This window comes from Wenzhouxiangella sediminis (genome assembly GCF_003410055.1).
GTDB classification, from domain to species: Bacteria; Pseudomonadota; Gammaproteobacteria; order Xanthomonadales; family Wenzhouxiangellaceae; genus Wenzhouxiangella; species Wenzhouxiangella sediminis.
On the sequence record NZ_QUZK01000042.1, the window covers coordinates 115344 to 173014 of the forward strand.

Consider the following 57671-nt stretch of genomic DNA (forward strand, 5'->3'; position numbering starts at 1 on the left):
CGTGGCGCGATGCGGCCTGCAGGTCGACGACCTGATCCTGCAGCAGCTCGCTTCCAGCTACGCGGTGCTCAGCGAAGACGAAAAGGATCTCGGCATCGCCCTGGTCGACATCGGAGCCGGAACCACGGACATCGCGGTGTTCACCGAGGGCGCCATCCGCTATACCGCCTGCATCCCGATCGCCGGCGACCTGGTCACCAACGACATCGCCGTGGCCCTGCGCACGCCGACGGTGCACGCCGAGGAGATCAAGATCAAGTACGCCTGCGCGCTCGAACAGATGGCGAGTTCCGACGAGACCATCCAGGTGCCCAGCGTGGGCGACCGGCCGCCGAGACGGCTCGAGCGCCAGACGCTCGCACAGGTGGTCGAGGCGCGCTACCGCGAGCTCTTCCACCACGTTCACAAGCAGCTGCGCCAGTCCGGCTTCGAGTCGCGAATCCCGGCCGGCCTGGTGCTGACCGGCGGCGGCTCGAAGATGGAAGGCGTGGTCGAGCTGGCCGAGGAAATCCTGCACATGCCGGTGCGCCTGGGCGCGCCGCAGCATGTCACCGGCCTTTCCGAGGTCGTCAACAACCAGATTCATTCGACTGGCGTGGGTCTGCTGATCTACGGCAGCCGTATGGAAGGGCCGCGTCGCACCGGACTGGCGCGCGGCGGAGAAAGTCTCTGGAACCGGATCAAGAACTGGTTCCAGGGGGAATTCTGAAATGGGGCCGCGAGGCGCCACGAGTGTTTGCCCGAACTCGATGTACCTCGGGCAAGGCATGGGAGCGGCACAAAGCGTCCGGCAAGAAGACGCGTGCCGCCATCCCTATAAATGAGTAATCCGGACAAGCCGGACTGTTGATCGTTAATGGCGAGCGAAAGGAGAAACCGACATGCCTTTTGAACTGATCGAAAACTACACACCCGGAGCGACCATCAAGGTCGTCGGGATCGGCGGAGGCGGCGGCAACGCCGTCAACCAGATGGTCGAGTCGGCCATCGAGGGCGTGGAGTTCATCTGCGTCAACACCGACTCGCAGGCGCTGCGCAACTTCTCGGGCAAGACCACGCTGCAGATCGGCTCTGGCGTGACCAAGGGCCTGGGTGCCGGCGCGAACCCCGAGGTCGGCCGCCAGTCGGCGCTGGAGGATCGCGACCGCATCAGCGAGATGCTGGAAGGTTGCGACATGGTCTTCATAACCGCCGGCATGGGCGGCGGCACCGGTACGGGAGCCGCGCCCGTGGTTGCGCAGACGGCCAAGGAAATGGGCATCCTCACGGTGGCCGTGGTGACCAAGCCCTTCCCCTTCGAGGGCCAGCGCCGCAGCGCCGTGGCACAGCAGGGAATCGACGAGCTGTCCCATCACGTCGATTCCCTGATCACGATTCCCAACGGCAAGCTGCTCAGCGTGCTGGGTTCGGAGATCACCCTGCTCGATGCCTTCAAATCGGCCAACCAGGTGCTTTCCGGCGCCGTGCAGGGCATCGCCGAGCTGATCACCCGCCCGGGCCTGATCAACGTCGACTTTGCCGACGTGCGCACGGTGATGAGCGAGATGGGCATGGCCATGATGGGTGCCGGCACCGCCAAGGGCGAGGACCGTGCCCTGATGGCTGCGCAGTCGGCCATCGGCTCGCCGCTACTCGAAGACGTCGACCTCAACGGTGCCTGCGGCATCCTGGTCAACGTCACCGCCGGCATGAACCTGAGCATGAAGGAGTTCGAGGAAGTGGGCACCACGGTCGCCGACCTGGCCAGCGAGGATGCCACCGTGGTCATCGGCACCGTTATCGACCCGGACATGAACGACGAACTGCGCGTCACCGTGGTCGCAACGGGCCTGGGGTCGCAGCGCCCAAAGCGCGAGGAGCGGCCGATGAAGGTCGTCCGCACCGGTACCGATAACCGCCCGGCCTTCCGAGCCACCGAGGAGGAGGAAGCGCCTGCTCACAACATGCAGGGCAGCGAAAAGGCCGAGACCGGCGAAAGCCGGAAACTCTTCGGCGAACAGAAGGAAATGGACTACCTGGATATTCCGGCCTTCCTGCGCAACCAGGCCGACTGAAGCGCAATCGGGGGGGGCACTTCAGCCGAATGCGGTAGTCGGAATACGAACCGCCGGCAGGGGCTTTCGACTCGCCACGAAAGCCCCGCCGGCCGGTTTGTGACGAAAAAACGACCCGGAGTGTGGTTTTTGGGCAACAGATGTGGCGCTTTTCACGAAAAATTGCTTTTTTACTACAAGGGCCTGTGCTATGCTCCGCGGCGTCAACCAGCAATCGGTCAACGCAGTGATCCGACAAAGAACTCTCAAAAACGTCATTCGCGCCACCGGCGTGGGCCTCCACACCGGCGAGAAGGTGCTGATGACGCTTCGACCGGCGCCGGCCAACTGCGGCATCGTTTTCCGTCGTGTCGACCTCGATCCCATCGCCGAAATCAAGGCCGAACCGCACCTGGTGCGCGACACCGCGCTGTCGACCACCCTGGTAAACGACGCCGGCGTGCGCGTTGCCACGATCGAACACCTGATGTCGGCACTGGCCGGCCTGGGCATCGACAATCTCTACGTCGACCTGAGCGCCGCCGAAGTGCCGATCATGGACGGAAGCGCCGGGCCTTTCGCCTTCCTGATTCAGTCTGCGGGCATTGCCGAGCAGAACGCGCCCAAGCGCTTCATCCGGCTGAAGAAGACGGTCGAAGTGCGCGACGAGGACCGTTGGGCCCGCTTCGAGCCGCATGAAGGCTTCCGCGTGAACTTCACCATCGAATTCGACCATCCGGTCATTCGCTCGCATTCGTGCAAGGCCGACGTCGAATTCTCGACCACCTCCTATCTCAAGGAAGTGGCCCGCGCGCGTACCTTCGGGTTCATGCGCGACATCGAATACCTGCGCCAGCGCAACCTGGTGCTGGGCGGCAGCCTGGACAACGCCGTCGTGCTCGACGACTACCGCGTGCTCAACGAGAACGGTCTCCGCTACGAGGACGAATTCGTCAAGCACAAGGTGCTCGACGCCATCGGCGATCTCTACCTGCTCAATCGCAACCCCATCGGCGCCTTCTTCGGGCACAAATCGGGTCACGAGCTCAACAACCAGCTGGTTCGCCAGGTCCTGGCCGACCAGGAGGCCTGGGAAGAGGTCACATTCGAGGACGATCGTCCGGCGCCGATCTCTTACGTTCAGCCGGCACAGGCGGTTTGAGCGGGCGGCAAATATTCTGACGAAGGCGGGCGCTCAGGCGCCCGTTTCTCGTTCGGGCTCCTGCTTTCAGGTTTCAGGTTTCAGGTTCAACCGAGCCGCGGTACCACGATCACGCGCGTGCCCTCGAGCCGATCGTCGAGCTGCCGGTTGGCTTCGCGCAGCAGATCGTCGGCCATCAGGCGGGCACGGCTGGCCCAGGCCGGGCTGGTGGCGGCCAGCACCAGGGTCTTGCCCTCGATACAGGCCACGCCGATGTTCTCGCGCATGCTGCCGGGCAGGACCTGGCGCAGTTCGGCGTCGAGCTGGTCCAGCGCGCGGGCCGTGGCCAGCAGTCGACTGAGGCCCTCGTGACCCTGTGAGACGTCGGAAATCTCGCGTTCTTTACGGTCCTGCCTGGCCATCGGCCCACTTCCGCGCGGTGAAGCCTGCAGTTTAACGCCCGAGCGGGCTACAATGGCAGGCTGTGCTTGCACCCGCGCGGTGCCGGCCCCAACTAAAGACAGTCCCTGAAAAACACTTCATATCAAGTCAACGGACGATCCATGCTCAAATCCCTGATCACCAAGGTGGTGGGCAGCCGCAACGACCGGCTCATCAAGGCCCTCTACAAGGATGTCGAGGCGATCAACGCCCTCGAGCCGGAATTCCAGAAGCTCAGCGACGCGGAACTCAAGGCCAAGACGTCGGAATTCCGCCGAAGGCACGGCGAAGGCGAGAGTCTCGACGACTTGCTGCCGGAAGCATTCGCGGCCGCGCGCGAAGCATCCGTGCGAACGCTGGGCATGCGCCACTTCGACGTCCAGTTGATCGGGGGCATGGTGCTGCATCAGGGCAAGATCGCCGAAATGAAGACCGGCGAGGGCAAGACCCTGGTGGCTACCCTGGCGGTCTACCTCAATGCCATTCCCGACCAGGGCGTTCACGTCGTGACGGTCAACGACTACCTGGCCCGCCGTGACGCCGAGTGGATGAAGCCGATCTACTCGGCCCTGGACCTGACCGTCGGCGTCTCCGTTCCCGGTATGAGCCCGGACGACAAGCGCGAGGCCTACAACGCGGACGTCACTTACGGGACCAACAACGAATTCGGTTTCGACTACCTGCGCGACAACATGGCCTTCTCGCTCGAGCAGCGCGTCCAGCGCGGCCGGCATTTCGCCATCGTCGACGAAGTCGACTCCATCCTGATCGACGAAGCGCGCACCCCGCTGATCATTTCCGGGCCGACCGACGAAGGGCCGGACATCTACGTGAAGATGAACCGCATCGTCCCCCAACTGCAGCCGCAGGAGGAAGAGGACGGTCCCGGGGATTTCACGATCGACGAGAAGACCAAACAGGTCTATCTCACCGAAGAGGGCATGGCGAAGGTCGAGGATCTCCTGGCCGAGGCCGGCATGATCGAGTCCGGCGCGAGCCTCTACGATTCGGCCAACCTGAGCCTCATGCACACCCTCAACGCGGCTCTGCGCGCACACCACCTGTTCCACAAGGATACCGACTACATCGTTCGCGACGGTGAGGTGATCATCGTCGACGAGTTCACCGGCCGCACCCTGCAGGGGCGCCGGTGGTCGGAGGGCCTGCATCAGGCTGTCGAGGCCAAGGAGGGTGTGCCCATCCAGCGCGAGAACCAGACGCTGGCCTCGATTACCTTCCAGAATTTCTTCCGGCTCTACGACAAGCTCTCGGGCATGACCGGCACCGCCGACACCGAAGCCTACGAGCTGCAGTCGATCTATGGCCTGGAAGTGGTGGTCATTCCCACGCACAAGCCGATGATCCGAAAGGACAATGCCGACCTGGTCTTCCTGACCAAACAGGAAAAGTTCGACGCGATCGTTGACGACATCAAGGAGCGGGTGGCTGCCGGCCAACCTGTGCTCGTGGGCACGACCTCGATCGAGAACTCCGAACTGATTTCCCGCGAGCTCAAGAAAGCCGCCATTGATCACGAGGTGCTCAATGCCAAGCAGCATGAGCGGGAGGCGCACATCATCGAGCAGGCCGGCCGTCCCGGGAACGTGACGATTGCCACGAACATGGCCGGCCGAGGCACGGATATCGTCCTTGGCGGCAACCTCGAGGCCGAATTGCGCGACCTCGGCGAGGACGCTGGCGAAGAAGCCCGACGCAAGGTCAAGGAAGACTGGCAGAAGCGCCACGACGAGGTCATCGAGGCTGGCGGCCTCCACATCATCGGTACCGAGCGCCATGAGTCCCGTCGAATCGACAACCAGTTGCGCGGGCGTTCCGGCCGCCAGGGCGACCCGGGCTCGAGCCGATTCTATCTGGCGCTGGAGGATCCGCTGATGCGCATCTTCGCGTCCGACCGCATGAGCGGGATGATGCAGAAGCTGGGCATGCGCGACGGCGAGTCGATCGAGCATCCCTGGGTCAACCGCGCCATCGAGAACGCCCAGCGCAAGGTCGAAGCGCACAACTTCGACATGCGCAAGCACCTGCTGGAATACGACGATGTCGCCAACGACCAGCGCCGCGTCATCTATTCCCAGCGCAACGAGTTGATGGAAGCCGACGACATCAAGGACACGATCGACTCGATCCGCGAGGAAGTGTTCGACAACCTGATCAGCCAGTTCGTGCCGCCGGGCTCCATCGACGAGATGTGGGACACCGAAGGCCTCGAACGCGCCCTGGAGGGTGAGTTCGGGATCGAGGTGCCCATCCAGCGTTGGCTCGAGGAAGACGACGACCTGGCCGAGGAAGGTCTGCGCCGCAAGGTCATGGAGGCCGTCGAGGCGCATTACCGGGCCAAGGAAGAGATGGTCGGCTCCTCGGTGATGCGGCAGTTCGAGAAGGCCCTGATGCTGTCGATTCTCGACCAGCAGTGGAAGGAACACCTCGCCAGCATGGACTACCTGCGCCGCAGCGTGGGCCTGCGAAGCTTCGCCCAGAAGAAGCCGCAGCAGGAATACAAGCGCGAAGGCTTCGAGATGTTCACCGAAATGCTCGACAACATGAAGCACGAGGTGATGAAGGGTCTGGCGCGGGTTCGCGTGAGAAGCGAGGACGATGTCGAGGCCGTCGACCAGCAACGCCGGCGCGAGGCCCCGATGCAGTTCCAGCACGCCGAAGCACAGTCGGCTACCGGCGGCGCTGCACCCGCGGGCGGCCAGGGCGGCGCCCAGGGCGACGCCAAGCCGGACCCCTTCGTGCGGGAAGGTCGCAAGGTGGGGCGCAACGAACCCTGTCCCTGCGGTTCGGGCAAGAAGTACAAGCAGTGCCACGGTCGCCTGTCCTGAGAGGCCGTGGGTGGCCGGTGAGACGCCCGACTCTGGCGAGCTGATCGAAGTCGTCGCGGGGATCGTTCGCGACGACCGGGGCCGCATCCTCCTGGCCGAGCGGCCCGCGGGCAAGCACCTAGCCGGCACCTGGGAATTTCCCGGCGGCAAGCGCGAGCCCGGTGAAACGGGGCTGCAGGCGCTCGCCCGCGAGATGGCCGAAGAGCTGGCGATCTCCGTGGGTTCCGCCCGGCCCTGGCTGGCGTTGACGCACGACTACCCCGAACTCACGGTTCGTCTGCAGCTCTACGCCGTGGACGAATGGAGCGGCGAGCCCGAGGGGCAGGAGGGCCAGGCGCTGCAGTGGGTTGGCGAAAGCGACATGGCCCTGCTGCCCATGCCGGCGGCCGACCGACCCATCGTGCGGGCCTTTTCCCTCGACCCCCGCTACGCCATCACGCCCGATTCCGCCGCCCCGGGCGGTCCCGAAGAACTCCTGAGATGGACCCGGGACTGCCTGGATCGCGGTATCCGGCTGTTCCAGTTGCGGGCCACGTCCCTCGACCCTGCCGACCTGCGCAGCCTGGCCCGGGAATTCGGTCGGCTGATGGTCGAATCGGGCGCGCGCTGGTTGCTCGACGGTGATCCGGAGCTGGCGGTCCAGAGCGGCGCCGACGGCGTGCAACTGCCGGGCGAACGGCTGGACGAACTCTCCGGGCGGCCACTGGGTGGCGACTTCCTGGTCGCGGCATCGTGCCGGAATTCGGCGGAGCTTGCGCGGGCGGGGGAGCTGGCCCTGGACTTCGTCACGCTCCGGCCCGGTAGCGCCGCCTGCGGTCACCAGGGTCCACTGCCTTTCGATTGGGAGGAGTTCGCCCGCCTGTGTCGATGCTCTCCCCTGCCGGTGTTCGCCCTCGGCGGATTGCTTCCCGGTGACCTCGAGCGTGTGCGCGAACGCGGCGGATTCGGGGTGGCGGGGACGCACGGATTCGGGGCGGGGCCATGAGCATCGAGAGCGTCCGCCTGCCCATCCGTTCACGCTCGACGCCTGCTCGCGGCGAGGCCGACGTGTGGCTCGCCCGCCTGAGCGACATGCCGCTCGACGCCGGGCCGCGAGGCGGGAACCGGCGCGAACGCATCCTGCGCCAGAGGGTGCAGCAGCAGTTCTTCCTGCGCCTGTTGCTCGCGGCCTACCTCGGCTGCCCGGGCAAGTCCGTGGAGCTGGATCGCAGCGAGCGCGGAAAACCCATGCTTTCGGGCGTTCATGCAGACAGCGCCCTGCAATTCAACGTCTCGCACTCGGGTGACTGGCTGGCGGTGGCGGTGGCCGTGGGGGTCGCCGTGGGTATCGATCTCGAAGTCGAGCGGCGGCTGCCGCGCGCCCCCTTGCTCGCCCGGCGCTTCCTCTCGCCCGAAGAGGCCGAATGGATCGTCGGCCTCGATGAGCCGTTCCGCTCGCGCCAGTTCCTCAAGCAGTGGACGGCGCGCGAATCCCTGGTCAAGGCCAGGGGCTGCGGCCTGGCCGGCTGCCTCGGCGAGATCGCGCTGGACTGGCAGCCGCCCGCCATCCGACGGCTTCCGACGGACTGGGAAGGCGCGGGCGCAATGTCGCTGGCGAACCTGGCGCTTCCGGACGGCCTCGTCGGTCATCTCGCGACCTGCGAGGGTCCCGTGCGTCCCATGATCCGGCGAATCACGACCTGAGCGCGGGCCGCAGGCGGCTGCAGGCATAATCGAACAACTCATCGCCAAGGAATTCGAGCATGTTTCTCCAACGCGCGACCTGGCCGGAAGTCGAGTCCTACCTCGAGCGATCGACCGGCATCGTCGTTCCCATCGGTTCGACGGAGCAGCACGGGCCGACGGGCCTGATCGGCACCGACGCCATCTGCCCGGAAACCATCGCCGCCGGCATGGCGGAGGCGGGCATCCTGGTCGGGCCGACCCTGAGCATCGGCATGGCCCAGCACCACCTGGGGTTTCCGGGCTCGATCACGCTGCGGCCGTCCACGCTCATGGCCCTGGTGGGCGACGTGGTGACCTCCCTGTCCGTGCACGGGTTCACGCATTTCTATTTCCTCAACGGGCACGGCGGCAACATCGCCACGGTGAACGCGGCCTTTGCCGAGATCTGGGCCCAGGCCAGCCTCGCACAGCGCTCGTCCGATCTGCGCATGAAAATGGGCAACTGGTTCGCCGGCCAGCGCGTCCGGGCGCTGGCGCGTGAGCTCTACGGCGATGCCGACGGCAGCCACGCCACGCCTTCGGAGATTGCTTTGACCTGGCATGCCTACCCCGATCTGGCGCGGGACGAAGCGCTCGATCCAGTTCGTCCACCCGACGGACCGATCCGCGATGCCGCCGACTACCGCAAGCACTTTCCCGACGGCCGCATCGGCTCCGAGCCTCACCGGGCCAAACCCGAACACGGCAAACGGTTCTACGAAGCCGGCCTGGCCGACGCGCTCGAAGACTACCGCCGCTTTGCAGGTGCCGACTCCAGGTAATCGAGGGGGCGGGGGGGGTTGAAAAGCGATATTTTTGTGATATAAATCACACTTCCTGGTGGCCTCGCTTCTGACAGCGTGTGTAAGCCGCCGGGACCAGGAACAAAAAGGGGTTTCCTTTGTTAATCGATTTCGTTTCCGGTTTGGTCCGGAGTCGGACCGTTGTTGCCGGCATCCTGTTGTTGACCCTGTTCGCGACCTCGGCGACGGCGCAGGGCGACAGCTCGCCTCGTGCGCTGGGGGATCGGGCCGCGGAGAAGATCCGTGCCGCTGCCGCCGCCGATCGCATTCCCGAGCGAAATGCCCTGATTGATGAGGCGCTTGCGCTGCTCGATCGGGCAATGGCGCATCCCGAGGCCGATGCGCAGTCGCTGCAACGAAGCCGTTACGACCGCTTGCTGGCCTTGCGAACGCGCGAATCCATGGAGGAAGCCGTTTCCGCCTGGGAGTCGTTGGAGGCCGATGGCCTGGAGCCGCCCGTCTACGTCACGGTCGCCGCGGCGGATGCCTACCTGTACCTGCGCTGCCCCGAACAGGCCGAGGCGCTGTATGAACGCGTGCTCGAGCGCCAGCCCGGGCGTCTCGAGACCCTGCAGTCCCTGTTCTGGGCCCGGCTCGAGCAGGAGGACTTCTCCGGTGCCCTGGCGACGATCGATTCGCTGGTCGAACATCCGGAAGTCGCCTCAGGCTCACGCCTGCACCGCGATGGGCGTATTACCGCAGCAATGGGTCGGGGATACGCCAATCGCCTCGAGGAGGCGATCGTCCGACTCGAGGCGCTTGCCGCCGATCATCCCAAAAGCGGGGCGGCCACTCGCTCGCTGGCTACCATTTATCGATGGCGGGGGTGGAGCCGGCGTGCCCTCGAGCTGATAGAGCCCTTGCTGGCCCAAACGACGGAGAGCACCGATCTGCGGCTGTTGCATGCCGCGCTGCTGCGGGACCTGGGGCGCTACCGCGAGGCGGGCCGAATACTGGAGTCGCTCTACGAGACGCATCCGCAAGATCGCCACGTGCAGCGGGGCTGGGCCGACTGGCGAACCCGGGATCGATGGTCTTACTGGTCGCACGGTGAGTACGGAGAGAGTGATGGTGTGCGCGAGTTCGGCAGCCGTGATCGCGCCTGGCGCATGCGGCTGTCGGCGCCCTGGGTCGGAAGCTACCTGCAGCCCTACCTGCGCAGCGAATACAGCCACGCCACCTTTCCCGAGGGCGAAGCCGAATACGACCGCATCGGCCTGGGGCTGGACTACCGGCGCGCGGGTCATCGCGTGAATCTCGAATTCCATCGCAATCGCCGCGGCGCGGATGAAGCCGGCCTCACCGCGGCCTGGGACTGGCAGCTCGATGACCAATGGAGCCTGGCGACTCGCTATGAGAGTTTTTCCACGGATGTCCCGTTGCGTGCCCGCGGCCAGGGTCTCGACGGCTGGAAAACCGAGGCGGCTGTTCGCTGGCAGGCGCACGAGTCGTTGAACCTGCGCCTGGGCGTTTCGCGCCTGGCCATCTCCGACGGTAACGAACGCGACGCCGTGCTGGTCTCACTGGGACATCGTCCTCATGTCTCGGCCCACCACACGACCGACGGCACGCTGGATCTTTATGCCGCCCGGGCCAGCCAGACCGGCGGTCCGTACTACAACCCGGAAGAGGATGCGTCGCTGGCCTACGTGATCCAGCACGACTGGCTCACCTGGCGTCGCTACGAGCACTCGCTGACGCAGCGCTTCGTGCTGGGTGGCGGCGCCTACTGGCAGAAGCATTATGGTACGCACGCAATCGGGCTCGCCCGCTACGAGCATCTCTGGCAGGTCAGCCAGCACTGGTTTGTCCACTACGGCGTGGGGATTTCCAGTCGCGTCTATGACGGCGACCGCGAGAGCCGCGTCGACGGACAGCTGTGGCTCAGGGGGGTCTTCTGATGCCGGCTTGCACGCAGCGAACGTACCAAATCGAATCAAGGGGAGTTGTCGATGTTGCCCTGGGGTGAGAGCACGGGCCTGCTGGCCACGCTTTTCAATTTCGCTTTCTTCTATCCGCTGTTCATGGCCTGGCTTTGGATGGTCGGCGGAATCTGGTACTTCTTTCACTGGGAGCGGCGAATCGCGCGCACGCCGGAGGAGCCGCCGGAGCTTGACGAGTATCCCGGTTGTTCGATCCTGCTGCCCTGCCACAACGAGGGCGGGCAGGTGCGCGAAACCATGGACTGGTTGCTCAAGCAGACGTATCCCAACTTCGAGATCATCGCTGTCAACGATGCCAGCACGGATGACACGGGCGAGATTCTCGACGAATTCGCCGCCGAGCACGAGAACGTTCGCGTCATTCACTTCTCGTCCAACCAGGGCAAGGCCATGGGGCTTCGCGTTGCTGCCGTGGCCTCGCGTTACGAGTTCCTGTTCTGCATCGACGGCGATGCCGTCCTCAACAAGACGGCCATCCAGTGGATGATGTGGCACTTTCTCAACGGGCCTCGGGTGGGCGCGGTCACGGGTAACCCGCGGATTCGCAATCGCTCGACCATGCTGGGACGGCTCCAGGTCGGAGAGTTCTCTTCGATCATCGGCCTGATCAAGCGAGCCCAGCGTATCTATGGACGCATTTTCACGGTGTCGGGCGTGGTGTCGGGCTATCGAAAGGCGGCGCTGCATCGCAATCGCTACTGGAATACCGACATGGTGACCGAGGACATCGACGTGACCTGGCTGCTCCAGGCCGATCACTGGGATGTGCGCTACGAACCGAACGCCCTGTGCTGGATCCTCATGCCCGAGACGCTGCGCGGCCTCTGGACGCAGAGGCTGCGCTGGGCCCAGGGCGGCGTGGAAGTGCTCTTGCGCTATGGCCTCAAGGCCCTGCGCTGGCGGCAACGGCGCATGTGGGGCGTGGTTTTCGAGTACACGCTGAGCGTCATCTGGGCCTACGTCATGGCGACGATCTTCTTTCTCTACTTCCTGGGGCTGCTCGTACCATTGCCCGAGACGCTACGAGTGGCCAGCATCCTGCCCGAGTGGAACGGGGTTCTCCTCGGCGTGACCTGCCTGGTCCAGTTCGCCGTGAGCCTGTTGATCGACAGCCGCTATGAAAAGGGCTTGTGGCGCATCTACTTCTGGGTGATCTGGTATCCGCTGGGGTTCTGGCTCATCAGCATGCTCACCACGGTGGCGGCCGTGCCCAAGGCGTTGGTCAAGGGGCACGGCGAACGCGCCATCTGGACCAGCCCGGATCGGGGGGTGCGGCCATGACACGTCATACGCCCGAGCATCCGGAGATCATCTATCGGCCCGATCTTCAGCCCCCCGGCAGGCGGGCGCTGTTTTCCACGATCACCTTCATTGCCTGGGTTCTCTGGCTCTATCTGTTCGCGCCGCTGGTGAGCCTGGCGGCGTGGTGGTTCGGTGCGAGCTCGTTCAGGGAATACATGCTCGATCCCGAGCGAAGCGATTACCTGTTGACGCTGACCGGTTATGCCATCGTGGTGGCGGTGACCGCCCTGGCCATCGTCGGGTGGTCCCGCTACAACCAGTTTCGCTTTGGTGGGCCCGACCGTCGTCGACCCTTGCCGCCGGTCAGTCGCGAAATGATGCAGGAGAAATTCCAGCTCGAAGCCGAAATGCTCGATCGCATACAGCGCGCGAGAACGATCGAACTGGATTTCGAAGAAGGCGGCAAGCTGCGCCATGCATCGTTCAGGTACAACGGCCACGTCGAGGAGATCGACACGCCCTGATTCCGTCGGCATCGGGCGCGAGTGGCGTCAGCGCCAGGCCCGCCAGCCGAGGACAAGCCCGGCCAGCACCGCGACACCGGCCGGCAGGGAGTGTCCGCCCACCAGCGGTGCGACGTCGTAGCCGGCCAGGACGGCACCCGAAACGACCAGGCCGGCGGCAAAGACGGCGCCCGGCAGTCGGCGATTGTGTCGCCCCAGTTCCGCCGCCATTTTTTCGAGGTCTTCGGAATCGATGCGGGTGCGAAGACGGCCCGAACCGGCCGTTTTCAGGAAATCGTGGACCAGGCCCGGCAGCTCGGGCGTGCGGGCCAGCAGGGCCGGGGTTTCCTCGAAGAAGCGCCGGGCGGTGCGGCGCAGGCCGTAGCGTTCGGCGAAGATGGCTTCCAGCTCGGGCTTGGCCACGTCCCAGATGTTGATTCGGGGATACAGTTCGCGCCCCATGCCCTCGATGTTGAGCAGGGTCTTCTGCAGCATGATCAGCTGGGGCTGCAGGGTCAGCTTGAACTGCCGGGCGACCGAGAACAGTTCGATCACCATCTCGGCGAAGGACACTTCCTCCAGCGGGCGGGTGAAGTTCGGCTCGCCGACGGTTCGGGCCGCGGCCGCCAGTTCGTCGACACGGGTGTCCGCGGGCACCCAGCCGGCCTCGATGTGCAGTTCTGCCACGCGCCGGTAATCGCGGTTGAAGATCGCCAGGAAATTCTCCCCGATGTAGTAGAGATCCTGGGGCGTCAGGCTTTCGACGATGCCGAAGTCCAGGGCGATCCATGTGGGGTCTTCGGGATTGGATGTGTCGACCAGCAGGTTGCCCGGATGCATGTCGGCGTGAAAGAGATTGTCGAAGAAGACCTGCCGGTAGAAGACCTGGATGCCCCGGCGTGCGAGCCGCTCGAGGTCGACGCCGCGGCGCTTGAGTTCCGGGATGTCCTTGACCGAAACGCCTTCGACGCGCTCCATGGTCAATACGCGCGAGGCGGTCTGCTGCCAGTGGATGGCCGGGATGTAGAGATCCTTGCGGCCCTCGAAGTTGCGGCGAAGCAGAGACGCGCTGGCGGCTTCCGCTTTCATGTCCAGCTCTCGGTAGATGACGCGCTGGAACTCGGAGACGATGTCGTCCGGGCGGATACGATCGCCTTCGGGGTGATAGCGGCGCACCAGCCGTGCGAGCGCGCGCAGGAGCTCCAGGTCGCGACCGATCTGTCGCTCGATACCGGGGCGGACCACCTTGACCACGACCTTCTCGCCCGATTTCAGGCGGGCGGCATGAACCTGCGCGATGGACGCCGAGGCCAGGGGGCGGTCTTCGAACTCCTCGAACAGCTCGGGAATGGAAGCGCCCAGTTGCTCCTCGATGATGGCGCGCGCCTGCTCGGTGGCGAACGGCGGCACGTCGTCCTGCAGCCCGGAGAGGTCTTCTGCGATGTCTTCGGGCAACAGGTCGCGGCGCGTCGAAAGGATCTGGCCGAACTTGACGTAAATGGGGCCCAGCTCCTGAAGCGCCAGACGCAAGCGCGCGCCCCGCGAGAGTTCGCGAACGTGGCGCCGCCCCCAGGGCAGGAGGCGGATGGCTCGCGCGAACTTCAGCGGCGGCAGGGCGACCAGGAGTTCGTCGAGGCGATAGCGCGCCAGAGTCAGCGCGATGCTCGTCAGGCGGATTCCGCGCGAGATCATGTCCGGTCCCGGCGGCGCAGCCGCGCCTCGAGGCGATCGGCAGCCTCACGCAGTTCGTCGACCTCGTTTACGAACTCGTCGATTTCCTCACGCGAGACCAGCAGGCCGGATTCCTCGCGCAGGAAGCGCGCGGTCTGCTCAGCGGCGGTTCGCCCCACGTGGCGGGCGCCGGCGCGGGCCTCGGACAGCGTTCGCCACAGCTGGTGGCCGACGACGGGTCCGAAACGTTCCACGAACACGGCTTCCCAGTCGGGATCGAGCTGCTTGAGGAGTTTCTCGAAGGCCTGGCCGGTGCCGGCATCGCCCTCGATGCGAACGCCGCTTCCCGGCGCGCGCCAGTCGGGTACGGCCATGGCCAGCAGCGCCAGCGGCGTGCCGCTGATGGTCGTGTCGGGGGTTGCCTCGTGTTCGGCGGTCACGCTCAGGGCATCGTCGCGGCCTTGAAAGAAGAGATCGATGCCCAGGCCCTTCAACTCCAGCCGCACAAGCTTGTCGTGCAGCGGTCGCAGCCGCTCTGGCGACCCATCGTCGAGCGCAACGGCGCGGGCAATGGCCTGCTCGACGGCGGCGGCCAGCATGCCGGGCAATGGCGTCAGGTAGCGCGAGCCCATCGCCTCAGACCTTTGCGCCCCGGTGAATGGCGCAGATCCCGCCGGAGAGGTTGGACCAGCTCACGCGCTCGAATCCGGCCTCGCGCATCTGCTCGGCCAGGCTCGGCTGGTCCGGGAACCGGCGGATCGACTCGGCCAGATACTGGTAGCTGTCGGCGTCGCCGGCGATGCGCCCGCCCAGGCGGGGCAGGACCTGGAAGGACCAGGTGTCGTAGACCTTCGCGAGCGCCGGCAGGCCGACCTTGGAGAATTCCAGGATGTGGACGCGGCCGCCCGGCTTGAGTACGCGGTGCATTTCGGCCAGCGCCTTGTCGCGCCAGGTGACGTTGCGCAGGCCGAAGGCGATGGTGAGATGGTCGAAGTGATTGGCGGCAAACGGCAGTGCCTCGGCGTTGACCTGCAGCCACTCCAAACCCTGGACCAGGCCGATGGCGTCCATGCGCGAACGACCGGTGGCGAGCATTTCCCGGTTGATGTCGGCCACGATGACGTCCGCTCCGCGCTCGCGCGCCAGCCGGGCGATATCGCCGGTGCCGCCGGCCAGGTCGAGCAGCTGCTGGCCCGGCCGGATACCGCAGGTGGCCACGAAGTGCCGTTTCCAGAGCCGGTGAATCCCGAGGCTCATCAGGTCGTTCATCAGGTCGTATCGCCGTGCCACGGAAGAAAACACGCGGCCGACAAGCTGCGTCTTTTCATCGGGTGATACTTCGCGGTAGCCGAAGTCGGTCATCGTTGTCCAGGTTTCAGGTTTCAGGTTTCAGGGTTCAGGTTTCAGGGTTCAGGGTTCAGGGTTCAGGGTTCAGGGTTCAGGGTTCGGACGTAGGGTTTCGGCTATTGGCGGCCCATCCAGCCGCAGGCATCCGAAACACCAGCACGCACCGAAGCCTCATTTGTTCCTGAAACCTGAAACCTTATTCCATTCCCGCTTCCTTCAGTCGCTGTCGGTAACGGGCCACATTGCTTTCCATGCGACTGCCCAGATCATAAAGGAAAGCCCATGAATAAATGCCGGAATCGTGGCCGTCGTCGAAGGTGATCTGGACCGCATAGCTGCCGACGGGCTCGATCGCGGTGATGTCGACGTTTTCCTTGCCGGTCATCAACTTCGGCTCCGAGTAGCCGTGCCCGCGAACCTCGGCCGAGGGCGAGTGCGTGCGCAGGTACTCGGCGGGCAGCTCGAATCGCTCGCCGTCGTCGAAGCTCACGATCAGTGTGCGCCTGGAACGCTCGTAGTGCAGTTCGAGGGCTTCGACTCCGCTCATGGCGCCTCGTAGTAGGTCGGCGAGCCCGGGCCGACCGGGAGGTCGAGGCCGAACACCCACAGCAGGAACAGCAGGCTCCAGCCGATGAAGTAGCAGATCGAGTAAGGCAGCATGGTGGCGATCAAGGTGCCGATGCCGAATTTCTTGTCGTAGCGCGTCGCCCAGGCGAGGATCAGGCCGAAGTAGCTCATCATCGGTGTGATGATGTTGGTGGTCGAGTCACCGATGCGGTAGGCGGTCTGGATGACCTCCGGCGAGTAGCCGATGAACATCAGCATGGGCACGAAAATCGGTGCGGTCACGGCCCACTGCGCCGAGGCCGAGCCGAGCGACAGGTTGACGATGCCGCACATGATGATGAACAGCACGAAGACCATCGGCCCGGTCAGGCCGATGTTCTGCAGGAATTCCGCGCCCGTGACCGCCGTGATCAGGCCGAGGTTCGACCAGCCGAAGAAGGCCACGAACTGGGCGGCGAAGAACACCAGCACCACGTAGAGGCCCAGCGTGGAGATCGCCGAGGACATGCCGTCGATCACGTCGCGGTCGTTCCTCATGGTGCCCACGACCTTGCCGTAGGCAAAGCCCACGACGAGGAAGAAGACGAAGATCCAGGCGACGATCGAGTCGAAGAAGGGACCCGACGAGGCCAGGAAGTCGCTGCCGGCCTCCGGGTCCCGCAGCACGCCGTTTTCGGGGACGACCAGCAGGGCGATCAGCCCGAGCACAGCGACGGTGGCGACTGCGGCGGTACCCAGCCCCTTCTTCTCCGAACCGGAGAGCGGCTTCATCTGGCTGTCGTCGAGTACCGAGGGATCGGCATTCGAGTCGTCGTACTTGCCCAGCTTGGGCTCGACGATGAAGATCGTCACCAGCGAGCCGATGATCGTGATCATGAAAGTCGACACGATCATGAAATACCAGCTTGCCGTCGCGTAGACGGTGTAGCCGGGATCGATCAGCTGCGCGGCTTCCTCGGTGATGCCGGCCAGCAGGGGGTCGATCGTGCCCAGCAGCAGGTTGGCGCTGTAGCCCCCCGACACGCCGGCGAAGGCCGCGGCCATGCCGGCCAGGGGATGTCGGCCCAGGGCGAGAAAGATGGCGCCACCCAGGGGCACCAGCACCACGTAGCCCATTTCCGAGGCCGTGTTCGAAAGCACGCCGGCGAAGACGACGGCGACGGTCACGACATGCTTGGGCGCCGAAAGCACAATGCCGCGCACGAGGGCCGAGAGCAGGCCTGACTTCTCGGCGACGCCCACACCCAGCATGGCGACCAGCACCACGCCGAGCGGCGCGAAGTTGACGAAATTGTCGACCAGGCCGCCGAGGATCCGCCGCAGGCCTTCGGCGTTGAGCAGGCTGACCGCCTCGATGGTGGCACCGGCCGCCGCGCTGGGCCGCGGGTCCTCGACGCTCAGCCCGATCCAGCCGAAGAATCCGGACAGGAAGACCATGGCGGTCGCGAGAATGGCGAACAGGGTGACCGGATGGGGCAGGAGGTTGCCGAGCCACTCGACGACGTCGAGGAAGCGGGTGAACCAGTTGCGATTGGCGACGGCGGCCGCCGAGTTGTCGTTGTTGCTCACGGATGAAGTCCCTGCGTTTGGTCCGGAATGCCGCCGCGGCAGCGACCCGGCATGATAGCGCAAGGTCGCTGCGGGTGCAGTCGACGGACCGGGCGGGCGCGTTCGGGGATCCGACCGGGCCGGGGTGGATCCGCCTCAGTTCGACGCGTGGCGAGGCCTTCGGCGAATCCACCCCGGCCCGGCCGGACGAGGCCGGCTGAAAGCACATGGTTCCATCTTTGGCAGCGAGGCCTGATCGTCGCGGGACGATCCGCTGAGGGCCTCGCCACGCGTCGAACCGAAGCGGATCGTCCCGCGGCGATCGGGCCGCCTCTGCTGTCCCCGCGCTGGCAGGGTCACAGGCCCAGAGCGAACAGGCCCAGGCAGAGGATCAGTCCGGCGACCGGGATCAGGACGGTCAGCGCACCCATGGCCGGGTAGGCGGCCGAGTGGGTCTCGTTGCAGATGGCGCGGATGGTGGTGACCACGTATCCGTTGTGCGGCAGCGAGTCGAGCGCGCCCGAGGAGATCGAGACCACGCGGTGCAACTGATCGGGGTCGACGCCGGCATCGACGTAGTGGGGCCCGAGGATCGGCAGGGCGATGGCCTGGCCACCCGAGGCCGAGCCGGTCATGGCGGCGATGGCGGATACCGCGATCGCGGCGCTGACCAGGCCGTTGCCGGGCAGGCCGGTGACCCAGACCACGGCGGCGTCGAAGGCGGGCGAGACCTTGGCCACGGTGCCGAAGCCGACCACGGCGGCGGTGTTGCCGATGGCGACCAGCGCTCCGACGCCGCCTTCGGTGAGCGCCTCGCCGGGCTGGTGCAGGTGGCGCAGGTTGATCAGCGCCGCGCCGATGCACCCGGCCAACAGGGCCACGATCAGCGCCGAGATGCCGAGCCGGTCGTGCAGGGTGAAGGAAAAGCCCAGCACCAGCAGCAGGGGCACCAGGGCCAGGACCGGGTTGGGCAGGTCGCCGCGCCCGCTTTCGGGATCGGCCTCGCGTTCCTCGAAGCGCTCGCCGCGGGCGACGGCGCGTTTGAGCATCCACTTCAGCCAGAAGTAGCCCGTGGTGGCCATGAAGATCGCCACCACCAGGCTGGCCTGCCAGGCCGCCAGCGGTCCGGTTCCGAGATGCTCTATGGGGATCCAGTTCTGAATCTCGGGCGAGCCGGCGGATGTCATGGTGAAGGTCACCGAGCCGAAGGCCAGGGTGGCGGGAATGAATCGCCGCGGCAGTTCGGCATCCCGGAACAATGCCAGCGCCATCGGGTAGACGGAGAAGGCGACCACGAACAGGCTCACGCCGCCGTAGGTGAGCACGGCGCAGGCGATGACCACGGCGAGGGCGGCGTGGTGCGTGCCGAGCCGCCGCACGATCCAGTGCGCCACCGACTCGGCGCCGCCGGAAGATTCCATCAGCTTGCCGAACAGCGACCCCAGCAGGAAGACGAAGAACCAGGAGGCGATGAAGCCGGTAAAGCCGTTCATGTACTGCGTGATCAGGTCGGCCTGTCCTTCGGCCGCCAGCGGGGGCAGCAGGGCGATGTCGCTGGTCAGCGCGACGAGCAGGGCGCACAGAGGCGTGGCCACGAACAGGCTCATGCCGCGCATGACGAGTACGATCAACAGGGCGAGGCCGCCCAGCAGGCCGATCAGGCTGAGCATGATGGATGCTTCCGCTTGAATTCGCGGCCATGTTGGCAAGCCCCCGCGCGGGGCGGAACTGTACCAAGGTACAAGTTACACGCCCGTGCCGCTTGTCTAGTCTGCGAAGCGTGTCGGTCGCTCGCGTTGCGAGGCGACGAAAACAACTAGAGCGAGCAAGCATTCGTCTATCGAAGGGAGTTGAAATGAAATCGCTGAAGCAGTCCAAGAATTCGCCCCGGCTGTCGAGGCTGAGCCTGGCCATCGTGCTGGGCCTGGCCATGACCACCGCGGTATCGGCCCAGGACGAACAGTCCGAAGATAACAACGAAGGCGAGGCGGCCGAGGAGTCGACCGACCTGGGCAATCTCGAAGTGACCGCCCGGCGCCGCACCGAAAACCTGCGCGACGTGCCCATTTCGGTCACCGCGATCACCGGCGAAGGCCTGCAGGATGCCGGTGCCCAGGACATCACCTATCTGAACCAGGTGGTGCCCAACACCACCCTTGAAGTCTCGCGCGGCACTAGCAACACGCTGACCGCCTTCATTCGCGGCATCGGCCAGCAGGACCCGGTCGCCGGCTTCGAGGCCGGTGTCGGCATCTATATCGATGATGTCTACCTCAACCGACCGCAGGCGGCGGTGCTCGACATCTACGACGTGCAGCGCGTGGAAGTGCTGCGTGGTCCGCAGGGCACGCTCTATGGCCGCAATACGATCGGCGGCGCCGTCAAGTACGTGACCAAGCGCCTTGGCCGCCAGCCTTCGGCGAGCGTGCGCGCCAGCGTCGGCAGCTACAACCAGGCCGACCTGGTGGTCAAGGGCGAGACCCCAATCGGCGATTCGTTCGCCGTGGGTGGCGCCCTGGCCACATTCAACCGCGATGGCTTCGGCGACAACCTGACCACCGGCCTGGACAACTACAACAAGGAAGTGATGGCCGCCCGGGCCAGCATGGAATGGACGCCGACTTACAACCTGTTCGTGCGTCTATCCGGCGATTACTACAAGGATGATTCCAACCCGGTCGGTGGCCATCGCCTGATACCGGGCCTGTTCTCCGGAGCGCCGGTCCTCGACGACGTCTACGACTCGCGCGGCGGCATCACGGGCGAGAACGAGACCGAGCAGCAGGGTCTGAGCCTGCTGGTCGAATACGACATCAACCCCAATTGGCTTTTCAAGAGCATCACCGCTTGGCGGGAAGACGACACGATCAACCAGATCGACTTCGAGGCCCTTCCGCCGGTCGACCTCGATGTCGCGACCATCTATGAAAACGAGCAGTTCAGCCAGGAGTTCCAGCTCAACTATTCCGGCGAGAACGTCACCGGCGTGGCCGGCTTCTACTATCTCGATGCCAACGCCTTCGGGCCCTTCGACGTCCGCCTCTACCAGACGGGCGAATTGATCGGTGCGCCGCAGCTCAACGCCTTCACCCTGGGCGATGTGGATACCGAGACCTGGTCGGTCTTCGCCGACGCCAGCTTCGACCTGGCCAACATGTTCGACCTGAATACGGGTCTGGAACTGTCGGTCGGCGGTCGCTACACCAACGACAAGCGTTCCTCGCGCGTGCTGCGCCAGAACATGCTGGGTGCCTCGTCCTGGTTTGGCGGGGATCCGATCGTCATCGCAACCACGTCGGACTTCGAGGGCTCGGACACCTTCAACGAGTTCACGCCGCGTGCCAGCCTCGCCTGGCAGCCGACGACCAACCAGAACTTCTACGTGTCCTGGAGCCAGGGGTTCAAGGGCGGCAGCTTCGACCCGCGCGGCCTGACCACCGCCGCACCCGATTTCAACGGGGACGGCACGGTCAGCGAAGACGAGGTGTTCGAGTTCATGCGCTTCGAGCCGGAGACCGTGGACACCTACGAGATCGGCGCCAAGTCATCCTTCGCCGACGGTCGCGTCAACACCAGCCTGGCTTTCTTCTACAGCGATTACACCGACATCCAGGTGCCCGGCTCGATTGGCGTCGACAACAACGGCGACGGTATCGCCGACACTTTTGCCGGGGTGACCACCAATGCCGGTGCGGCCACGGTCCAGGGCGTGGAGTTCGAGATGAATGCACTGCTGGGCCGTAACATGGCCGCGCAGGGCGATGCGCTCACTACCATGCTGACGCTGGGTTATATCGACGCGGAGTACGACGAATTCATCACTTCGGTCACCAATCCGGCCACGGGCGAGACCGCGCTCGAAGACGTCTCGGACCAGCGTGTGTTCCAGAACACCCCCGACTGGACGGGTCACTGGAACATGCGCTACGACACGCCGATGTCCCTGTTCGGCAGCGACGGGCTGTTCTCCATCATCGGCGCCTGGTCGTACCGGGGCGAGACGAACCAGTTCGAGGTGCCTTCGCAATTCCTCGACCAGGACGCGTACTCGCTCTATGACCTGCACCTGATCTGGGAGCGCAACGACGGTCGCTACCAGATCGGCCTGCACGGCCGCAATCTCAGCGACGAGCAGTACAAGACCTCCGGCTACGTGTTCGCCACCCCGGACGGCAGCGCGTCGACCCTGGGCCTGGAAGGGGTGATGAACGCCTTCTACGGTCCGCCGCGGACGGTCACCCTGACCGCCACGGTCAACTTCTGAGTTCCGTGAGTCCCGCTTGACTCTCCTTTCGGGCCGGCACTGCCGGCCCTTCTTTATTGGGGTTCCGCAACAGACGAGGTGCCGTGAGTCCGTTGCTTCTAAACTGTTGGTCATGAGCACACGTCTTTCTTTGCCGGTACATCCGTGTCGACGCTGGCGCTGATCGGTGCCGGGCTGGCCTGGCTGGGCCTGCTGTTCGCCGTCGCCCTGTTCGGCGAGCGATCGCAGGCGCGATGGCGTGGGCTGTGGCCCGTGGTGTATTCACTTTCTCTGGCGGTCTACTGCACGGCCTGGACGTTCTACGGCACGACAACGCAGGCGGCGCGGTCGGGCTGGCCGATTCCGCCGACCTTCGTCGGCACCATCATCCTTTTCGTCGTCTTCTTTCCCTTCCTGCGCCGGCTGGTGGCGTTGAGCAAGGCGAGCAACGCCACGAGTATCGCCGACTTCATCGCCACGCGCTTCGGCAAGTCCTCCGTGCTGGCGGCGGTGGTTACCGGCGTGGCGGTGATCGGCATCGTGCCCTACATCTCGCTGCAGCTCCAGGCGGTGGCGATGAGCTTCGAGGCGATTCACGGCCGCGTGACGGCCGGGGAGTCGGCGGCCTGGCAGGATCTCGCGCTGTACGCGGCGATCATCATGGCGGTGTTCGCGATGCTCTTCGGTACCCGCCGCGCCGCCGCCACCGAGCACAATCGCGGCCTGGTGCTGGCGATGGGCTTCGAGTCACTGCTCAAGCTCGCCGCAATGCTCGCGCTGGGAGCGTTCGTGCTGTTCGGTCTCTTTTCCGGGCCGGCCGAGTTCGCCGAGCGCGCGCCGTCGCCGGAGTTTTCCGGTCTGGATTCCTTCCTGACGCTCACCCTGCTCGGGGCGCTGGCAATGTTCACGCTGCCCCACCAGTTCCACATCGGCGTCGTGGAGTGCCGCCAGGAACGGCACCTGCGCGTGGCTCGCTGGCTTTTCCCGCTGTTCCTCATCCTGATCAGCCTGCCGGTGTTGCCGCTCGCTCGTGCCGGTAATGCGCTGCTCGAAGGCGTGGTCACGCCCGACCTCTACGTGCTGATGCTGCCGCTGGGAGAAGGCCAGCAAGGCCTTGCGCTGCTGGCTTTCCTGGGCGGCCTGAGCGCGGCGACCTCGATGGTCATCCTGGCCAGCCTGACCCTGTCGATCATGATCGGCAACCACTGGCTCACGCCGGCCTTGCTCAACCGCCACTGGGGGCGGGTGAGCGAACTCGGCATCCCGGTGCGCCAGCAGCGGCGGCTGGGCATCGTCGTCGTCCTGCTGCTCGCCTACGTCTACAGCCGCTCGATCGGTGTCGCCGACGCCCTGGCCGACATCGGGGCGCTGTCGTTCTCCGGCCTCGCCCAGCTGGGGCCAGCGGTGATCCTGGCCGTGTATCGCCCGGGCCTGTCGGCTCGACCGATCCTGGCCGGCATCGTTTTCGGTGTCGGGGTCTGGGCCTACGTGCTCTTCCTGCCGCTGCTGCTGGCCGGGTTCGGCGTCCAGGGCGACTGGATGAGCACGGGGCCGCTGGGGCTGACCTGGCTGGCTCCCGAAAACCTGTTCGGAATGGCCGAGCTGGCGCCGCTGACGCGTGCCGTGGTCGCCAGCCTGGCGGTCAACCTGGTGGTCACGCTGCTGGGTGCCCGGCTCGATGCCTCGCCGGGGCGCGACGTGGCCGAAGAAGATCCGATGCGCCCGGACATGCTCTACCGGCTGGCCGAGCGCTTCCTCCCCGAAGAGCGTCTGGCGCCCTTGTTTGCCGGCCGCCGGGATGCCCGCAGCCTGGCCGCGCGTCTCGAGCACGAGCTGGCGGCAGTGGTCGGATCCGCCTCGGCTCGCCTTCTGCTCGATGCAGCCCGTCGTCGAACGCCGGCGCCCCTGGACACGGTCGCCGACCTGGTCGGGCAGGCCGCCGAGCAGGCGCGCTTCAGCCGCGAAGTGCTCTCGGGCGCGCTCGAGAACATGAGTCAGGGTGTCTGCGTGGTCGACCGCGAAATGCGCCTGGTGGCCTGGAACAGCGCCTACCTGGCTTTGTTCGACTACCCCGAAGAATTGATCCGGGTCGGTCGGCCGGTCGCCGACCTGCTCCGCCACAACGCGGAGTCGGGCCTGATGGGAGGCGGAGACATCGAACGCAAGATCCAGCGCCGGCTCGCCCACAAGCGAGCGGGCACGCGGCACCGCATCGAGCGGCCCTGGCCTGACGGGCGCATCATCGAAATTCGCGGCAACCCGATGCCGGGAGGCGGCTTCGTCGCAACGTTCACCGATGTGACGGCCTTTCGCAATGCCGAAGAAGAACTGAGGCGCATCAACGAAACGCTGGAGCAGCGCGTCGCCGATCGAACGGGCAAGCTCGAAAGGGCAATGAAGGATGCCGAGCGCGCCAGCGAAGCGAAAACGCGCTTTCTGGCAGCCGTCAGTCACGACCTGGTCCAGCCCCTCAATGCCGCCCAGTTGCTGACCCATGCTCTGATCGGACGGGTCAGCGACGAGCCCTCGCGCCAGTCACTGGACCAGATCTCCGGAGCGCTGGGCGCAACCGAGGATCTGATCGAGGGTCTGCTGGACATTTCCCGGCTCGACGCCGGCGGCATGGAGCCCAGGCGCAGCCGATTTCCACTGGGCGAACTGTTCTCCCAGTTGCAGGGCGAGTTCTCGGTGCTGGCGCGCGAGCGTGGGCTCGAACTGATCTGCGTCGAAACCCGTCTCTGGGTCGAGACCGATCCGCAGCTACTGCGGCGGATTCTGCAGAACTTCCTTTCCAACGCCGTGCGCTACACGCCGGAGGGCAGGGTGCTGATCGGCTGCCGCCGGCGCGGCGAGCGGGTGATGATCGGTGTCTGGGATACCGGTCCCGGCCTCACGCGCGAAGACCAGGCGGTGATCTTCGAGGAGTTTCGCCGCCTGGGAGATCGCCAGCATGCGCCGGGCCTGGGGTTGGGCCTGGCCATCGCCGAGCGCATGGCCCGGCTGCTGGGGCACGAAATCGAACTGGCCAGCCAGCCCGGTCGCGGCACGGTCTTCGGCGTTCACGTGCCCCGGACCGAGCCCGCGCGAGCCGCGCCGCCGCGCGATGCGGACCGCTCGGAGCCCGGCTCGGGCCGCGTGCTCATCGTCGACAACGAAGCGGCCATGCTCGGTTCGCTCGACACCCTGGTTTCGGGCTGGGGCTTCGAGGTCCGCGTGGCCGGCGACGCCGACCAGGCGCAGGCGGCCGCCGAGCGCTTTGCGCCGGAGTTGCTGGTCGTGGACTTTCACCTCGATGACGGTCGAACCGGGCTGGAATTGCTCGACGGGTTGCGGGAAGCGGGCTGCGCGGCGCCGGCGATCCTGATCAGTGCCGATCATGCCGCCGAAGTCCGGCAGGCCGCCCGCCGGGCCGGTTGCGAGTTCCTGCACAAGCCGATCCGGCCGTTGGCCCTTCGCTCGGTGATGACTCGCATGATGCCGCGGCGACGCCGCGGAAGCTGAAGTCAGGGGCGGGAGAAGCGCGCCACCGGCGCGGTGGCCAGGACCTCGGCGTAACGTTCGTGGACGCGACCCATTCTCACTCGTCCCAGAAAACCCGAGTAGGCCAGGTAGCTGACCAGGAAACGGCGGTCGGCGGCCCAGCGCGGCAGGAATTTCGGCGCCCGCAGCAGGCCCATCTCGGCCAGCTCGCAGAGCACGGGGATGTCGCCGAGCGACAGCTTCCCGCAGAACAGCAGTTGCAGCACATCGGCGCGCCCGGCCGCCACGACCGATCGCAGGAAGTCGTGCACGCGCAGCAAGCCGTCGAGGTAGACCACGTCCTTGGTGAAGGGCGCGCCCCCCGCCAGCACGCCGCCACGGAAAACGCGCCTGGCCTGCTCGAAGGCCGTGCGCTGCAGGTCCTCGTCGCGCGGCTGCACCGATTGCCGGGCCGCAGCGGCACGACCTTGCTCGAGGAAGTGGTCGTAGACTTCGATGAAGTCGGCGCCGTCGACGGCCATCTGGATAGCCAGCACCCGATCGGCCAGGCGCCCGAGCCGGTCGACGTCCATGCCGCCGGTGATGAACTCGGCGAACACCGCGAGGCCCTCCTGGGTTCGCGTGGTGCCCGGATGACTCGAAGCCAGGATCGGCAGCGCCGCCTGGGCGCGACCGTTGAGCGCGGTGGCTACATGGATGCCCGCTTCGTGGTGTACGAGCTGCTCCACATCGCGGTCGGTGAATCTCGCGCCGGCCCGTATCCGGATTCGATCCGGGCCCGCCGTGGCGTTGGCCGACAGTTCGGCCACGATCTCGACCGGGGGCGCATCGGCGCCGAAGAAGCGCGTCACGGCCGCGCGCATCCGACGGGCCACCTGGCGGTCCGTGGCGCTGGGGTCGTCGGGCGCACCGAGGTCGAGATGATTGAGCCCGTCGATGATTCGCCGCAGCCGCTTCGCCAGCTGTAGCGGGCTGTCGCTCGAGTCGGGCAAGGCTTCCCCGGGACTGCCGTAGAGTTCCCTGGAGGCGTCGAAGAAGGTGGTGCTGCCGATACCCTTCATCATGCGGCCGGCCAGGTCCAGGCGGTCGGCGATGCGCTCGAACCATTCCCGCGCTGGACCCGTGCCGGCGATCAGGGGGCGGGCCCGGGCCAGGGCCTCGTCGACCGCGGCGGCGTCGACGTCGGGGTAGTCGACGCGAGGCAGTTCGCGGCCGCTCCGTTCGAGAAAGCGTTCCCGGACCGACAGGGGCCAGGCCAGCAAGCCCAGGATTCGCAGCGGCTGCTCAGCCTCTCGCAAGGCCGCGGCCGCCTTCGTGATGCGTCCGGCGACGGAGGAGGAGCGGGACAAGGTCAGTGAAGGTTTCCGGTCATCATTTCACGCTATAATAGCGTGTTAACTCAACGAACTGCCTCGATTAGCGCGGCCAGGATAAAGATACATGCTGTTTGACAATGTCGTCATCAAGTCGGTGGCCTCCGTGGACGCCCCGCACACGGTAACCAGCGAGGAAATCCGCGAGCGACTCGCGCCGACCTTCAAGAAGCTGCGCCTGCGCGGCAACCCGCTGATCGACCTGGCCGGTATCGAGGAGCGCCGTTTCTGGGACGAAGGTGTGCTGCCTTCCCAGGCCGCGACGATGGCCGCCGAGAAAGCCCTGGCCCGTGCCGACATCGATCCCGACCGCGTGGGCATCCTGATCAACACGTCGGTCTCGCGCGACTTCCTCGAGCCCTCGACCGCCTGCATGGTGCACGGCAACCTCAAGCTGCCCAACACCTGCGAGAGTTTCGACGTGGGCAACGCCTGCCTGGCATTCATCAACGGCATGAACATCGCCGCGCACATGCTCGATCGCGGCGAAATCGACTACGCGCTGATCGTCAATGCCGAGAACAGTCGGGAAATCAACGAAATCACGATCAACCGGCTGCTAGAACCCAAGGTCACGCGCAAGCAGTTCAAGAGCGAGTTCGCCAGCCTGACCCTGGGCTGCGGCGCGGCCGCCATGATCATGTCGCGCGGCGATCTCGAGCCCGACGGCCACCAGTACAAGGGCGGTGTCTCGCGCGCGGCTACCGAGTTCAACAATCTCTGCCGCGGCTGGAACCACCAGATGTGGACCGACACCAAGAGCCTGCTTCGTGAAGGCATGAAGCTCGCCGGCGCCACGTACTCCACGGCCCGGCAGGTACTGGGCTGGGTGGCCAACGAGCTCGACCATGTCGTCATCCACCAGGTCTCGCGCGTGCACACCGAAGCTTTCATCCGCGCCTTCGGCGTGCAGCCCGAGCGCGTCTACCGCATCTTCCCGAAGTTCGGCAATATCGGCCCGGCCTCCATCCCGACGGTGCTCAGCAAGATCGTCGACGAGAACCGCATCCAGCGCGGCGACAAGGTCGCCCTGATGGGCATCGGTTCGGGCCTGAACTGCTGCATGGCGGAAGTCATCTGGTAAACGAGTTGGCTTGTTATCTGGTCGGCTGGTTGGCTCGTTGTCGCCGTAACCAGCCAACCAGCCAACGAGCGAACCAGCCAACATAGGCAATCGAATGCCCCTGGTTCCCGATAAGCTCTTTCCGTTCGAGCCGAACTTCCATGTCCAGTCCACCGGTCACCGGATGCACTACGTGGACGAAGGGCCGCTGGACGGGCGGCCCGTGGTCATGGTGCACGGCAATCCCACCTGGTCGTTCTACTATCGCAATCTCATCGAGGCGCTCAAGGGAGACCACCGCTGCCTGGCGCCCGACCATGTCGGTATGGGATTGTCGGATCGCCCCGGCAAGTCGGCGTATGACTACACCATGGCCAGCCGGGTCGCCGATTTCGGCCATTGGCTCGACGAGGTCGAGCCCGAACGCGAGATCGACCTGGTCGTGCACGACTGGGGCGGTGCGATCGCCATGGCCTGGGCGGTGCAGCATCCCGAGCGGGTGCGGCGTATCGTGCTGCTCAACACCTGGGCCTTCACCATCCCGCCCGACGAGCCGCTGCCCTTCGCGCTGAAGTTCGCGCGCACCGGCCTGGGCGGCTTCCTGATCAACCGCTTCAACGCCTTTTCCGGCCTCGCGACGCGCCTGGCCACCGCGCACAGGCTCGACCGCGAAGTCGCGCGCGGCCTGACCGCGCCCTACCGCGGCAGCCCGGACCGGCGGCTCGCCACCCTGCGCTTCGTCCAGGACATCCCGCTGAAGGAATCCGACGCGGCCTGGCCGGTGCTGGCGGAAACGGAAAAGCATCTCGATCGCCTGGCCGCCAAGCCCATCAGGTTCATCTGGGGCGCGAAGGACTTCGTCTTCGACGACCGCGTCCTCAACATGTGGCGCGAGATCTGGCCCGAAGCCGAGGTCGAATACCTCGAAGACGCCGGCCACTACGTCCTCGAAGATGCCCCCGAGCGGGTCGTAGCGGGTATTCGGCAGTTTCTGGGCCAGTAAAAGAAAAGAATTGTGTCCACAGATGAACACAGATGAACACAGATCAAAAACTCTGTTATTCGAGCGTTTGAATGTTGCCTTGGTGCCAGGCTTTCCAAGTTGAGAGTTGCTAGCGCCAATGAGCATCCAGCGAAGCAATTCGTAGCAGGTTGGTCGTTTCTGTCATTCGAATTTCGGTAATTGGAATTTGTTTGATATTTGGTGCTTGGAATTTGAGATTTTCGGCGCCGGATGAATGGTTGGATGGACGAGTGCCCCAATCTCTGATTATCGGCACACCCAATCTGTGTTTATCTGTGTTCATCTGTGGACAATTAGATTTTGATTTTCTTCTGGAATCATGGCCCCTGAACAGCAAATCAATATCGCCCAAGCCCTGACCCGGCAAGCCGAGGCGCAGCCGGAGACGACGGCGCTGATCCTGCCGCGCAAGCGCACTTCGCAGGGCTGGAGCGACCGACGCTGGAGCTATCGCGAACTCAACGAGCTGACCGACCGGCTGGCGGCCGGACTTCAGGCCCAAGGCATCGGCAAGGGCACGCGGGTGGCCTTCATGGTGCCGCCCTCGCTGGAGTTCTTCGCGCTGTTCTTTGCCCTGTTCAAGTCCGGGGCCGTGCCCGTGCTGATCGATCCGGGCATCGGGTTGAAACCTCTCAAGACCTGCCTGGCCGAGGCCGAGCCGGAAGTCTTCATCGGCGTGACGCGTGCGCAGCTGGCTCGCATGGTCCTGGGATGGGCGCGCGGCAGCATCCGCCGCACGGTCACTGTCGGGCCGCGGCCTTTCTGGCGGGGGCTGAAGTATGCCGACCTGCTCTCCGCCCGGGTCGAGGCATTCCAGCCGCCCGAAGTGAGCGGCGACGATGAGGCCGCTATCCTGTTTACCTCCGGGTCGACCGGCATCCCCAAGGGCGTGGTCTACCGCCACCGCATGTTCGCCGCCCAGGTCGAGCTGATGCGCGACGCTTTCGGTATGAGTCCCGGCGAAGTGGATTTGCCTACGTTCCCGCCCTTTGCGCTCTTCGACCCGGCGCTGGGCATGACCACCGTGATTCCGATCATGGACTTCACCAAGCCGGCCAAGGCCGACCCCGACATGCTCGTCAGCCTGATCGAGCAATACGGCGTGACCAACCTGTTCGGGTCACCGGCGCTGATGAACACCCTCAGCCGATACCTCGAAGCCAACCGCCTGCGGATTCCCGGCGTGAAGCGGGCGCTTTCGGCCGGTGCGCCGGTGCCGCCAAGCGTGATCGAGCGCATGCACGGCGCGCTCGATCCCTGGTCGGACATCCACACGCCCTACGGTGCGACCGAAGCCCTGCCGGTGGCCACCGTCTCCGGGCGGGAGCTGGTCGGCGAGCTTTCCGACGGCAACCGTTCGGGCAAGGGTATCTGCGTCGGTCGGCCGCTGGCCGCCAACGAGGTCCGCATCATTCCGGTATCCGACGACCCGATCGACCTGACCGAATACGCCGGGGAAATGCCCGACGGGGAGATCGGAGAGATCTGCGTGGCCGGCCCGACCGTGACCGATACCTATTGGAGGCGCGAGAAGCAGACGCGTGAGGCCAAGATGACCGATGATCAGGGTCGGATCTGGCATCGCATGGGCGATCTTGGCTGGCGCGACGCCGAGGGCAGGCTGTGGTTCTGCGGCCGCAAGTCCGAGCGCGTGGTCACGCCCGAGGGCACACTGTTCACCGAGTGCGTGGAAGGGCCGGTCAATGCCGTCGACGGCGTGTTCCGATCGGCGTTGGTGGGCGTCGGCGAAAGGGGCAACCAGGAGCCGGTGATCGTGATCGAGCCCGAGCCGGACGCCGACCGCTCGGCCGTCGAGGCCGCCGTGCGCGAGGTCCTGGCGCGTGACTGGCTCACCCGCGAAGTCCGTCGCGTGCTGTTCAAGGACGCCTTCCCCGTCGATATCCGCCACAACGCCAAGATCCGCCGCCGCGAACTGGCCCAGTGGGCGGCTTCGCCTGGCTGAGTGCATGTTCAATCTCACGCAGAGACGCAGAGTTCGCAGAGGAAAGGATGAGTAGAAGGCGGGCACATCCAGTTTTAGCGCGACAACCAGATGCGTGGGTGAGGCTGAGCCGTCGCCTTAGTTCACGCCAAGGCGCAAAGGCGCGAAGTTCGCCAAGAGATTAGATAAAGAAAAGAGCGAGGAAGCTGAAATGTCCATTCCCGGGGCAATTCAGAGTTCCGCGGGCTTGATTCATTGGCTGGCTTTCTTCGCGATCTTGGCGTCGTTGCGGCTTGGCGTGAAAATAGACAACGTCGCGGGCTTCTGCACAAACCGAGTTTCAGCTCAGGAGCCTTGGAGCACCCGCTTTATCCTTCGTTATTTGCTCTGCGAACTCCGCGACTCTGCGGCTCTGCGTGAGGCCCATCCAGCACCAGGCCAGCAGTAAGGTAAAATGGTGGGCTTTTCCGCAAACCCATCAGGAGCCCGCACCATGAGTGGCGAGATCGATATTCGTTCGGCGACGCGCCCGGACCCCGACCAGCTCATCCAGGACATCGCCGACTACGTCGTCGACTACGAGATCACCTCGAAGGAGGCCTGGGAGACGGCCCACTACTGTCTCAAGGATTCCCTGGCCTGCTCGATGCTGGCGCTGAAGTTCCCCGAGTGCGCCAAGCTGCTCGGGCCGGTCGTTCCCGGCATGGAGCTGGAAGCCGGCGCGCGCGTGCCGGGTACGCCCTACAAGCTTGATCCCGTCCAGGCCGCCTTCAACATCGGCGTGCTGGTGCGCTACCTCGACTTCAATGACACCTGGCTGGCCGCTGAGTGGGGCCATCCCTCCGACAACCTGGGCGCGATCCTGGCCGTGGCCGACTACGTCTCGCGCCGGAATGTCGCGGAAGGCGGCGAGCCGCTGAAGATCGAGGCCGTGCTCGAGGCCATGATCAAGGCCCACGAAATCCAGGGCATCCTGGCGCTCAAGAATTCCTTCAACCGCGTCGGCCTCGACCACGTGCTGCTGGTGCGCGTTGCCTCGACCGCCGTGGTCACGAAGATGCTCGGCGGCGACCGCGACGATGTCGTCAACGCCGTCAGCCAGGCCTGGATCGACGGCGGCGCGTTGCGCACCTATCGTCACGCGCCCAACACCGGCCCGCGCAAGAGCTGGGCCGCCGGCGACGCCTGCCGCCGCGCCGTGCAGCTGGCCCTGATCACCCTCAAGGGCGAGATCGGCTATCCCTCGGCGCTCACGGCCAAGGGCTGGGGCTTCCAGGACGTGCTGTTCAATGGCAACGATCTCGTACTCGAGCGCGAACTGGGCAGCTACGTCATGGAGCAGGTGCTGTTCAAGATCTCCTTCCCGGCCGAGTTTCACGCCCAGACCGCCGTCGAGTGCGCCTACAAGCTGCATGGCGAGGTCAAGGATCGGCTCGATGACATCGAGCGCATCGAGCTCGAAACCCAGGAAGCGGGCTGCCGCATCATCGACAAGACCGGCCCGCTGAACAACTACGCCGACCGTGACCACTGCCTGCAGTACATGGTTGCCGTGCCGCTGATCTTCGGCGAATTGACCGCCGATTCCTACACCGACGAGGTCGCCGCCGATCCGTGCATCGATGCGCTGCGCGAGAAGATGACGGTCAAGGAGAACCCGCGCTTTACCGAGGAGTACTTCGACGCCGACAAGCGCGCGATCGGCAACTCGGTGCAGGTGTTCTTCACCGACGGTTCGAGCACCGAAAAGGTCTCCATCGACTACCCGGTCGGCCATCGTCGCCGCCGCGAGGAGGGCATTCCGCTGCTCGAGGACAAGTTTGCCCGGGCCATCGCGGGGCAGCTGTCGGCGCGCAAGGCCGGCGCCATCATGGCCGCGACCGAGGCCTTCGGCACGCTCAAGGCCATGCCGGTGCCGGCGTTCACCGCGCTGTGGTCGATGGACTGACGCTCGACTGCTGCGTTGCAACGAAAAAGGCCGCCCATCGAGGCGGCCTTTTTCGTTTCCCGGCGGCTTGCCCGCGAATCAGCCGTGGTAGCTCGTGACCCGCTCGACCTCGTTGCGCGAGCCCAGGATCACCGGCACGCGCTGGTGCAGTTCTTCGGGTTCGATCTCGAGAATGCGTTGGGTGCCCGTGGTCGCCGCCCCGCCGGCCTGCTCGACGATCATGGCCATGGGGTTGGCCTCGTACATGAGCCGCAGTTTGCCGGCCTTGCCCTGGGCGCGGATGCGCCGATCGCAGGGGTACATGAAGATGCCACCGCGCGTGAGGATGCGATGGACCTCGGCGACCATCGAGGCGACCCAGCGCATGTTGAAATTCTTGCCCCGCGGGCCGTCCTCGCCGGCCAGGCACTCGTCGATGTAGCGGCGGACCGGATCGTCCCAGTGCCGCTGGTAGGAGGCGTTGATGGCGAATTCCTTCGTGTCGGCCTCGATGGTCACGTTCTCGCGCGTGAGCAGGAACTCGCCGATGTCTCGATCGAGGGTGAACATGCTCACGCCCTCGCCGGTGGTCAGCACCATCATGGCCGACGGGCCGTACAAGCAGTATCCGGCGGCCACCTGTTCGGTGCCGGGGCGGAGGAAATCGGCCTCGGTGGGCTCGGTGGCGTCGTCGGGCGCACGCAGGATCGAGAAGATCGTGCCGACCGAGACGTTGACGTCGATGTTCGAGGAGCCGTCGAGGGGATCGCAAAGCAGCAGGTAGCGGCCGCGGCGCTCGGCGGTCATCGGGTGGATGCCTTCCATTTCCTCCGAGGCCAGGGCCGCGATGTGCCCGTTGTGCTCGAGCGCTTCGATCATGATCTCATTGGAGATGACGTCGAGCTTCTTCTGCTGCTCGCCCTGGACGTTCTCGCTCTCCGCGCTGCCCAGCACGTTGACCAGCGCGCCCTTGTCGACCAGGGCGGCGATCTTCTTGCAGGCCACGGAGACGTCGTTGAGCAGGCCGGTGAAGGTGCCGCTGGCGCCTGCGATCTCGCGCTGGTTGCGGATGATGTAGTGGGTAAGCGTGGTTCCGATGCGCATCGTGATTCCGGAATTCGGTATGGCTGGGTGCAGCGCGCCATTCTAGCCCGGTCCACCGGTCGGGCCAAGGCGCTGACGCCGGCGGGCTGCCGTTCAACCGGCGGATGCCGCCGCTCGGGCCAAAAGCCAAGTGCGACTCTGGCATTCCGCGCGACTGGGGGTAGGATGTTGGCCGCGAGGGGGTGACTTAACTCGGGTAACGGAACAGGGAGTCTCGCCCCATGCAACGAATCGTGTTGGCGCTGCTGTGCCTTGCTTGCAGCTTCGATCTGTACGCGCAATCCATCGACTACGACATCGTCTACGTGCGGCAGGCACGCTTCGGTGATGCGACGAACACGGTCTGGCCGGAGGTCGGTCACCCCGGCCGCATCGATCCCGGCGCCGACCTGGTGCTGCGCCATCCCGACGGCAGCGAGGAAGTCCTCGTCGACTGCACGGACTGCGCGGTGACCGACCCCGTCGTGGGTTTCGAGGCCGAATGGGTCTACTACAGCCTGTTCCACGACGTCAGCGAAGACGCGCTCAATCCGCAGCGCAACGACCTGTCGGTGGCGGGCGCCGATGTCTTCCGCATCCATCTGGTAAGCCGCGCGATCGAGCAGCTGACCTTCGGTGAGTTCACGCCCAATACGGGCTCGGGGAACTGGGACGAAACCGATCCCGTCGATCCGCCTTCGGGTCACAACCGCCTGGGCTACGGCATTCTCAACCTCGGCCCCATGCCCCTGCCGGGCGGCCGCCTGGCCTTCACCAGCAGCCGCAACGGCTTCATTCCGACGCGGCCGTTCACAACGCCGACGATGCAGCTGTTCGTCATGGACGACGACGGCGAGAACGTCGAAGCCATTGCGCCGATGACGCTCGGCAGCGCGCTGCATCCCACGATTCTCAAGGACGGCCGGCTGATGTTTTCCAGCTATGAGTCCCAGGGGCTGCGCGATCGCCGGCTCTGGGGGGTGTGGGCCATACAGCCCGACGGGCGGGCCTGGGAGCCGCTGGTCAGCGCCATGTCCTCGCCAGAGGCATTCCATTTCATGACCCAGGTCAGCAGCGGCGACATCGTCGTCGAGGCCTACTACAACATCAACAACAACGGCTTCGGCGCGCTCTATGCCTTTCCGCCGTCGCCGCCGGCCGGCGAGCCCGCCTTCAACAGCTGGGATCCGGCCCAGAACCCGCAGATCGACATGACGCCTTCCAACGGCCAGCCGGGCAGCTTCACCATGGCCTACACGCCGCGCGGCTACTACGCCGTGACACCGATGACGCACCACAACGACGACGCGGCGCCCCTTGGCGATGACGGGCAGCGGGTCGGCAAGTTCACGCACCCCTCGGCCGCGCCCGGCAACGACCTGCTGGTGGTGTGGTCGCCGGGGCCGGCCAACGACCTCGACCGTCCGACGCCCGAGCCCTACTACGACGCGGGCGTCTACCTGGTGCCGGACACCGCGCCGGTGTGGCATCCCGACCAATTGGTACCGCTGGTCGAGGACGAGGGTTTCAATGCTGCCTGGCCGCGAGCGGTCGTGCCCTATCGCGCCATCCACGGCGTCGACGAGCCCGCCGAGCTCGAGTGGCTGCCCAATGACGGCAGCGCGCATCCCGAACTGCCGGAAGGCACGCCGCACGGCCTGGTCGGGACCTCCAGCCTATACAAGCGCGAGAGTTTTCCGCACGCCGGCGATGAAGATTTCGACGGACTCGATCCCTTCAATACTTCGCAGAACCGCAACGGCAACAACCGGCGCTGGAGCAACTGGTTCTACCAGGGCGCCGATGCCGGCAAGTACGACAACAGCGACATCTGGGCGATTCGCATCCTGGCGATGGAAGGCATTCCGGATCGCCGCTACGGGCCCAACGGCGGCAGCACCAATGGTTTCGTCAGCCACGCCAACGAGCGCCTGCGCATCCTCGGGGAGATTCCGGTGCGCAAGTTCGACCAGGAGGGCGCCCCGGTGCTCGACCCGGAAGGCAACCCCGACACCAGTTTCCTGGCGAAGCTGCCGGCCGACACGCCGTTCACTTTTCAGACCATCGACCGCAATGGCATGGTGCTCAACATGTCTCAGACCTGGCACCAGGTGCGGCCGGGCGAAATGCGCGCCGACTGCGGCGGCTGCCACGCTCACAGCCAGCAACCGTTGGCCTTCGAGTCGACGGCCGCGGCGCAGCCCGGTTTCGAAGTGCCGGATCTGTCGGACGGTACGCCGCTGCTCACGCACGACGACGCGGGCGAGCCTGTCCTCGAGCACCGGCCGGAGCGGGTCGTGGACGTGGAGTTTCTGCGCGATGTGCGACCGATCCTCCAGGATCACTGCGTGCAGTGCCACAACGGCGCGCAGAACGCCGGCAATCTCGATCTGTCCGAAACCACGCTGGTCGACGGTTGCAGCTGGAACGTGCCCGACCTGCCGGGCGACTATCGCCGCCTGGCTGCCGACGAATGCGCCGACTACGGATATGCGCCCGTAATCAGCAACGGGTCCTGGCGGCAGACCAACGCCAGCCGCTACGTGCGCAAGTTCCAGAGCCGTCGCAGCCTGCTGGCCTGGAAGGTCTTCGGACAGCGGCTTGACGGATGGACCAATGCCGACCATCCCACCGAGTCGACCCCCGGCGATGCCGAAACGCTGCCAGAAGGCACCGATCCCAACGAGGCCGATCTCGACTTCACCGGTACGATCATGCCGCCCCCCGATTCGGGCGTGCCCCCGCTGACCATCGGCGAGAAGATGACCATTGCTCGCTGGATCGACCTGGGCGCGCCGATCGACCTGACATCACAGCTCGGCTACCCGCCGGACCTGGGCTGGTTCATGGATACCCAGCGGCCGGTGCTGACGATCGCCAGCCCGCGTCCTGAGCGCACGCCGCAGCCCGTCGATGTCATTCGGGTCGGAGCCGCCGACGCCAACAGCGGCCTGGCGGACGGAAGCTTGTCGATCCGGGCGGATTTCCCGGTGCTGGGGCGGCCGGCCGGAGCGGAGCTGGTCGACCTGGCGGTGCTCGAGAGCGACGGCAGCTGGGCGATCGCGCTGCCAGAGGGCTTGCCCGGCAACCTCGTCGATGCCCATGTCTTTGCCGAAGTCGCCGACGTGCAGGGCAACGTCACGCGGGTCAGCCGCCGCTTCCACACGACCGGTACGGGCCGAATCTTTTCCGATAGGTTCCGGCAATGACGGCTATTGATCCTCGCCCGGGGTTTCTAATGTAGACTGTTTCCATCTTATGAATTCGGCAGGGCAGGGTGGCCAGGATCGCCCGGATCCCGGCCGGACACCGGAACAGGGCATCGGTTGGAAGGGGCTGGCCGACTTGAATCTACGAAAGTTCTTGGGAGCGGCGATCCTACTGGCGCTGCTCGTCAGCATCGAAGCCGGGGCCTACCCGGAAGTCCGTTTCGAACATCTGTCGCTGGAGCACGGCCTGGCGCAGTCGGCCGTGCAGGACATGGTCAGCGACGAGCTGGGCTACATGTGGTTCGGAACGCAGTTCGGGCTGAGCCGTTACGACGGCTACGGATTCCGCAATTTCCGGCACGACCCGGACGATCCCACGACGCTCAGCAACAGCCGGATCCAGTCGCTGTTGCGTTGTCACGACGGCTCGCTGTGGATCGGCACGCGGTCGGGTCTCAACAGGCTGGATCCCGAGACCCTGCGCATCGAGCGGATTCCCCTGTCCGGGCGGTCGCCGACTGGCCAGGACCGAGAGCAGCCGCAGGTCCGCGCAATGGCGGAGGATGCCGCCGGCGACCTGGTCGTCCAGACGGTGCGGGATGTCCTGCACTACGACCGCAGCAGCAACCGTCTGCGCCCCGTCCCTTTCGATGGATCGGTACCCGAGCGCTCCAGCGGCATTCCGATAAGCGACGAGCAGGGGCGAGTGTGGCTCTACAACACCCACGGGCTCTGGCGATTCGAGGCCGAAGCGCCCCGGCTGCGCCGGGTGCTGGTCAATCCTATCGGAGAGCAGGAGGTGCGCCAGCACTCGATCGTCCTCATGCCATCGGGCGAGCTGGCGCTGGCCGGTCAGGACGGCGTCGTGCTGTTCGACCCCGACGAAGAGGCCGTCGTGGGCCGACTTCGCCCCAGCGAACACGGGCACGAAGACGATTGGGTGCCGGCGCTGGCCGCCGATCCGAACGGGTCCCTGTGGTTGCTGACCCGCGAATCCCTCGTTCAGGCCGATCCGGCGTCCGGCGAATGGCGTAGCTGGATGCGTCGCTGGCATCCCGAGCAGGCCGCCAGCCAGCTCGAATACCAGATCGAGATTGCCCACGACTGGCAGGGCTACATCTGGATCGGCCTGCCGGAAGGTATCGGGCTCTACCATCCGGACGACGACAGTTTCCGCGTTCTGCGTCACGATGCCAGCCGGCCGTCGTCGCTGAATGCCTCGCCCTGGTCCGCCGTCTATGACGTCTACGTGGACCATTTCGGTACGGTGTGGGTCGGCGGCGGACTGGGCGGCCTGTCGCGATTCGCGCCCCAGAGCGCTCGTTTCGAGCACGTGATCGACTCATCCAGCAGCGAATACTTCGGCGTCGACAACGTGGTGCGGGCGGTTCTCGAAACCGAAAGCGACGGGCGCCGGTTCCTGTGGACCGGCCTGAGCGTCAGCGGTATCCGGGTATGGGAACGGCGGGACGGTGCCTACAGCCGGATCGCCGCGACGCTGCACACGCTCGCGTCGCCGGAGCGCATCCTTCCGGATAATGCCGTATGGGAGTTGAAGCCCAACCCCCTGACCGGGGACGTCTGGGCGGGAACCAGCGAGGGCTTCGCCGTGGTCTCCGGTGGCGAGTTCACGGTCATCGCGCGCCACGGTTTCGACATCGACGGCGACCAGCCCCGAATCAAGGCCATGGTGTTTTCCCAAGATGGGCGGACGCTCTGGGCCGCCGGCAGCCGCAAGCTGATGACGTTCGGGGTCGCCGCCGACGGCGGAGACATCCAGCTTCTCGATGTGCTGTCCATCGCCCCGCCGGGCGACGACGAACTCGAGCATGCCATCTTCGACATGATCCGCCTGCGCTCCGGCGAGCTTCTCGTCGGCACCCGCCGCGGAATCGTGCTCTGGGATCCGGCCGACGGCAGTCTGGTTCGAAACCATCCTGCGGGGCGACCCGGAGAACACCCGCGCAACTTCATTTTCGGGCTGGCGCAAACCGAGGACGGCCGGTTGTGGCTGGGCAGCGAGCAGGGCGGGCTGGCCCACGGCAACCTGCTCGAGGGACGCTTCATGGACTGGCACTGGCACGATCGCAACAACGGCCTGCCGGACAATACGGTTTACGCGATCCTGCCCACGCGGGCCGGTCGGCTCTGGTTGAGCAGCAATCGCGGCCTGATCCGCTTCAATCCAGCAACCGGCATTTCGCGGCACTTCACGCTTGGAGACGGCCTGCAGGCCCTGGAGTTCAACAATACCGTTGCCACCATCGGTGCGAGCGGCCTGTTCTATTTCGGCGGGATCAAGGGCGTCAATGCGTTCCGGCCGGCCGAGATCGAGCTCCATCCCGATCCGCCCCGCGTCTACCTGCAGCGCGCTGAGCTCGATCGCGAGCCGGTCCCGATCGATGCTGCCGAAAAGGTGTCGGTGACGACGCCTCATGATCGCAACTCGCTTGAAGTGGCCTTCGTCGGGCTGCACTTCTCGGAACCGTCGCGCAACCGGTATGCCTACCGTCTGGTCGGCATCGACAATGAATGGGTCACCACCGACTCGGTGCGACCGGTCCGCTATCCGGATCTCCCGCCGGGGGACTACCGCTTCGTGGTCAAGGCGGCCAACAGCGACGGTGTCTGGTCCGAGGCGCGGGACCTCCTGACTCTCCGGGTGGCTTCTCCGCCCTGGCTCTCGGCGTGGGCGTTTTCCCTCTACGTCGCCGTTGTAGCGATGCTGATCAGCGGCTTCCTGCTCGCCGAGCGCAAGCGTCGGCGGCGGCTGGAGCAGGTCGTGGCGACACGCACGCGCGAACTGCGCGAGCAGAAGGATCTCGTCGATCGCCAGGCGGGCGAACTCGAGGAAGTCCTGAACACGCGCACGACCCTGTTCGCCAATATCTCGCACGAGTTCCGGACTCCGCTGACGCTGATCGAAGCGAGCATCGACCGGCTTTCGCGCAATCCGAAAGACGCCGGCGCGATCATTTCCGCCCGTCGCTATCTAAGGCGTCTGCTTCGCCTGGTCGATCAGCTTCTCAACCTGTCGCGGCTCCAGTCCACGCGCGAACAGCCCGCGCCGGACCCCTGGTCGATCGACCAGGTCGTGGTGATGACCGTCGATGCGTTCCGGCCGCTGGCCGACCAGCGCGGCATCGGACTGGAAACCTCGGTCGACGGGCGCTGGCTGACCCAGTGCCACCAGGCCGACGTCGAGCGCATCCTGCTCAACCTCATAGGAAACGCACTGAAGTACTGTCCGACGGGCTCGAAGGTTTGCGTCGCGGTCGGTGACGGCGGGGGCGGCGTCCTGATCGCCGTCAGTGACGACGGCCCCGGTATCGCCGACGGCCAGAAGGACTTGATCTTCGAGCGATTCAGCCGTATGCCGGCGCATGAACACGGTCGCATCGAAGGTGCCGGGATCGGCCTGACGCTGGTTCGCGAGGCCGCCCGGGCCAACGGAGGCAGCGTCGAGGTGAGCAGCGACCCGGGGCAGGGCGCGGAGTTTCGGGTCCGCTTGCCGGCCTGGCGCGGGCACATGGAAGGCGCGCCGGTCGACCAGCTGGCCGGCCAGCGCCTGGAGCTCGAACTGGAATCGCTGGAGCCCGAGATTCCGGGAGCGCCCACGACCGGGGAGGTGCGGACCGGTGACGCGGGCTCCGGCCGATTCGGAACGGCTCTCGTTGCCGAGGACAACCGGGACCTGCGGCAGCATCTGGCCGAAGCCCTGGCCGGCGACTGGCAGGTCCTGGCGGCCAGCGACGGCGCGGAGGCGCTGCGGTTGGCACGTGAGCGCCTTCCGGACGTGGTCGTGAGCGACATCATGATGCCGGGCATGGATGGTCTGGAGATGCTCAAGCGCCTGCGCGAAGACGTCCGGACCAGCCATCTGCCCGTGCTTCTGCTCACCGCCAGGCAGGACGAGGCGACCCGTCTCCAGGGATTCTCGCTCAGCGCCGACGATTTCCTGGCCAAACCCTTCAACCCGGCCGAGTTGAGGCTGCGCCTGAGGCGAATGGCCGACATCCGCGCACGGGTGCAGGCTCGCCTGTGGCGGCAGATGGATACCTCCGGACGAACCGCCGAGCGCGCCAACCCTTCCGACGAGCACGACGACTTGCCGGATCTCTCCGAGCGGGATGCGCAACTCCTCGCGCGGGTGCGCAACTGGCTCGAGGCGAATTTCGAGGATCCCGACGCCGGTGTGGCCGAGCTGGCCGAGTTCGTGGCCATGGAGCAGCGCACCCTGCAGCGCAAGCTCAAGGCGCTGACCGGACGGAGCCCGGCGGCACACCTGCAGAACTATCGCCTGGAGCGTGCCCGCCGCCTGCTTGCCGAAACGGGTCGGGCCGTGCAGGACATCGCTTTCAGTTGCGGCTTCTCCAGCCCCCAGTATTTCTCCCGCGCCTTCACCCAGCAGGAAGGTCTGTCCCCCTCCAAATGGCGACGTCGCGAGCAGGGATCGGGGTAAAACCCGCTATTGTCGGGTCAGTGCAACCGATGGTCGGATATGTGCAAGTCCCCTGCGAAACAGGCGGTTAGGATACTTCTACATGCAGAGTCTGCATGAACCGTCATGCGGGCTTGCGTGGCGCGCGCGATGGTCCTTCGGGACCGTCCCATTGGCAGATGGGGGGCGTACGGGAAGGGGAAAAGGAGTGCCGGCGCTCGCGAGGGCGCCGGCGTTTCTTTTTCCGGGGCTTCCCGGACCCGGTTCTACTCCTCGGCCACCCGTTTCCGGCGCTTGCGGCGGATGTAGAGGGTGCGGGTTGTGTGCGAGACCACATCGCCCTCCTCGTCGACGATGTCGACCGCCAGGGTGGGCTCGAACTTCCGGCCGCCGGCGGTCGCCTCGCGGATCTCTGCGAGAAAGGGCTCGTCGATCCGGAACTCCGCCCGGACCCTGCCGCGACCGGGCTTTCGGTAGTCGATCGTGCCGAATTTGTCCCAGACGATGTAGTCGCTGCCCAGATTCTTCATGACCATCAACATGTAGAACGGATCGGTCATGGCCGAAAGGCTGCCGCCGAAGTGCGTCCCGACGTAGTTGCGGTTGTAGAAGCGCAGTTTCATGTCGACCACGATGTGGCGAAAGTCCGGGGCGATGTGCTGAACCACGATTCCCGTGCCCAGGTAGGGCGGGTACAGGTTGAACAGCAGCCGCATCGTCCAGGCGTTCATGCGATTTCCTTTTCCGGATCGGGGCCGGTGCACGGTTGTCGAGGGGGCGCTCATCATACCGTTATGCCCGGGGCCGCTCGTCGTGGCTTGCGATGAAGTAGACGTTGAAGGGGTCGTGCTCCAGCTTGTGGCTGACGATGTGACCAAAACCGGCGGATTCCAGCATCGAGCGCGCCAGCTCCTCGCCCCACATCGTGCCCAGCCCGGGTCCGCCCTGGCCGAGTGAAACCGGCGTGCAGTGGACACAGGAGATGGCGTAGATCAGAGGGCCGAGGGGATGGGCCATGTTGTTTTCGAGGTGGCTCGAGCCGGCGATGTCCTGCATCAGGTAGACGCCTCCCGGCCGGAGCGCCCGGGCAATCCCGTCGAGCAGGCGCTGTGGGTCGGCCTGGTCGTGGACCGCGTCGAAGGAGGCGATGAAGTCGAAGCTCCCCGGCTCGTCGAAATCGCGCAAGTCGCGAGCCTCGAAGCGGACATTGTCCAGCCCTTCCTCCCGGCAGCGGGCACGCGTCGGCTCGAAGGCCTCCGCGCAAAGATCGTAGCCGACGAACTCGCTGCACGGGTAGCGCCGCGCCATCTCCACCAGCGCGAGCCCGCGACCGCATCCTGCATCGAGAACGCGGATGCCCGCCTCCAGGCGCTCCTGCAGTTGCGGAACCATCGGGATGATCGTGTCGAACAGGGCGCATACCACGGTCTGGAAACTGTCTTCGGCCATGACTTCGTGGAAGCAGGGGTAGTCGTCATAGGCCAGACCTTCACCCGAGCGGAAGCAGGCCATGATCGGCTCTTCCATCCGTGCAAGGAGCGGTATGAAGCGCGCCGTCACGGCCAGGTTGTCCGGCGACGCCGAGCGGGTCAGGCTCGCGGCGTGCTCGGGCGGGAGCTGAAAAGTGCGTTCGGCCGGGTCGTACTCGACGATCCTGCTCGTGGCCATGACCGACAGCCACTCCCGGACGTAGCGCTCGGCCAGGCCGGTGCGCCGGGCGAGCTGCGGAGACGTCTGACGGTCGCTGTCGCCCATGGCGTCGAACAAGCCCAGCCGGTGACCGAGCGCGATCATCACGATGACCGCACTGTCGTTGATCATGCCGCCGATTCGCTCGGCAAAGCGCTCGCTGAGCGCCGGGTCGGCGGTCGCAAGCATTTCGGGGTTGGCACTCATTGCATATCTCCAGTTGGCTTTTGAGTGCGCCCAGATTAGGGCGGCCGAAGCCCGGGCACTAAAGCCAAAAGGGACCTAGAATGGTCATACCGGACACGCCGAACCCGTTGAACGAGGAGTGAGATCGATGGACAGCCCCTCGCGGGGCGAGCGCCCGATCGAGATCGCCATACTGGCCCTGGATCGGGCGACCGCTTCGCCCATCTACGGCATGCAGGAGTTACTGGCCGCTCCGGGTCGTGACTGGCCGGCCGTTGTGGAAGGCAGGAAGGGGTGTTCGATGATCGATGTCCGGATCGCATCGATGGATGCCCGGCCGGTCGAACTCGCCCAGGGCGCCGTGGTTCGGCCCGGCCGTGGCCTCGACGCGGGCTATCGCCCCGACGCCGTTTGCCTGCTCGAGGTCGTGCTCGACCCCGAAGACGCGCCCGAGCGACTTTACGCTCGCGAGATCGACTGGCTTCGCCGCTACCACGCCGCCGGCGGCGTGATCGCGACGGCCTGCACCGGCGCGCTTGTCCTGGCCGAAACCGGTCTGCTGTCGGGGCTGGCAGCCACGACGCACTGGGGTTACTGCGACTTCCTGGCGCGCCGCCATCCGGATGTGCAGGTGCAGCCGGACCGAATCCTGCTGGCGACCGGAGCGGGTGAGCGGCTGATCATGGCCGGCGGGGGGACGTCGTGGATGGATCTGGGCCTCTACCTGATCGCCCGTTTCTGCGGTGGACAGGAAGCCGTGCGGGCGGCGAAGATTCACCTGATCGACTGGCACCAGGCCGGCCAGCAGGCCTTCGCTGCCCTGGCCGTGACGCGTCAGAGTCAGGACGCCCTCATTGCCAACGCGCAGGCCTGGATTGCCGAACACTACGAGGAATCCTCGCCGGTGGCGCGCATGGTCGAATTGACCGGCCTCAACGAACGCACCTTCAAGCGCCGGTTCCGGAAGGCGACCGGTATGGCGCCAATCGACTATGTGCTGACTCTGAGGCTCGAAGAGGCCAAGCAGATGCTCGAAGCCGGCGAGGAGCCCGTCGAGGCGATCGCCGAGGCGGTGGGCTACCAGGACGCGGCTTTCTTCGGTCGCAAGTTCGCCGCGCGGGTCGGCCTCACGCCGCTTCAGTATCGCCGCAAGTTCCGGGGGATTCGTCGGCTGGCCGGGTAAGCGCCCCGGCCGGATCATTGACCGGAAGAATCGGCTAAATGCTTGCCGCGCAACTGTTTTGGGCCTAAACGAAAGTGCTTGCACGGGGGATGATCGCGGGTCTAGCCTAGGCAGAGATGGCGGGCTCGGCGGCTGATGGAGCCTTTTGTTTTTCCCTCGACCCGGTGCCTGCCGGGTTGATTCTTTCGGGAGTCGCGGCCGTGGCGAACCACCTGGCTGACAACTGGCGCACGATGGTCGACGAGGCTGTGGCGTTTCGTCGTGACCTGCATCGCGCGCCGGAGCTGACCTGGGAGGAGCACGAGACGGCCGCGGTCATTCGCCGCTGCCTGGATGCCTTCGGCATTGCCTGGCGTGCCTGCGCCGGCACCGGAACGGTGGCGAAGCTGGCCGAGGCCGCGGCCGGGCGCTCGATTGCCCTGCGCGCCGATATCGATGCCCTGCCCATTGTCGAGGCAAGCGGCGTGGACTGGGCTTCTAGGCGGGATGGCTGCATGCACGCCTGCGGGCACGACGGGCACGCCGCCACGCTGCTGGCGGCCGCGGGCTGGCTCAAGGCGCACGAAGCCGAGCTGCCGGGGCCGGTGACCCTGCTGTTCCAGCCGGCCGAGGAGGGTGGTCACGGCGCGAAGGCGATGATCGACGGCGGCGCCCTCGAGGGTGTGGAAGCGATTTTCGGGTGGCATAACTGGCCGGCGATTCCTTTCGGCAAGGCCGTCTGCCCGGACGGCGCCGTGATGGCGGGCAATGGCACCTTCGAGATCAACGTGCGCGGGCAGGGCGGGCACGCCAGCCAGCCCGAGCTCTGCCGCGATCCGGTGCTGGCCGCTTCGGCCATCGTCACCGCGCTACAGCAAGTCGTGAGTCGGCGAATTTCGCCGCAGGCGCCGACGGTGCTGAGCGTGACCCGCATTCAGGCCGACGGCGGTGCGCCGACGGTGATACCCGACGGCGCTGTCATCGGCGGGAGCTTTCGCCTCGGCGATCCCGACACACGCCGGCAGATGGAAGAGCTCCTCGAAGAGATCGCCCGGAACACGGCGGCAGCCCACGGCGTCGAAGCCGATGTGAGCATCCAGCCGCGCTACGACGCCACGGTCAATCACGCCGAGCAGGCTGCGCAATTCCGCGAAGCGCTCGTCGCCGAGCTGGGGGAAGGCGGGCTGGATGTCGGACTGAAGACGCCCATCATGGCCTCGGAGGACTTCAGCTACTACCTCAACGAGATTCCCGGCGCCTTCGCCCTGGTCGGCGCCGATGACGGTCCGGGGCATCAACACCCCTGCCACAGCCCGAAATACGACTTCAACGACCGGCTGATCGAAGTGGTCGGCCGAACCTACGCCCGAATCGCTGGTTGTCCAGTGAAGGAGCAATAGCAAGAGCGCCCGGCCGAAGTCGCGCCGGGTCAGAGCCCAAGGAGGTGCAACATGCAGGTATTCGAACAGTGGGAATCGGACATCCGTGGCTACTGCCGGCTGTATCCGACCGTGTTCAAGTCGGCGTCCAACGCCCGACAGACAGACGAGAACGGCAAGTCGTACATCGACTTCTTTGCCGGCGCCGGGGTGCTGAATTTCGGCCACAACAATGCCCGCATGAAGCGCGCCATGATCGATTTTCTCGAGCGCGACGGCGTGGCCCACAGCCTGGACATGTACACCGACGTCAAGCGTGATTTCATCGAGAAGTTCGTCGACACCATCGTCAAGCCCCGAGGCTGGAACCACAAGCTGCAGTTCATGGGCCCGACCGGCACCAATGCGGTCGAGACGGCGCTGAAGCTGGCGCGCAAGGTGACCGGTCGCCGAAGCGTCGTGGCCTACGAGCACGGCTTTCACGGCATGACGCTGGGCTCGCTGGCCTGCACCGCCAATGCCTATTTCCGCAATGCCGCCGGCGTGCCGCTGGAGCATGTCTACCGCCAGCCCTTCGGCAGCGACGAGGTGCCGTTGGAAGACTGCCTGGCCTGGGTCGACCAGCTCCGCGCCCTGTACGAGGATTCCTCCAGCGGTCTCGAGCCGCCGGCGGCGTTCCTGATCGAGCCGATTCAGGCCGAGGGCGGCGTGCACGTGGCAAGACCCGAGTGGTTGAAGGCCGTCCAGGACCTGGCCAGGGACCTCGGCGCCCTGGTCATCTACGACGACATCCAGGCCGGTTGTGGTCGCACCGGCCACTATTTCAGCTTCGACGGGATGGGCCTCGATCCAGACATCATCACCCTGGCGAAGGGCATCGGCGGCTTCGGAACACCCATGGCGATGAACCTGGTCAAGCCCGAGTACGACAGGCACTGGTCGCCGGGCGAGCACACCGGCACCTTCCGCGGCCAGGGCTTAAGCTTCGTCGCCGGCACCGTGGCGCTGGAATACTTCGACGACGACGAGTTGATGAACGCGGTCCGCGCCCATGCTGAAACCATGCGCCGGCGCCTGGAATCCATCGCCGAGGGTCACGACGGTTTCTCGGTGCGCGGGCGCGGCATGATGCAGGCGCTCGACGTCGGCGACGGCGAGCTGGCCAAGCAGATTGCCTCGACCGCCTTCGAGAACGGCTTGTTGATCGGCGCCTGCGGCACCGGTGGGCGGGTCCTCAAGCTGATTCCGCCGCTGACCATTCCCGAGTCCGATCTCGCCGAAGGTCTGGACATCCTCGATCAGGCGGTGGCCACGGCGCGGAGGGCGGCGGCATGAGACAGCGCGACGACATGACCTTTCCCTTCGAGGAGTACGAGCGCCGGCTCGGGGAGCTGCGCCAGCGCATGGCCGAGCGTCTGCTCGACGCGGTGGTGATCACCGACCCCGAAAACCTGATGTACCTGACCGATTATCAGACCACCGGGTACAGTTTCTTTCAGGCCCTGGTGGTGCCGCTGGAGAACGAGCCGTTCATGATCACGCGCATGCTGGAGGAATCCAACATCCATGCGCGCACCTGGGTCGAGAAGACGCGACCGTACCCGGACACCGGCGATGCCATCCAGATGCTGGTCGAATCCCTGCGCGAATTCGGCCTGACGGGCAAGAACATTGGCTACGAGCGCAACAGCTACTTCTTCCCGGCTTATCACCAGGACAGTATTCACACGACCTTCGTCGACGGCAAGCTGCTCGACTGCTTCGGCATCGTCGAGGAAGGCCGGGTATGCAAGTCGAAGTTCGAGCTCGAGATCATGCGCAAGGCCGCGGTCGCCACCGAGGCCGGCATGAAGGCCGGCTTCGAGGCCGTTCGCGCCGGCGTGACCGAGAACGAGATCGGGGCGGCGATCTCCGACGGCATGTTCCGCGCCGGCGGCGAACCGCCGGCGGTCATGCCCTACGTCACCTCCGGCCCGCGCAGCATGATCGGCCACGCCACCTGGGAGGGCCGCACGGTGCAGCCGGGCGAGCACGTCTTTCTCGAGGTCGGCGGCTGCTATCGCCGCTACCACACCGCGATGATGCGCACGGTGGTCCTGGGCGAGTTGTCGCATTCGATGGCCCACGCCCAGGAGCGCATGAAGCAGGCCCTGCACGAGATCAAGCAGGCAATCCGCCCGGGCATGACGGTGTCGGACGCCGACAACCTGGTGCGCAACATCATTACCGCCAACGAGGTCGGCGCGCGATTGATCACCCGCTCGGGCTATTCGATCGGAATCGCCTTCCCGCCGAGCTGGGACGAGGGCTACATCATCAGCCTCAAGCAGGGTGATTCGCGCGTGCTCAGGGAAGGCATGACCTTCCACATCATTCCCTGGATGTGGGGCGTTGACGGCGACAAGACGGTCGGGATCTCCGACACGATCCACGTCACCGCCGACGGCTGCAAGTCGTTCTTCACGATGGACGAGGATTTCGTGGTCAAGCCCGACCAGGCGCCGCAGGAGCTGCCGCGCCCGAAGTCCGGGCAGGTGCCGAAACCGGTGAGCGAAAGCGTCGCGGGAAAGGAGTCGGTCAAGCACATCGGGGAGGCGCGCGGACAATGAGCAAGCTCCAATCGATCAATCCGGCGACCGGACGAGTACAGTACGAGGTCGAGGCGCTGACCGATGAGGCCCTTGAGCAGCGCTTGGCGGCGGCTCAGAGTGCATTCTCCGGCTGGAGCCGCACGACTTTTGCCGATCGTGCGAAGGTCCTCGAAGCCGTTGCCGCCGGAATGCGCGACGACCGCGAGCGCCTGGCGCGACTGATGTGCGACGAGATGGGCAAGCCCATCCGCGAGGCCCGCGGCGAGGTCGACAAGGCGGCCTGGTGCGCCGAGCACTATGCCGAGCATGCCGAGGGGTATCTCGCCACCGAAAGGCTGGCCTCGGATGCCAGCGACAGCTACGTGCAGTACCTGCCACTGGGCGTGATCCTGGGCATCCTGCCCTGGAATGCGCCGTTCTGGCTGGCCTTCCGGTTTGCCGCGCCGACCCTGATGGGCGGCAACGCCTGCCTGATGAAACACGACCCCAACGTGCCGGCCTGCGCGCAAGCGATCGGCGAGTTGTTTGATCATGCCGGCGCGCCGGCGGGACTGTTCACCAACCTGCCCCTGGAAACCGAGCGTGTCGCGGGCGTGATCCGCGACCGGCGGGTTCAGGCCGTATCCTTCACCGGTTCGGAAAAGGCTGGGGGCATCGTCGCCTCCACCGCGGCGGCCGAGATCAAGCATTCCGTGCTCGAGCTGGGCGGTTCGGATCCCGCCGTCGTGCTCGCCGACGCCGACCTGGAGAAGGCGGCCGACACGATCTGTCTGTCGCGCATCATCAACGCCGGGCAGAGTTGCATCGCGGCCAAGCGCATCATCGTCGAAGCGTCGGTGCACGACCGCTTCGTCGAACTGCTGCACGAGCGCCTGGCGCGCCTGAAGCTGGGCGACCCCGGGGGCGAGGACACGGACATCGGCCCGATCGCGCGCGCCGATCTGCGCGAGAATCTGCACCGCCAGGTGCGCGAAACCGTGCAGGCCGGAGCGCTTTGCCCGCTCGGCGGTGAGTTGCCCGTGGGCGAGGGTTTCTTCTACCCGGTGACCCTGCTGACCCACGTCACCCGCGAGATGACCGCCGCGAAGGAGGAAACCTTCGGACCGGTCGCCGTGGTGATGAAAGTCAGCGGCGAGGACGAGGCCGTCGAACTGGCCAACGACACCGAGTATGGACTGGCGGCGGCGATCTGGACGAGCACCGAACGTGGCGCGGCCCTGGCGAACCGACTCGAAACCGGCCAGGTGGCGGTCAACGGCATCGTCAAGACCGACCCCAGGCTACCTTCGGGCGGCGTCAAGCGCTCGGGCATCGGCCGCGAGCTCGGCCCGCACGGCATCCGCGAATTCGTCAACGCCCAGCAGGTGTGGGTGGCGTAGTCAGAGAGGCTCCGCGTGAGACCAATCAGCACTCCAGGCCATCGAAGTCGTCGCGATCAGGGACGCGCCGCCCGCTCGAGGAGTCGCCGTTTCATCTTGTCGTTGAAGGGTTCTTCGCCGAACCAGATCTGGAAGTACTGGTGGCCGTGTCCGCGGTCGGGGCATTCGCGAAGCAGTTCGCCGTTGCGGTAGAGCGCCAGGCGTTCGTCGGGCTGGTAGGTGACGTCGAAGCGTTCGCCCTCGGCCGCGTCAACATAGGCATTCGCCAGGCAGGCCAGTTCCTCGGGCAGTGCCGCGCGGGACTGGAGGTCCAGGTTGTCGACCAGCAGATCGTTGGCGCTGTCGATGAGGTCCGAGCCCGCGATGTCGCGGTCGAGTTCCAGGGAAAACATCTTGGGAACACGTTCCAGGACGCGATCCCGATCGCTGCAGTCGGCGAGGTGAAGGCTGGCGGTGCCGACGCTGAACAGCCCGATGACCTTCAGCTCCACCTCGGAACATCGCTGCAGTTCGGTCTTCCCGGTAGAGGCTTCGCCGGCGGTCGAAAGAACCGCCGAAACCACCAGGATGGTTGCGGGAAGAAGGCGATTCACTGCATTGCTCCCTGGGCGCGACGGACGAAAAAGCCGACCACGGGCAGGTGGGCATAGAGGGCGCTGCCGCTATCCCAGAAGTCCTGGTGGAGAATGATCTGGCCATCGGCGTTGAAGCGCAGGTGGGTCATGCCGATGGAGTGAGACTCTACGCGCTTTCCCGCAGCTCGGCTCAGGAAAGTCATTTCCCAGCGGACGTAGACGTCGGCACCGTCCCGGATGACGCGGTGGACCACGACACTGTTCTCTTCCAGTTTCGACCCGGTACGGGCCATGTAGTCGACCAGGTCTGACCGCTTGCGGATGATGTGCACGGTGTCGTTGAAATAGATTTCTTCGGCGTAGAGTTCACCAATCCGTTCCGCCAGGTCCTGGCGAGTCAGGTCCGCATAGGTCTGGCGGAAGGTATCGACTCCCTGCTCGACACCCGCGCTGTCGCCAGGCATGTTCTCCAATGCCTGGTGATAGGCGTCGACTGTCCGTTCGTCCATCATCGGTCCGCTCCCGGCGCAGGCCGCAGTCGCCCCGAGGACGAGGCCGGCGGCAAGACACCTGATCGTTTTCCTGTGCTTTTCCATGGCCCGGATCATGCGCGCTCGCATGTTCAGCCGGAGTGAAGGAACGACTTCACGCCGACTTGATGGGCCGGGGCGTCTAATCTGCGGCCAAGCGGATTGGATAAATATAGGAAATGCAGCAATTTTTCGCCTGGTTTGATTCCCGGCAGCGCTTTCGGGACGATGCCGACGATCCCCGTCGGGTCGATTGGCTGCGCATCATTCCCTTCATCGGGCTGCATCTGGCCTGCCTGGGCGTGCTGTTCGTGGGCGTCTCCACCACGGCCGTCGTGGTTTTCGCGGCGAGCTATTTCCTGCGGATGTTCGCCATCACGGCCTTCTATCACCGCTATTTCTCGCATCGGACTTTCCGCACCAGTCGGCCGGTCCAGTTCCTTTTCGCCCTGGTCGGCGCCTCGGCCACGCAGCGCGGTCCGCTTTGGTGGGCGGCCCATCACCGGCACCATCATCGACACGCCGATACCGATCAGGATGTCCACGCTCCACGGCACGGGTTCTGGTGGAGCCATATGGGCTGGTTTCTCTGCCGCGAGAACTTCGAAACGCGGGCCGACCAGATTCCCGACCTGATCGTGTACCCGGAACTCCGCTGGCTGGATCGCTATGACCTGCTCGTGCCGGTGATCTATGCGGCGGCGCTCTTCGGTCTCGGCACCTTCCTGAACTGGCTGGCCCCCGGGCTGGAGACCAGCGGCATGCAGTTGCTCGTCTGGGGCTACTTCCTCTCCACTGTCGTGCTGATTCACGTCACGCTGACCATCAATTCGCTCGCCCATGTCTGGGGCAGTCGGCGTTACGCGACACGGGACGACAGTCGCAACAACTTCTTCCTTGCGCTCCTGACGCTCGGTGAAGGCTGGCACAACAACCATCACCACTTCCCCGGCTCGGCCCGGCAGGGCTTCTACTGGTGGGAGGTCGACATCAGCTACTATCTGCTCAGGATGATGAGTTGGTTCGGGCTGGTCAGCGGCCTCAAGCCGGTGCCCGAGAGAATCCGCGAGGCGCGGCGAGTCAAGCCATGAAGATCGCGATCGTCGGCGGTGGCGTATCTGGTCTGTATGCTGCCTGGCATCTTTCGAATCGTCACGAAGTGACCGTCTTCGAGGCGGCCGATCGCCTCGGTGGTCATGCCGATACCCAGGTCGTTGACGACGAGGGCGTCGAGCAGAGCATCGATACGGGGTTCATCGTCTTCAACCGCCAGCACTACCCGCTGCTGACGACTTGGTTCGAGTCGCTGGGCGTGACCTCCCGGACGACCGATATGAGCTTCGGCGTCAGCGATACCGGCTCGGGGATGGAATACAACGCCAGCACCCTCGGCCGACTCTATTGTCAGCGCCGCAACCTGCTCAGTCCGCGTTTTCACGGCATGGTGCTCGACATCGCGCGCTTCTACCGGCGTGCGCCGGCGCTCCTGGCCGAGCTGGACGAGCGCGTGACGCTGGGCGAATGGCTCGCGGGCAGCGGTCTCGGCGAGATGTTCGCATCGCGACACATGCTGCCCATGGCCTCCGCGCTCTGGTCCGCCCCGATGGGCGACGTCACGAAGTTCCCAATGAAGCACCTGCTGGCCTTCATGGACAATCACTCCATGTTGACCCTGGGCGAGCGCCCCGCCTGGGAAACGGTCGACGGCGGTAGCCGGCAGTACGTCGAGGCGGCACGGCGGTGTGCTGCCCGGTTCGAGATCGCCAGTCCCGTTCGGTGGGTCGAGCGAACGAACGACGGCGTGGTCGTCAGAACGCCTGAGGACGAGGCGCGTTTCGACGCCATCGTTCTCGCCTGTCATTCGGACCAGGCGCTGGGACTCCTGGCCGACGCCAGTCCGGTTGAGCGCTGCGTCCTTTCCGCCATCCAGTATCAGCCCAATGAGGCCGTCCTGCACACCGACGTTTCGGTGCTGCCGTCCAGGCGGGCGGCCAGGGCGGCCTGGAATGTCCGGATCGACGGCGAGGAAGGCAGGCGGTGTCGGGTTTCCTACTACATGAACCTGCTGCAGAACATCAAAAGCCGACAACATTTCGTGGTCTCGCTCAACCAGACCGAGCTGATCGACCCGGCCCGGATTCTCGTGCGCCGCAATTACGCTCACCCGGTCTTTACGCCAGAGGCTGTGGCCGCCCAGTCGCGATGGAGCGACATCAACGGCTTGCGCCGAACCTGGTTCTGCGGTGCCTGGTGGGGCTGGGGATTTCACGAGGACGGCGCCCGCAGCGCGCGGCGCGTCGTCGACGATATCGAGGCCCGCCATGGATAACGCGATCGCAACCGGCCGGGTGTGGCACGAGCGCCTCACGCCCAGGCCACACCGGTTCGCCTACCGAACCAGCTACACGCTGATCGACATCGATCGGATCGCGGACGTCTTCGGCCGCAGTCGACTGTGGTCGGTGGAGGGCCGCAACCTGGTCAGCTTCCGGCGCGGTGATTTCCTGGGTCCGCTCGATCGCCCGCTGCGCCAGGCAGTGCTCGATCGGGTGTCGGCAGAAACCGGCCGGCGGCCCGAAGGGCAAATCTTTCTACTGGCTCACCTGCGCCAGTGGGGCCTGTGCTTCAATCCGGTCAGCTTTTATTTCTGTCTCGGCAGGAACGAGCAGCTGGATGCCATCGTCGCCGAGGTGCACAACACCCCCTGGAACGAACGGCACGCCTACGTGCTCGACTGTCTCGAGCAGTCCGGGCCCGAGTACCGATTCGGATTCGACAAGGTCTTTCACGTCTCTCCCTTCATGCCCATGGCCATACGCTACGACTGGCGATTCCGCGTCGAGAACGACCACCTGCGCGTTCACATGCGCCTGAAGGAAGCGGGTCGACAATGCTTCTCGGCGGGAATGCGCCTGGCGCTGGAGCCGATGACGACGGCCGCCATGCGCCGTATGCCGCTGGCTTTTCCCCTGATGACGGCCAAGGTCGTCGCAGCGATCTACTGGCAGGCGTTCAGGTTGTGGCTGAAGAAGACGCCGTTTCATTCCCATCCGGACAAGGTGACGCAATGACGCACACGGACAGAACGATTGATGAGGCGGATGTCGGTTCCGGCGGCGGGCTCGACCGCTGGCTGCGTGCCAGAGTGCTCGCCCGTCTCGGATCGATCGAGCAGGGGCGACTGACGATTCAGGACGCCGACGGTGAATACGAGCTGGGCGCGGTCGACGATGCGCTTCAGGCAACGGTGGTCATCCACGACCTGCGCTTCTGGCGCCTGATGGCCAGCGGCGGCAGCGTCGGTGCGGCGGAGGCCTGGATGGCAGGTCTCTGGGACAGCCCCGACCCGGTCGCTGTCGTGCAGGTGCTCTCGCGCAATCGGCGGGTGCTCGACAGGATGGAGAGGGGTGCGGCGCGATTGACCAACGTCCTGCTCGGGGCGTGGCACGCCTTCAACCGCAATAGTCTCCGCGGCAGTCGCCGCAACATCGCCGCGCACTACGACCTGGGCAATGAGTTCTTCGGGTCCTGGCTCGACGCGCGGATGATGTATTCGAGCGCCCTGTACACCGCCGAAGAGCAGACGCTCGAGCAGGCCCAGCTCAACAAGCTCGACCGGATCTGCCGAAAGCTCGATCTCGGTCCGGAAGATCACCTGCTGGAAATCGGCACCGGCTGGGGCGGGCTGGCCATTCACGCCGCCGAGCAATACGGATGCCGCGTGACGACGACCACCATTTCGCGCGAGCAGTTCGAGTTCGCGCGCCGCAAGGTGCAAGAGGCCGGTCTCGAGGGCCGGGTGACGCTGCTGATGCGCGACTACCGGGACCTCGAAGGGCGGTTCGACAAGGTCGTGTCGGTCGAAATGATCGAGGCGGTCGGCCATCAGTACCTCGATACCTACCTGGCGAAGATCGATTCCCTTCTCGTGCCCGACGGTCTGGCACTGATCCAGGCGATCACGATCGAGGACTACCGCTACGCCAGCGCGCTCAGGACCGTGGACTTCATCAAGCGCTACATCTTCCCCGGAGCTTTCATTCCTTCGGTCAGCGCCATCACCGCCTCGATGGCGCGGTCCAGTCGGCTCGGCCTGGTCGAACTGGCCGACTTCGGTGCCAGTTACGCGACAACTCTGGCAGCCTGGCGCGAGCGTTTCGAGAGTCGTTGGGACAGCATCCGGGAAATGGGGTTCGACGAAACGTTCCGGCGCCGCTGGCTGTGGTACCTGGCCTATTGCGAAGGCGGCTTCCGGGAGCGGGCGATCAGCGACGTGCACCTGCTCATGGCCGGTCCGGACTGGCGACCGCCGGCCCGGCACGGGCTGTCCGGCGGACGGGATCTGACCGCATGAAGTACGATTTCTGGATCAACCAGGGCCTGTTCCAGCTCAGCTGGCCGGCTTGCGTGGTCGGCGCATCCGCCGGAGTGGCGGGCTGGACCGGCACCTCGGTGGTGGCGGCGATGGCGCTGTGGCAACTGCATCCCCGCCGGCGCCATCCCAGTGATTGGCGCATGATCTTCCTGTGCCTGGGGATCGGGTTCCTGCTCGACTCGCTGTGGGTGCAGGCGGGGCTGCTCGCCTACGCCATGCCCTGGCCTTCGACGCAATTCGCCCCCTTCTGGATCCTGCTGCTGTGGCTGGCCATGGCCCTGGTGCTCAATCACTCGATGAGCGTGTTCAAGGGGCGGCTTCTGCTGATCGGTATCCTCGGCGGGATCGGTTCGCCCATGTCGTACTTCGCCGGTTCGCGCTTCGGCGCCGTCGAGTGGCTGGCGCCGGCCTGGCAGGTCGTTCTGGCCACGGGCCTGAGCTGGGCTCTTCTCCTGCCCGCGCTGTTCTGGCTGGCCGACCGGCCGGGTCGGCGGCACGACGGCAAGACTTCCGACCAATCCTTATCCCGGAGCGCGACTTCATGAAGCCTATCGATCTGGCCGAAAAGGGACTGGTTCCCGACTGGCTCATCCGGCGCGGCATTCGCAAGTTGCTCAGGCAGCGCCTGCGCGAGGAGCGGGCGGACAATCCCGAATCCCAATCCGAGCGCTACCAGGCCCTGATGGAAGAGCTGGCCGAGTCGGCCATCGCCATTGAAACGGACGCGGCCAACGAACAGCACTACGAAGTGCCGGCGGCTTTCTACCAGCAGGTTCTGGGGCATCGCCTCAAGTATTCCAGCGCGCTCTGGCCGCCCGGTGTAGACAGTCTGGACGACGCTGAAACCGTGATGCTCGACCAGACTTGCCGAAACGCGGCGCTGGAGGATGGTCAGGACATTCTAGAGTTGGGATGCGGCTGGGGCTCGCTGACGATTTGGATGGCGTCGAACTATCCGACCAGTCGAATCACGGCCGTTTCCAACTCGAGTTCGCAACGGCGTCATATCGAGACCCGGGCCCGGGAGCTGGCGCTGGACAACGTCGAGGTCATCACCTGCGACGTCAACGAGCTGTCGCTCGACAGGCAGTTCGACCGGGTGGTTTCGGTGGAGATGTTCGAGCACGTGCGCAATTACCGCCAGCTTCTCGGGCGCATTGCCGGCTGGATGAAACCGGAGGCCCGCCTGTTCGTGCATATTTTCTGCCATCGCTATCTGGCCTATCCGTTCGAAACGGAAGGAGAGGACAATTGGATGGGCCGCCACTTCTTTACCGGCGGCCTGATGCCGGGTGCCGACACACTGTTACACTTCGCTGATGATGTGGTCATCGAACGCCGCTGGCTTTACTCGGGCGAGCACTACGCCAGGACCGCGCGTGCGTGGCTGGAGAATCTCGACCAGCGCTCCCGCGAAGTCCGCTCGGTCATGCAGGCCACCTACGGCGATCAGGCCCCTCTGTGGCAGCAACGCTGGCGAATATTCTTCATGGCCTGCGAAGAGCTGTTCGGCTTCGATCACGGGCGCCAGTGGCTGGTCGGTCATTTCCTGTTCCGCAAGGCGCAATGAAGCCGTTTAATCGCCTCCTCACCGGCGGGCTGCGCACCCGGCTGGTGCGCGTTTTCCTGTTGCAGGTGCTGGCGATCAGTATCGCCACCGTTCTCGGTGTCTACGCCGCAGCCTGGGTGGTCGAGCGCGTACTGGTCCAGGAAGCCCTGAACGGGGAGGCGGAATACTTCTGGAATCACTACGAGGACAATCCGGATTTTCCGCTTCCCGATACGAATAATCTGACTGCCTACATGGCGCAGAACGGCGACCCTTCCAGTGTTCCGGGATGGCTTCGTGACGAGACGCCGGGCTTCCGGCGGGGGCATCGTCACGACGATTCATCTCCCGTGATTCACGTATCGCAGCGCGGTGACGAGCGTCTGTATCTGGTGTTCGACGAAATGCAGGTGTCTTCCCTGGCCTGGTATTTCGGGGTTGCGCCCCTGACCGGTGTGCTGCTTCTGATCTACCTGCTGACCTGGCTTGGTTACATCATGTCCCGGCGGGCCGTCTCGACGGTTGTCCAACTGGCGGATGCCGTTCGCAATTACGATTTCCGTTCGGGCCAGCTGGAGGAGCTCAGCGAGGAAGCCTTCGGCGAAACCACCGATACCGAAACCCTGGCTTTGATCAACGCCTTCAACCAGTTCATCCATCGCCTCGAGTCCTTCATCCAGCG

43 protein-coding genes (2 of these 43 cut by a window edge) are annotated in these 57671 nt (G+C 65.5%); 30 read left to right on the forward strand and 13 right to left on the reverse strand.

Features of this window, described 5'->3' with window-relative positions; genetic code table 11:
• From ftsA to lpxC, 3 genes are all read left to right on the forward strand, one after another.
• Positions 1–709 carry the 3' portion of a cell division protein FtsA gene (gene ftsA / locus DZC52_RS11605; RefSeq protein WP_116651302.1) on the forward strand. It extends 521 nt beyond the left edge of the window, so the window shows 709 of its 1230 coding nt (coding positions 522–1230); its start codon lies beyond the left edge, outside the window; it ends in the stop codon at positions 707–709.
• 172 nt (positions 710–881) lie between these two features.
• Positions 882–2054 carry a cell division protein FtsZ gene (gene ftsZ, locus DZC52_RS11610; RefSeq protein ID WP_116651303.1) on the forward strand — a complete coding sequence of 391 codons (1173 nt, stop codon included), beginning with the start codon at positions 882–884 and terminating at the stop codon, positions 2052–2054.
• Positions 2055–2280: 226 nt separating this feature from the next.
• Positions 2281–3195 carry a UDP-3-O-acyl-N-acetylglucosamine deacetylase gene (gene lpxC, locus DZC52_RS11615; RefSeq protein WP_116651368.1) on the forward strand — a complete coding sequence of 305 codons (915 nt, stop codon included), beginning with the start codon at positions 2281–2283 and terminating at the stop codon, positions 3193–3195.
• An 86-nt stretch (positions 3196–3281) separates the two neighbouring features.
• On the opposite strand, the gene DZC52_RS11620 is transcribed toward lpxC, so the two are convergent.
• A complete protein-coding gene (locus DZC52_RS11620) occupies positions 3282–3596 on the reverse strand; it encodes a DciA family protein (RefSeq protein WP_116651304.1) in 315 nt (104 codons plus the stop codon).
• 141 nt (positions 3597–3737) lie between these two features.
• Between DZC52_RS11620 and secA the strand changes: the two genes are divergently transcribed.
• The 7 genes from secA to pgaD all read left to right on the forward strand — a co-directional run bounded on the left by secA (position 3738) and on the right by pgaD (position 12677).
• The gene (gene secA / locus DZC52_RS11625) at positions 3738–6461 is read left to right on the forward strand and encodes a preprotein translocase subunit SecA (protein ID WP_116651305.1); all 2724 of its coding nucleotides are present in this window, start codon (positions 3738–3740) and stop codon (positions 6459–6461) included.
• Positions 6462–6471: 10 nt separating this feature from the next.
• Positions 6472–7446, forward strand: coding sequence for a Nudix family hydrolase (locus DZC52_RS11630; protein ID WP_116651306.1), 975 nt, complete (start codon positions 6472–6474; stop codon positions 7444–7446).
• On the forward strand, positions 7443–8144 hold the full coding sequence (locus tag DZC52_RS11635; RefSeq protein ID WP_116651307.1) for a 4'-phosphopantetheinyl transferase family protein: 702 nt from the start codon (positions 7443–7445) through the stop codon (positions 8142–8144). The genes DZC52_RS11630 and DZC52_RS11635 overlap by 4 nt, the downstream gene beginning before the upstream one ends.
• Positions 8145–8203: 59 nt before the next feature.
• Positions 8204–8947, forward strand: coding sequence for a creatininase family protein (locus DZC52_RS11640; RefSeq protein ID WP_116651308.1), 744 nt, complete (start codon positions 8204–8206; stop codon positions 8945–8947).
• A 182-nt stretch (positions 8948–9129) separates the two neighbouring features.
• Positions 9130–10869: a poly-beta-1,6 N-acetyl-D-glucosamine export porin PgaA gene (gene pgaA / locus DZC52_RS11645; protein ID WP_181918926.1), complete on the forward strand. Its 1740-nt coding sequence runs from the start codon at positions 9130–9132 to the stop codon at positions 10867–10869.
• A gap of 51 nt (positions 10870–10920) precedes the next feature.
• Positions 10921–12192, forward strand: coding sequence for a poly-beta-1,6-N-acetyl-D-glucosamine synthase (gene pgaC / locus DZC52_RS11650; RefSeq protein ID WP_116651310.1), 1272 nt, complete (start codon positions 10921–10923; stop codon positions 12190–12192).
• A complete protein-coding gene (gene pgaD, locus DZC52_RS11655) occupies positions 12189–12677 on the forward strand; it encodes a poly-beta-1,6-N-acetyl-D-glucosamine biosynthesis protein PgaD (RefSeq protein ID WP_116651311.1) in 489 nt (162 codons plus the stop codon). The genes pgaC and pgaD overlap by 4 nt, the downstream gene beginning before the upstream one ends.
• Before the next feature lie 27 nt (positions 12678–12704).
• On the opposite strand, the gene ubiB is transcribed toward pgaD, so the two are convergent.
• The 6 genes from ubiB to DZC52_RS11690 all read right to left on the reverse strand — a co-directional run bounded on the left by ubiB (position 12705) and on the right by DZC52_RS11690 (position 19459).
• Positions 12705–14348, reverse strand: coding sequence for a 2-polyprenylphenol 6-hydroxylase (ubiB, locus tag DZC52_RS11660; protein ID WP_116651312.1), 1644 nt, complete (start codon positions 14346–14348; stop codon positions 12705–12707).
• Positions 14345–14959 carry a ubiquinone biosynthesis accessory factor UbiJ gene (locus DZC52_RS11665; protein WP_116651313.1) on the reverse strand — a complete coding sequence of 205 codons (615 nt, stop codon included), beginning with the start codon at positions 14957–14959 and terminating at the stop codon, positions 14345–14347. The genes ubiB and DZC52_RS11665 overlap by 4 nt, the downstream gene beginning before the upstream one ends.
• A gap of 4 nt (positions 14960–14963) precedes the next feature.
• The gene (gene ubiE, locus DZC52_RS11670; protein WP_116651314.1) at positions 14964–15689 is read right to left on the reverse strand and encodes a bifunctional demethylmenaquinone methyltransferase/2-methoxy-6-polyprenyl-1,4-benzoquinol methylase UbiE; all 726 of its coding nucleotides are present in this window, start codon (positions 15687–15689) and stop codon (positions 14964–14966) included.
• A gap of 181 nt (positions 15690–15870) precedes the next feature.
• Positions 15871–16221, reverse strand: coding sequence for a gamma-butyrobetaine hydroxylase family protein (locus tag DZC52_RS11675; protein ID WP_116651315.1), 351 nt, complete (start codon positions 16219–16221; stop codon positions 15871–15873).
• A complete protein-coding gene (locus DZC52_RS11680) occupies positions 16218–17810 on the reverse strand; it encodes an AbgT family transporter (protein ID WP_116651316.1) in 1593 nt (530 codons plus the stop codon). Before DZC52_RS11680 ends, DZC52_RS11675 begins: the two co-directional genes overlap by 4 nt.
• A gap of 335 nt (positions 17811–18145) precedes the next feature.
• Positions 18146–19459, reverse strand: coding sequence for a GntP family permease (locus DZC52_RS11690; protein WP_116651318.1), 1314 nt, complete (start codon positions 19457–19459; stop codon positions 18146–18148).
• Between the two features lie 185 nt (positions 19460–19644).
• Between DZC52_RS11690 and DZC52_RS11695 the strand changes: the two genes are divergently transcribed.
• Both DZC52_RS11695 and DZC52_RS11700 read left to right on the forward strand, forming a co-directional pair.
• A complete protein-coding gene (locus DZC52_RS11695) occupies positions 19645–22053 on the forward strand; it encodes a TonB-dependent receptor (protein WP_116651319.1) in 2409 nt (802 codons plus the stop codon).
• A 144-nt stretch (positions 22054–22197) separates the two neighbouring features.
• Entirely contained in the window at positions 22198–25533 is a 3336-nt protein-coding gene (locus tag DZC52_RS11700) for a hybrid sensor histidine kinase/response regulator (RefSeq protein ID WP_116651320.1), read from the forward strand.
• A 2-nt stretch (positions 25534–25535) separates the two neighbouring features.
• On the opposite strand, the gene DZC52_RS11705 is transcribed toward DZC52_RS11700, so the two are convergent.
• Positions 25536–26861 (reverse strand): peptidase MATCAP family protein, encoded by a 1326-nt coding sequence (locus DZC52_RS11705; RefSeq protein ID WP_220338356.1) that lies wholly within the window; start codon positions 26859–26861, stop codon positions 25536–25538.
• 91 nt (positions 26862–26952) lie between these two features.
• On the opposite strand from DZC52_RS11705, the gene DZC52_RS11710 reads away from it, so the two are divergent.
• The 4 genes from DZC52_RS11710 (at position 26953) to DZC52_RS11725 (ending at position 32862) form a co-directional block, all read left to right on the forward strand.
• The gene (locus DZC52_RS11710) at positions 26953–27969 is read left to right on the forward strand and encodes a 3-oxoacyl-ACP synthase III (RefSeq protein WP_116651321.1); all 1017 of its coding nucleotides are present in this window, start codon (positions 26953–26955) and stop codon (positions 27967–27969) included.
• 94 nt (positions 27970–28063) lie between these two features.
• Complete coding sequence (locus DZC52_RS11715; protein ID WP_116651322.1) at positions 28064–28951, forward strand: alpha/beta fold hydrolase; 888 nt, start codon at positions 28064–28066, stop codon at positions 28949–28951.
• A gap of 340 nt (positions 28952–29291) precedes the next feature.
• Positions 29292–30935, forward strand: a complete 1644-nt coding sequence (locus DZC52_RS11720; RefSeq protein WP_116651323.1) for a fatty acid CoA ligase family protein — start codon at positions 29292–29294, stop codon at positions 30933–30935.
• Positions 30936–31407: 472 nt separating this feature from the next.
• Positions 31408–32862, forward strand: coding sequence for a bifunctional 2-methylcitrate dehydratase/aconitate hydratase (locus DZC52_RS11725; protein ID WP_116651324.1), 1455 nt, complete (start codon positions 31408–31410; stop codon positions 32860–32862).
• 78 nt (positions 32863–32940) lie between these two features.
• Here DZC52_RS11725 and DZC52_RS11730 read toward each other — a convergent pair whose 3' ends face one another.
• Positions 32941–33945: a class 1 fructose-bisphosphatase gene (locus tag DZC52_RS11730; RefSeq protein WP_116651325.1), complete on the reverse strand. Its 1005-nt coding sequence runs from the start codon at positions 33943–33945 to the stop codon at positions 32941–32943.
• 221 nt (positions 33946–34166) lie between these two features.
• Between DZC52_RS11730 and DZC52_RS11735 the strand changes: the two genes are divergently transcribed.
• Positions 34167–37133: an HzsA-related protein gene (locus DZC52_RS11735; RefSeq protein WP_147307679.1), complete on the forward strand. Its 2967-nt coding sequence runs from the start codon at positions 34167–34169 to the stop codon at positions 37131–37133.
• A 154-nt stretch (positions 37134–37287) separates the two neighbouring features.
• Complete coding sequence (locus DZC52_RS11740) at positions 37288–41595, forward strand: helix-turn-helix domain-containing protein (RefSeq protein WP_181918927.1); 4308 nt, start codon at positions 37288–37290, stop codon at positions 41593–41595.
• Positions 41596–41840: 245 nt separating this feature from the next.
• Here DZC52_RS11740 and DZC52_RS11745 read toward each other — a convergent pair whose 3' ends face one another.
• Positions 41841–42305, reverse strand: coding sequence for a DUF4442 domain-containing protein (locus DZC52_RS11745; protein WP_116651328.1), 465 nt, complete (start codon positions 42303–42305; stop codon positions 41841–41843).
• 61 nt (positions 42306–42366) lie between these two features.
• Entirely contained in the window at positions 42367–43470 is a 1104-nt protein-coding gene (locus DZC52_RS11750) for an SAM-dependent methyltransferase (RefSeq protein ID WP_116651329.1), read from the reverse strand.
• Positions 43471–43597: 127 nt separating this feature from the next.
• On the opposite strand from DZC52_RS11750, the gene DZC52_RS11755 reads away from it, so the two are divergent.
• The 5 genes from DZC52_RS11755 to DZC52_RS11775 all read left to right on the forward strand — a co-directional run bounded on the left by DZC52_RS11755 (position 43598) and on the right by DZC52_RS11775 (position 49960).
• Complete coding sequence (locus DZC52_RS11755) at positions 43598–44632, forward strand: GlxA family transcriptional regulator (protein ID WP_116651330.1); 1035 nt, start codon at positions 43598–43600, stop codon at positions 44630–44632.
• A gap of 200 nt (positions 44633–44832) precedes the next feature.
• Positions 44833–46011 (forward strand): N(2)-acetyl-L-2,4-diaminobutanoate deacetylase DoeB2, encoded by a 1179-nt coding sequence (doeB2, locus tag DZC52_RS11760; protein WP_245960815.1) that lies wholly within the window; start codon positions 44833–44835, stop codon positions 46009–46011.
• Between the two features lie 51 nt (positions 46012–46062).
• A complete protein-coding gene (locus DZC52_RS11765) occupies positions 46063–47325 on the forward strand; it encodes an aspartate aminotransferase family protein (protein ID WP_116651331.1) in 1263 nt (420 codons plus the stop codon).
• Entirely contained in the window at positions 47322–48599 is a 1278-nt protein-coding gene (gene doeA / locus DZC52_RS11770) for an ectoine hydrolase (protein WP_116651332.1), read from the forward strand. Before DZC52_RS11765 ends, doeA begins: the two co-directional genes overlap by 4 nt.
• Positions 48596–49960, forward strand: a complete 1365-nt coding sequence (locus DZC52_RS11775) for an NAD-dependent succinate-semialdehyde dehydrogenase (RefSeq protein WP_116651333.1) — start codon at positions 48596–48598, stop codon at positions 49958–49960. Before doeA ends, DZC52_RS11775 begins: the two co-directional genes overlap by 4 nt.
• A 56-nt stretch (positions 49961–50016) precedes the next feature.
• Here DZC52_RS11775 and DZC52_RS11780 read toward each other — a convergent pair whose 3' ends face one another.
• Together DZC52_RS11780 and DZC52_RS11785 are read right to left on the reverse strand one after the other, a co-directional pair.
• On the reverse strand, positions 50017–50553 hold the full coding sequence (locus tag DZC52_RS11780) for a chalcone isomerase family protein (RefSeq protein WP_116651334.1): 537 nt from the start codon (positions 50551–50553) through the stop codon (positions 50017–50019).
• On the reverse strand, positions 50550–51044 hold the full coding sequence (locus DZC52_RS11785; RefSeq protein ID WP_181918928.1) for a nuclear transport factor 2 family protein: 495 nt from the start codon (positions 51042–51044) through the stop codon (positions 50550–50552). Before DZC52_RS11785 ends, DZC52_RS11780 begins: the two co-directional genes overlap by 4 nt.
• A gap of 200 nt (positions 51045–51244) precedes the next feature.
• On the opposite strand from DZC52_RS11785, the gene DZC52_RS11790 reads away from it, so the two are divergent.
• The 7 genes in view from DZC52_RS11790 to DZC52_RS11820 are tightly spaced (each overlapping or abutting the next) and all read left to right on the forward strand, a layout consistent with a single transcriptional unit that may run on beyond the window.
• Positions 51245–52156, forward strand: a complete 912-nt coding sequence (locus DZC52_RS11790; protein WP_116651336.1) for an acyl-CoA desaturase — start codon at positions 51245–51247, stop codon at positions 52154–52156.
• Positions 52153–53394 carry an NAD(P)/FAD-dependent oxidoreductase gene (locus DZC52_RS11795; RefSeq protein ID WP_116651337.1) on the forward strand — a complete coding sequence of 414 codons (1242 nt, stop codon included), beginning with the start codon at positions 52153–52155 and terminating at the stop codon, positions 53392–53394. Before DZC52_RS11790 ends, DZC52_RS11795 begins: the two co-directional genes overlap by 4 nt.
• Positions 53387–54136, forward strand: a complete 750-nt coding sequence (locus tag DZC52_RS11800; protein WP_116651338.1) for a DUF1365 domain-containing protein — start codon at positions 53387–53389, stop codon at positions 54134–54136. The genes DZC52_RS11795 and DZC52_RS11800 overlap by 8 nt, the downstream gene beginning before the upstream one ends.
• Complete coding sequence (locus tag DZC52_RS11805) at positions 54133–55419, forward strand: SAM-dependent methyltransferase (protein ID WP_116651339.1); 1287 nt, start codon at positions 54133–54135, stop codon at positions 55417–55419. Before DZC52_RS11800 ends, DZC52_RS11805 begins: the two co-directional genes overlap by 4 nt.
• Positions 55416–55985 (forward strand): DUF2878 domain-containing protein, encoded by a 570-nt coding sequence (locus DZC52_RS11810; protein ID WP_116651340.1) that lies wholly within the window; start codon positions 55416–55418, stop codon positions 55983–55985. The genes DZC52_RS11805 and DZC52_RS11810 overlap by 4 nt, the downstream gene beginning before the upstream one ends.
• Positions 55982–57010, forward strand: a complete 1029-nt coding sequence (locus DZC52_RS11815) for an SAM-dependent methyltransferase (RefSeq protein ID WP_116651341.1) — start codon at positions 55982–55984, stop codon at positions 57008–57010. The genes DZC52_RS11810 and DZC52_RS11815 overlap by 4 nt, the downstream gene beginning before the upstream one ends.
• Positions 57007–57671: the 5' portion of a sensor histidine kinase gene (locus tag DZC52_RS11820; RefSeq protein WP_116651342.1), read on the forward strand. Its footprint extends 661 nt past the window's final position; the window shows 665 of its 1326 coding nt (coding positions 1–665); the start codon lies at positions 57007–57009; its stop codon lies beyond the right edge, outside the window. Before DZC52_RS11815 ends, DZC52_RS11820 begins: the two co-directional genes overlap by 4 nt.

Bases quoted from the DNA above. Each gene is read 5' to 3' on its own strand.
- ubiE (WP_116651314.1), bottom strand. From the start codon at position 15,689: ATGACCGACTTCGGCTACCGCGAAGTATCACCCGATGAAAAGACGCAG.
- DZC52_RS11640 (WP_116651308.1), top strand. From the start codon at position 8,204: ATGTTTCTCCAACGCGCGACCTGGCCGGAAGTCGAGTCCTACCTCGAG.
- DZC52_RS11675 (WP_116651315.1), bottom strand. From the start codon at position 16,221: ATGAGCGGAGTCGAAGCCCTCGAACTGCACTACGAGCGTTCCAGGCGC.
- DZC52_RS11690 (WP_116651318.1), bottom strand. From the start codon at position 19,459: ATGCTCAGCCTGATCGGCCTGCTGGGCGGCCTCGCCCTGTTGATCGTA.
- ubiB (WP_116651312.1), bottom strand. From the start codon at position 14,348: ATGATCTCGCGCGGAATCCGCCTGACGAGCATCGCGCTGACTCTGGCG.
- DZC52_RS11755 (WP_116651330.1), top strand. From the start codon at position 43,598: ATGGACAGCCCCTCGCGGGGCGAGCGCCCGATCGAGATCGCCATACTG.
- secA (WP_116651305.1), top strand. From the start codon at position 3,738: ATGCTCAAATCCCTGATCACCAAGGTGGTGGGCAGCCGCAACGACCGG.
- DZC52_RS11745 (WP_116651328.1), bottom strand. From the start codon at position 42,305: ATGAACGCCTGGACGATGCGGCTGCTGTTCAACCTGTACCCGCCCTAC.
- DZC52_RS11695 (WP_116651319.1), top strand. From the start codon at position 19,645: ATGAAATCGCTGAAGCAGTCCAAGAATTCGCCCCGGCTGTCGAGGCTG.
- doeA (WP_116651332.1), top strand. From the start codon at position 47,322: ATGAGACAGCGCGACGACATGACCTTTCCCTTCGAGGAGTACGAGCGC.
- DZC52_RS11735 (WP_147307679.1), top strand. From the start codon at position 34,167: ATGCAACGAATCGTGTTGGCGCTGCTGTGCCTTGCTTGCAGCTTCGAT.
- pgaD (WP_116651311.1), top strand. From the start codon at position 12,189: ATGACACGTCATACGCCCGAGCATCCGGAGATCATCTATCGGCCCGAT.
- DZC52_RS11620 (WP_116651304.1), bottom strand. From the start codon at position 3,596: ATGGCCAGGCAGGACCGTAAAGAACGCGAGATTTCCGACGTCTCACAG.
- DZC52_RS11795 (WP_116651337.1), top strand. From the start codon at position 52,153: ATGAAGATCGCGATCGTCGGCGGTGGCGTATCTGGTCTGTATGCTGCC.
- DZC52_RS11725 (WP_116651324.1), top strand. From the start codon at position 31,408: ATGAGTGGCGAGATCGATATTCGTTCGGCGACGCGCCCGGACCCCGAC.
- pgaC (WP_116651310.1), top strand. From the start codon at position 10,921: ATGTTGCCCTGGGGTGAGAGCACGGGCCTGCTGGCCACGCTTTTCAAT.
- DZC52_RS11765 (WP_116651331.1), top strand. From the start codon at position 46,063: ATGCAGGTATTCGAACAGTGGGAATCGGACATCCGTGGCTACTGCCGG.
- DZC52_RS11715 (WP_116651322.1), top strand. From the start codon at position 28,064: ATGCCCCTGGTTCCCGATAAGCTCTTTCCGTTCGAGCCGAACTTCCAT.
- DZC52_RS11790 (WP_116651336.1), top strand. From the start codon at position 51,245: ATGCAGCAATTTTTCGCCTGGTTTGATTCCCGGCAGCGCTTTCGGGAC.
- ftsZ (WP_116651303.1), top strand. From the start codon at position 882: ATGCCTTTTGAACTGATCGAAAACTACACACCCGGAGCGACCATCAAG.
- DZC52_RS11815 (WP_116651341.1), top strand. From the start codon at position 55,982: ATGAAGCCTATCGATCTGGCCGAAAAGGGACTGGTTCCCGACTGGCTC.
- DZC52_RS11720 (WP_116651323.1), top strand. From the start codon at position 29,292: ATGGCCCCTGAACAGCAAATCAATATCGCCCAAGCCCTGACCCGGCAA.
- DZC52_RS11810 (WP_116651340.1), top strand. From the start codon at position 55,416: ATGAAGTACGATTTCTGGATCAACCAGGGCCTGTTCCAGCTCAGCTGG.
- DZC52_RS11805 (WP_116651339.1), top strand. From the start codon at position 54,133: ATGACGCACACGGACAGAACGATTGATGAGGCGGATGTCGGTTCCGGC.
- DZC52_RS11800 (WP_116651338.1), top strand. From the start codon at position 53,387: ATGGATAACGCGATCGCAACCGGCCGGGTGTGGCACGAGCGCCTCACG.
- DZC52_RS11665 (WP_116651313.1), bottom strand. From the start codon at position 14,959: ATGGGCTCGCGCTACCTGACGCCATTGCCCGGCATGCTGGCCGCCGCC.
- DZC52_RS11775 (WP_116651333.1), top strand. From the start codon at position 48,596: ATGAGCAAGCTCCAATCGATCAATCCGGCGACCGGACGAGTACAGTAC.
- DZC52_RS11750 (WP_116651329.1), bottom strand. From the start codon at position 43,470: ATGAGTGCCAACCCCGAAATGCTTGCGACCGCCGACCCGGCGCTCAGC.
- DZC52_RS11730 (WP_116651325.1), bottom strand. From the start codon at position 33,945: ATGCGCATCGGAACCACGCTTACCCACTACATCATCCGCAACCAGCGC.
- DZC52_RS11785 (WP_181918928.1), bottom strand. From the start codon at position 51,044: ATGGACGAACGGACAGTCGACGCCTATCACCAGGCATTGGAGAACATG.
- DZC52_RS11710 (WP_116651321.1), top strand. From the start codon at position 26,953: ATGCTGTTTGACAATGTCGTCATCAAGTCGGTGGCCTCCGTGGACGCC.
- DZC52_RS11635 (WP_116651307.1), top strand. From the start codon at position 7,443: ATGAGCATCGAGAGCGTCCGCCTGCCCATCCGTTCACGCTCGACGCCT.